The 57,671-nt window shown below is 74.3% G+C and carries 47 protein-coding genes, 1 pseudogene and 1 riboswitch (2 of these 49 only partly in view); of the genes and pseudogenes, 14 read left to right on the top strand and 34 right to left on the bottom strand.

The window, feature by feature from the left end; genetic code table 11:
- The 3 genes in view from sufD to BLW63_RS02360 are tightly spaced (each overlapping or abutting the next) and all read right to left on the bottom strand, a layout consistent with a single transcriptional unit that may run on beyond the window.
- Positions 1 to 355 carry the beginning of a Fe-S cluster assembly protein SufD gene (sufD, locus tag BLW63_RS02350; protein ID WP_091151003.1) on the bottom strand. It extends 965 nt beyond the left edge of the window, so 355 of the gene's 1,320 nt are visible here — the first part of the coding sequence; its start codon is at positions 353 to 355; its stop codon lies beyond the left edge, outside the window.
- Entirely contained in the window at positions 355 to 1,788 is a 1,434-nt protein-coding gene (gene sufB / locus BLW63_RS02355; RefSeq protein ID WP_091151005.1) for a Fe-S cluster assembly protein SufB, read from the bottom strand. The genes sufD and sufB overlap by 1 nt, the downstream gene beginning before the upstream one ends.
- Positions 1,785 to 2,702, bottom strand: a complete 918-nt coding sequence (locus BLW63_RS02360; protein ID WP_244522298.1) for a helix-turn-helix transcriptional regulator — start codon at positions 2,700 to 2,702, stop codon at positions 1,785 to 1,787. Before BLW63_RS02360 ends, sufB begins: the two co-directional genes overlap by 4 nt.
- 253 nt (positions 2,703 to 2,955) lie before the next feature.
- On the opposite strand from BLW63_RS02360, the gene BLW63_RS02365 reads away from it, so the two are divergent.
- The gene (locus BLW63_RS02365; RefSeq protein ID WP_091151007.1) at positions 2,956 to 3,885 is read left to right on the top strand and encodes a COX15/CtaA family protein; all 930 of its coding nucleotides are present in this window, start codon (positions 2,956 to 2,958) and stop codon (positions 3,883 to 3,885) included.
- Positions 3,886 to 4,057: 172 nt separating this feature from the next.
- On the opposite strand, the gene BLW63_RS02370 is transcribed toward BLW63_RS02365, so the two are convergent.
- Positions 4,058 to 4,978, bottom strand: a complete 921-nt coding sequence (locus tag BLW63_RS02370; protein ID WP_091151218.1) for a heme o synthase — start codon at positions 4,976 to 4,978, stop codon at positions 4,058 to 4,060.
- Positions 4,979 to 5,346: 368 nt separating this feature from the next.
- Between BLW63_RS02370 and tkt the strand changes: the two genes are divergently transcribed.
- From tkt to BLW63_RS26590, 6 genes are all read left to right on the top strand, one after another.
- Positions 5,347 to 7,560: a transketolase gene (gene tkt / locus BLW63_RS02375; RefSeq protein ID WP_091151009.1), complete on the top strand. Its 2,214-nt coding sequence runs from the start codon at positions 5,347 to 5,349 to the stop codon at positions 7,558 to 7,560.
- 116 nt (positions 7,561 to 7,676) lie between these two features.
- Entirely contained in the window at positions 7,677 to 8,783 is a 1,107-nt protein-coding gene (gene tal / locus BLW63_RS02380) for a transaldolase (RefSeq protein WP_091151220.1), read from the top strand.
- A 223-nt stretch (positions 8,784 to 9,006) separates the two neighbouring features.
- Entirely contained in the window at positions 9,007 to 10,524 is a 1,518-nt protein-coding gene (gene zwf / locus BLW63_RS02385) for a glucose-6-phosphate dehydrogenase (RefSeq protein ID WP_091151010.1), read from the top strand.
- Between the two features lie 25 nt (positions 10,525 to 10,549).
- Entirely contained in the window at positions 10,550 to 11,671 is a 1,122-nt protein-coding gene (locus BLW63_RS02390; RefSeq protein WP_091151012.1) for a glucose-6-phosphate dehydrogenase assembly protein OpcA, read from the top strand.
- A gap of 98 nt (positions 11,672 to 11,769) precedes the next feature.
- On the top strand, positions 11,770 to 12,528 hold the full coding sequence (pgl, locus tag BLW63_RS02395) for a 6-phosphogluconolactonase (RefSeq protein WP_244522299.1): 759 nt from the start codon (positions 11,770 to 11,772) through the stop codon (positions 12,526 to 12,528).
- A 102-nt stretch (positions 12,529 to 12,630) separates the two neighbouring features.
- The gene (locus BLW63_RS26590; RefSeq protein WP_170856596.1) at positions 12,631 to 12,789 is read left to right on the top strand and encodes a hypothetical protein; all 159 of its coding nucleotides are present in this window, start codon (positions 12,631 to 12,633) and stop codon (positions 12,787 to 12,789) included.
- Positions 12,790 to 12,914: 125 nt separating this feature from the next.
- Here the strand turns inward: BLW63_RS26590 and BLW63_RS02400 are convergent, their stop codons facing one another.
- The 10 genes from BLW63_RS02400 to uvrC all read right to left on the bottom strand — a co-directional run bounded on the left by BLW63_RS02400 (position 12,915) and on the right by uvrC (position 24,142).
- The gene (locus BLW63_RS02400; protein WP_091151016.1) at positions 12,915 to 13,256 is read right to left on the bottom strand and encodes an RNA polymerase-binding protein RbpA; all 342 of its coding nucleotides are present in this window, start codon (positions 13,254 to 13,256) and stop codon (positions 12,915 to 12,917) included.
- A 264-nt stretch (positions 13,257 to 13,520) separates the two neighbouring features.
- Positions 13,521 to 13,754 carry a preprotein translocase subunit SecG gene (secG, locus tag BLW63_RS02405; RefSeq protein WP_091151018.1) on the bottom strand — a complete coding sequence of 78 codons (234 nt, stop codon included), beginning with the start codon at positions 13,752 to 13,754 and terminating at the stop codon, positions 13,521 to 13,523.
- Between the two features lie 35 nt (positions 13,755 to 13,789).
- Complete coding sequence (locus BLW63_RS02410) at positions 13,790 to 15,577, bottom strand: ABC transporter substrate-binding protein (RefSeq protein ID WP_091151020.1); 1,788 nt, start codon at positions 15,575 to 15,577, stop codon at positions 13,790 to 13,792.
- A gap of 33 nt (positions 15,578 to 15,610) precedes the next feature.
- Positions 15,611 to 16,438, bottom strand: a complete 828-nt coding sequence (gene tpiA, locus BLW63_RS02415) for a triose-phosphate isomerase (RefSeq protein ID WP_091151022.1) — start codon at positions 16,436 to 16,438, stop codon at positions 15,611 to 15,613.
- A 15-nt stretch (positions 16,439 to 16,453) separates the two neighbouring features.
- Positions 16,454 to 17,647 carry a phosphoglycerate kinase gene (locus BLW63_RS02420; protein ID WP_091151024.1) on the bottom strand — a complete coding sequence of 398 codons (1,194 nt, stop codon included), beginning with the start codon at positions 17,645 to 17,647 and terminating at the stop codon, positions 16,454 to 16,456.
- An 8-nt stretch (positions 17,648 to 17,655) separates the two neighbouring features.
- A complete protein-coding gene (gap, locus tag BLW63_RS02425; RefSeq protein WP_091151025.1) occupies positions 17,656 to 18,660 on the bottom strand; it encodes a type I glyceraldehyde-3-phosphate dehydrogenase in 1,005 nt (334 codons plus the stop codon).
- A gap of 279 nt (positions 18,661 to 18,939) precedes the next feature.
- Positions 18,940 to 19,920, bottom strand: a complete 981-nt coding sequence (gene whiA, locus BLW63_RS02430) for a DNA-binding protein WhiA (RefSeq protein WP_091151222.1) — start codon at positions 19,918 to 19,920, stop codon at positions 18,940 to 18,942.
- 27 nt (positions 19,921 to 19,947) lie between these two features.
- Positions 19,948 to 21,015, bottom strand: a complete 1,068-nt coding sequence (locus tag BLW63_RS02435; protein ID WP_091151027.1) for a gluconeogenesis factor YvcK family protein — start codon at positions 21,013 to 21,015, stop codon at positions 19,948 to 19,950.
- Complete coding sequence (rapZ, locus tag BLW63_RS02440) at positions 21,015 to 22,007, bottom strand: RNase adapter RapZ (RefSeq protein WP_244522300.1); 993 nt, start codon at positions 22,005 to 22,007, stop codon at positions 21,015 to 21,017. The genes BLW63_RS02435 and rapZ overlap by 1 nt, the downstream gene beginning before the upstream one ends.
- Complete coding sequence (gene uvrC / locus BLW63_RS02445; RefSeq protein ID WP_091151030.1) at positions 22,004 to 24,142, bottom strand: excinuclease ABC subunit UvrC; 2,139 nt, start codon at positions 24,140 to 24,142, stop codon at positions 22,004 to 22,006. The genes rapZ and uvrC overlap by 4 nt, the downstream gene beginning before the upstream one ends.
- Before the next feature lie 229 nt (positions 24,143 to 24,371).
- On the opposite strand from uvrC, the pseudogene BLW63_RS28845 reads away from it, so the two are divergent.
- A pseudogene (locus BLW63_RS28845) lies at positions 24,372 to 25,106 on the top strand (alpha/beta fold hydrolase); the annotation flags it as partial.
- 153 nt (positions 25,107 to 25,259) lie between these two features.
- On the opposite strand, the gene BLW63_RS28850 reads toward BLW63_RS28845, so the two are convergent.
- From BLW63_RS28850 to BLW63_RS02480, 6 genes are all read right to left on the bottom strand, one after another.
- Positions 25,260 to 26,096: an alpha/beta fold hydrolase gene (locus BLW63_RS28850; protein WP_170856597.1), complete on the bottom strand. Its 837-nt coding sequence runs from the start codon at positions 26,094 to 26,096 to the stop codon at positions 25,260 to 25,262.
- Between the two features lie 163 nt (positions 26,097 to 26,259).
- A complete protein-coding gene (locus tag BLW63_RS02460; RefSeq protein WP_091151226.1) occupies positions 26,260 to 26,559 on the bottom strand; it encodes a hypothetical protein in 300 nt (99 codons plus the stop codon).
- A gap of 110 nt (positions 26,560 to 26,669) precedes the next feature.
- A complete protein-coding gene (locus BLW63_RS02465; RefSeq protein ID WP_091151032.1) occupies positions 26,670 to 27,899 on the bottom strand; it encodes a saccharopine dehydrogenase family protein in 1,230 nt (409 codons plus the stop codon).
- A 54-nt stretch (positions 27,900 to 27,953) separates the two neighbouring features.
- On the bottom strand, positions 27,954 to 28,790 hold the full coding sequence (locus BLW63_RS02470; protein WP_091151034.1) for a VOC family protein: 837 nt from the start codon (positions 28,788 to 28,790) through the stop codon (positions 27,954 to 27,956).
- A 130-nt stretch (positions 28,791 to 28,920) separates the two neighbouring features.
- A complete protein-coding gene (gene uvrA, locus BLW63_RS02475; RefSeq protein WP_091151036.1) occupies positions 28,921 to 31,812 on the bottom strand; it encodes an excinuclease ABC subunit UvrA in 2,892 nt (963 codons plus the stop codon).
- A gap of 138 nt (positions 31,813 to 31,950) precedes the next feature.
- Positions 31,951 to 33,363 (bottom strand): amidase, encoded by a 1,413-nt coding sequence (locus BLW63_RS02480; protein ID WP_091151038.1) that lies wholly within the window; start codon positions 33,361 to 33,363, stop codon positions 31,951 to 31,953.
- A gap of 50 nt (positions 33,364 to 33,413) precedes the next feature.
- Here BLW63_RS02480 and BLW63_RS02485 point away from each other — a divergent pair, with 50 nt between their 5' ends.
- Complete coding sequence (locus BLW63_RS02485) at positions 33,414 to 34,070, top strand: MBL fold metallo-hydrolase (protein WP_091151040.1); 657 nt, start codon at positions 33,414 to 33,416, stop codon at positions 34,068 to 34,070.
- A 7-nt stretch (positions 34,071 to 34,077) separates the two neighbouring features.
- Here the strand turns inward: BLW63_RS02485 and BLW63_RS02490 are convergent, their stop codons facing one another.
- The 9 genes from BLW63_RS02490 to uvrB all read right to left on the bottom strand — a co-directional run bounded on the left by BLW63_RS02490 (position 34,078) and on the right by uvrB (position 45,058).
- Positions 34,078 to 34,356, bottom strand: coding sequence for a hypothetical protein (locus BLW63_RS02490; RefSeq protein ID WP_091151042.1), 279 nt, complete (start codon positions 34,354 to 34,356; stop codon positions 34,078 to 34,080).
- A gap of 11 nt (positions 34,357 to 34,367) precedes the next feature.
- Positions 34,368 to 35,129 (bottom strand): SDR family NAD(P)-dependent oxidoreductase, encoded by a 762-nt coding sequence (locus BLW63_RS02495; RefSeq protein WP_091151044.1) that lies wholly within the window; start codon positions 35,127 to 35,129, stop codon positions 34,368 to 34,370.
- A 19-nt stretch (positions 35,130 to 35,148) separates the two neighbouring features.
- Positions 35,149 to 36,150, bottom strand: a complete 1,002-nt coding sequence (locus BLW63_RS02500; RefSeq protein WP_091151045.1) for an acetamidase/formamidase family protein — start codon at positions 36,148 to 36,150, stop codon at positions 35,149 to 35,151.
- Positions 36,151 to 36,158: 8 nt separating this feature from the next.
- Positions 36,159 to 37,424: an alpha-hydroxy acid oxidase gene (locus BLW63_RS02505; RefSeq protein WP_091151047.1), complete on the bottom strand. Its 1,266-nt coding sequence runs from the start codon at positions 37,422 to 37,424 to the stop codon at positions 36,159 to 36,161.
- A gap of 126 nt (positions 37,425 to 37,550) precedes the next feature.
- The gene (locus BLW63_RS02510) at positions 37,551 to 37,844 is read right to left on the bottom strand and encodes a hypothetical protein (RefSeq protein WP_139263455.1); all 294 of its coding nucleotides are present in this window, start codon (positions 37,842 to 37,844) and stop codon (positions 37,551 to 37,553) included.
- 108 nt (positions 37,845 to 37,952) lie between these two features.
- Positions 37,953 to 39,959: a S9 family peptidase gene (locus BLW63_RS02515; RefSeq protein WP_091151051.1), complete on the bottom strand. Its 2,007-nt coding sequence runs from the start codon at positions 39,957 to 39,959 to the stop codon at positions 37,953 to 37,955.
- A 27-nt stretch (positions 39,960 to 39,986) separates the two neighbouring features.
- Positions 39,987 to 41,093 (bottom strand): TerC family protein, encoded by a 1,107-nt coding sequence (locus tag BLW63_RS02520; RefSeq protein WP_091151053.1) that lies wholly within the window; start codon positions 41,091 to 41,093, stop codon positions 39,987 to 39,989.
- Positions 41,094 to 41,435: 342 nt separating this feature from the next.
- A complete protein-coding gene (locus BLW63_RS02525; protein ID WP_091151055.1) occupies positions 41,436 to 42,599 on the bottom strand; it encodes a TerC family protein in 1,164 nt (387 codons plus the stop codon).
- Positions 42,600 to 42,943: 344 nt separating this feature from the next.
- Positions 42,944 to 45,058 (bottom strand): excinuclease ABC subunit UvrB, encoded by a 2,115-nt coding sequence (gene uvrB / locus BLW63_RS02530; RefSeq protein ID WP_091151057.1) that lies wholly within the window; start codon positions 45,056 to 45,058, stop codon positions 42,944 to 42,946.
- Between the two features lie 457 nt (positions 45,059 to 45,515).
- On the opposite strand from uvrB, the gene glgX reads away from it, so the two are divergent.
- The 3 genes from glgX to BLW63_RS28455 all read left to right on the top strand — a co-directional run bounded on the left by glgX (position 45,516) and on the right by BLW63_RS28455 (position 51,031).
- Positions 45,516 to 47,630, top strand: a complete 2,115-nt coding sequence (gene glgX, locus BLW63_RS02535; protein ID WP_091151059.1) for a glycogen debranching protein GlgX — start codon at positions 45,516 to 45,518, stop codon at positions 47,628 to 47,630.
- Between the two features lie 2 nt (positions 47,631 to 47,632).
- Positions 47,633 to 49,969, top strand: coding sequence for a malto-oligosyltrehalose synthase (gene treY / locus BLW63_RS02540; protein WP_091151061.1), 2,337 nt, complete (start codon positions 47,633 to 47,635; stop codon positions 49,967 to 49,969).
- A gap of 303 nt (positions 49,970 to 50,272) precedes the next feature.
- Positions 50,273 to 50,440, top strand: a riboswitch (cyclic di-AMP (ydaO/yuaA leader).
- Positions 50,441 to 50,467: 27 nt separating this feature from the next.
- Positions 50,468 to 51,031 carry a LysM peptidoglycan-binding domain-containing protein gene (locus BLW63_RS28455; RefSeq protein ID WP_280140476.1) on the top strand — a complete coding sequence of 188 codons (564 nt, stop codon included), beginning with the start codon at positions 50,468 to 50,470 and terminating at the stop codon, positions 51,029 to 51,031.
- A gap of 235 nt (positions 51,032 to 51,266) precedes the next feature.
- On the opposite strand, the gene BLW63_RS02550 is transcribed toward BLW63_RS28455, so the two are convergent.
- From BLW63_RS02550 to BLW63_RS02560, 3 genes are read right to left on the bottom strand one after another with little or no spacing between them, the layout of a single operon-like run.
- Complete coding sequence (locus BLW63_RS02550) at positions 51,267 to 52,487, bottom strand: ABC transporter permease (RefSeq protein ID WP_091151065.1); 1,221 nt, start codon at positions 52,485 to 52,487, stop codon at positions 51,267 to 51,269.
- Positions 52,484 to 53,230 (bottom strand): ABC transporter ATP-binding protein, encoded by a 747-nt coding sequence (locus tag BLW63_RS02555; RefSeq protein WP_091151067.1) that lies wholly within the window; start codon positions 53,228 to 53,230, stop codon positions 52,484 to 52,486. Before BLW63_RS02555 ends, BLW63_RS02550 begins: the two co-directional genes overlap by 4 nt.
- The gene (locus tag BLW63_RS02560; protein ID WP_091151069.1) at positions 53,227 to 54,264 is read right to left on the bottom strand and encodes an efflux RND transporter periplasmic adaptor subunit; all 1,038 of its coding nucleotides are present in this window, start codon (positions 54,262 to 54,264) and stop codon (positions 53,227 to 53,229) included. The genes BLW63_RS02555 and BLW63_RS02560 overlap by 4 nt, the downstream gene beginning before the upstream one ends.
- A 181-nt stretch (positions 54,265 to 54,445) precedes the next feature.
- On the opposite strand from BLW63_RS02560, the gene treZ reads away from it, so the two are divergent.
- Complete coding sequence (treZ, locus tag BLW63_RS02565) at positions 54,446 to 56,200, top strand: malto-oligosyltrehalose trehalohydrolase (protein ID WP_091151071.1); 1,755 nt, start codon at positions 54,446 to 54,448, stop codon at positions 56,198 to 56,200.
- 1 nt (position 56,201) lies between these two features.
- A complete protein-coding gene (locus tag BLW63_RS02570) occupies positions 56,202 to 56,924 on the top strand; it encodes a dihydrofolate reductase family protein (RefSeq protein ID WP_091151073.1) in 723 nt (240 codons plus the stop codon).
- On the opposite strand, the gene BLW63_RS02575 is transcribed toward BLW63_RS02570, so the two are convergent.
- Together BLW63_RS02575 and BLW63_RS02580 are read right to left on the bottom strand one after the other, a co-directional pair.
- Positions 56,899 to 57,300, bottom strand: coding sequence for a DoxX family protein (locus BLW63_RS02575; RefSeq protein ID WP_091151075.1), 402 nt, complete (start codon positions 57,298 to 57,300; stop codon positions 56,899 to 56,901). The genes BLW63_RS02570 and BLW63_RS02575 overlap by 26 nt on opposite strands.
- A 1-nt stretch (position 57,301) precedes the next feature.
- On the bottom strand, positions 57,302 to 57,671 hold the 3' portion of the coding sequence (locus tag BLW63_RS02580) for a type II toxin-antitoxin system VapC family toxin (protein WP_091151077.1). 17 nt of this gene lie beyond the right edge of the window; only the last 370 of its 387 coding nucleotides appear in the window; the start codon falls outside the window, past its right edge; the stop codon is at positions 57,302 to 57,304.

Below are 57,671 nucleotides of genomic sequence, written 5' to 3' on the forward strand. Positions count from 1 at the left end.
GCTCGACGCCCTCGGGCAGGTCGGTGTCCCACTGCAGGTGGGCGTCCGACGGGGCGCCGTCCAGCAGCGGGCGGATCCGCTTCATCGGGGTGAATCGCCAGGTCTCCTCGCGGCCGGTGGGCGCGCCGAACGCGTCCGGGTCGGTCGAGGTGAACCGCTCGGCCGGCGAGCCGGTCGGGGCCGGCCCGCCGTGCGAGTGCGCGCCGGGGGCGGCCTGCCCCGCGGTGCCGGTGCCGGCGGCCGGGGTGCTGGGCGGGCCCGCCTGGGCGCCGACCCCCTCGCCGAACAGCTCGCCGGCGAGGGTGGCCGACTCCGTGGTCAGGCCCGTGGTGTTCGCGTTGTCGTTGGCCGACATCAGCCGACGGCACCTTCCATCTGCAGCTCGATCAGGCGGTTCAGCTCGAGGGCGTACTCCATCGGGAGCTCGCGGGCGATCGGCTCCACGAAGCCGCGGACCACCATCGCCATCGCCTCGTCCTCGGACAGCCCGCGGCTCATCAGGTAGAAGAGCTGGTCCTCGCTGACCCGGGAGACGGTCGCCTCGTGGCCCATCGCGACGTCGTCCTCGCGGACGTCGACGTAGGGGTACGTGTCCGACCGGCTGATCGTGTCGACCAGCAGCGCGTCGCACTTCACCGTCGACTTCGAGCCGTGCGCGCCCTCGTCGACCTGGACCAGGCCGCGGTAGGAGGTGCGGCCGCCGCCCCGGGCGACGGACTTCGACACGATGGTCGAGGAGGTGTTCGGCGCGGCGTGCACCATCTTGGCGCCGGCGTCCTGGTGCTGGCCCTCACCGGCGAAGGCGATGGAGAGCACCTCGCCCTTGGCGTGCTCACCGGTCATCCAGACCGCCGGGTACTTCATGGTGACCTTGGAGCCCAGGTTGCCGTCGACCCACTCCATGGTCGCGCCCTCGTGGGCGATCGCCCGCTTGGTGACCAGGTTGTAGACGTTGTTCGACCAGTTCTGGATGGTCGTGTACCGGCAGCGGGCGTTCTTCTTGACGATGATCTCGACGACCGCGGAGTGCAGCGAGTCCGACTTGTAGATCGGTGCGGTGCAGCCCTCGACGTAGTGCACGTAGGCGCCCTCGTCGACGATGATCAGCGTCCGCTCGAACTGGCCCATGTTCTCGGTGTTGATCCGGAAGTAGGCCTGCAGCGGGATCTCGACGTGCACGCCCTTCGGCACGTAGATGAACGAGCCGCCCGACCAGACCGCGGTGTTGAGCGCGGCGAACTTGTTGTCGCCCGAGGGGATCACCGAGCCGAAGTACTCCCGGAAGACGTCCTCGTGCTCCTTGAGGGCGGTGTCGGTGTCGAGGAAGACGACACCCTGCTCCTCGAGGTCCTCACGGATCTTGTGGTAGACGACCTCGGACTCGTACTGCGCCGCGACACCGGCGACCAGCCGCTGCTTCTCGGCCTCCGGGATGCCCAGCTTGTCGTAGGTGTTCTTGATGTCCTCGGGCAGCTCCTCCCACGAGGTCGCCTGGGCCTCGGTGGAGCGCACGAAGTACTTGATGTTCTGGAAGTCGATCCCGGACAGGTCCGACCCCCAGTCGGGCATCGGCTTGCGGCCGAACAGCTTGAGGGCCTTGAGCCGCCGCTCGAGCATCCACTCGGGCTCGTTCTTGCGGGCCGAGATGTCCCGGACGACGTCCTCGCTGAGCCCGCGCCTGGCGGTGGAACCGGCGGTGTCGGCGTCCGCCCAGCCGTACTGGTACCGGCCGAGCTGTTCGATCTGCTCGTCCTGGGTCAGCGTCACCGGCTGCTGGGTGCTGGTCATGCGGGCGTCCTCTCCCGGTCGTTCGTGGGGGTGCTGCTGGTGGACGGTGCGGGGCGCCCACCGGCTCGGAGCCGGTGCGCCGCGCGCTCGTCAGGTACAGGGCTCGCGGGGCCCGATCTGTTCCCCGCGCGCGTGTGACTGAGGACCCCGTCCCCCTCACCCCTCGCACGCTCGGGGTGAGCCTCCGGACGGGGCCGCAGGGCGTCATACCTGCGGCGGACCGGTCCCGGGATGTGCGTGGTGCACACCCCGTCGCCGTGGGCGATCGTGGCCAGCCGCTGCACGTGCGTGCCGACGAGCCGGCCGATCACCGCCGTCTCGGCCTCGCACAGCTGCGGGAACTCCGCGGCCACGTGCGCGACCGGGCAGTGGTGTTGGCACAGCTGGCCGCCGCCCGAGATCGCCGAGGCCGAGGCAGCGTAGCCCTCGGCCGTGAGCGCCCCGGCGAGGGCCTGGGCGCGGTCGACGGGTGCGCCGGTCACGGCCTCGACCGCGGCCGAGCAGCGCTGCTCGAGCCCGGCGAGCTGCGCCTCGGCCACCGCGCGGACGGCGTCCGGCCCGCCGTGCGCCGCGACGAACCGCAGCGCGGTCAGCGCCAGGTCGTCGTAGGCGTGCGGGAAGGCCGACCGGCCGGCGTCGGTCAGGTGGAACAGCCGGGCCGGGCGCCCTCGGCCGCGAGGAGTGCCCGGCGCGTGCCGCTCCTCGACGCGGCCGGTGGCCACCAGGGCGTCGAGGTGGCGGCGGACGGCGGTCGGAGAGACCCCGAGCTGCCCGGCGAGCTCGGTCGCGGTCTGCGGACCGTGCTCGAGCAGCAGGGCGCTGACGCGGTCCCGCGTGCGCCCGTCCTCGGGGGACGGCGAGGGGCGCGGCGGGGTGCCCACCCCGCCGCCGACCTGCACCGTGCCGCTTTCCACAACACGAGTCTCACCTAATTCTGGCGGCGTGCAAGCAAGGGGAACCTAACTCGAGGACCCCCCTGCCCCCCACCGTTCGCGAGCTCACGGCGGCCCCTGCAGGAGAGCCGTCCGGATGGGGCCGGCGCGTCCACACCGTTGCCGCCGACCGGCGCGGGCTGGTCGACGGCGGACCCCAGCCGGCCGTACCCGCCGCTCCGCGCTCCGCTCCGGGCGGACCGGGGGCGTCGGCCCGCGCGGCTAGCATCGGGCCGTGCCGGTCTCCCCCGCCGTCGTCTCGCGGCTCGCCCTGGCCAACGCCGTCGCCAACGGCGCGATCGTCGTCACCGGCGGGGCCGTCCGGCTCACCGGCTCGGGGCTGGGCTGCCCCACCTGGCCGCGCTGCACCAGCGAGAGCTTCGTCGCCACGCCCGAACTGGCCGGCCACGGCGTCATCGAGTTCGGCAACCGGCTGCTGACGTTCGTCCTCGCCGCGGTGGCCATCGCCACCGTCGTCGCGGTGTGGCGGTCCGGTCGGCGGGACCTGCGGCCGCTCGCCGTCCTCACGTTCCTCGGCATCCCGGCGCAGGCGCTGCTCGGCGGGGTCACCGTGCTCACCGGCCTGGACCCGTGGACGGTCGCGGCGCACTTCCTCCTCTCGATCGTGCTCATCGCGCTGGCCACCGTGCTGTGGCTGCGCTCCCGCGAGCCGGGGGTGGGCCGGCCGCTGCTGCGCCGTCCGCTCGCCCTGCTGGTGGCCGGCACCGCCGCCGTCACCGGTGTGGTCCTGGTGCTCGGCACGCTGGTGACCGGGAGCGGACCGCACAGCGGGGACGTCGACGCCGACGACGTCCCGACCGGCGACCGGATGGGCTTCGACGTCGAGCTGATCAGCCGGCTGCACGCCGACGCGGTGTTCCTGCTCGTCGGGCTAACCGTGGCGCTGCTCGTGGCCCTGTACGCGACCGACGCCCCCGGCCGGGTGAAGCGGGCCGCGCGCGACCTGCTGGTCGTCCAGCTGGCGCAGGGCGTCGTCGGCTACGTGCAGTACCTCACCGACTTGCCGGTCGCGCTGGTGCTCCTGCACATGCTCGGCGCGGTGCTGGTGACGGCGTTCACCGCGCGCCTGGTCTGGTCGGTCCGCGGGCCGGCGTCCGAGGCTCCGCTGGAGGCGACGTCGCACTCCGTCGCCGCCTCGCACTGAGGTCCGCCCGAGGGCGGTCACCCGGTCGGGGAGACCGCCCTCAGACGCATCTCGGCGTCGCCCGTGTCAGAGCCGACCCGAGAGCACGTTCCCGCGTCGAGTGGCGGGGCGCTGTGGTGTCCGAGGGGCTGTCACCACGCCGATCCACCACTCGATGTCGGACCGCCGCGGCTCAGACCAGGACGTCGACGATGATCGCGACCGAGAGCAGCGCCATGTAGGAGATCGAGATGTGGAACAGCTGCATCGGCCTGGCCTCCGCGCCCGCGCGGATCCGCCGCAGCAGCCGGTGCGCCTCGACGATGAACCACAGGCCCAGCACGGCGGCCGCGCCGGTGTAGACCCACCCGATGCCGAAGCCGTCGGCCACGGGCCACAGCAGCAGCGAGACGGCGACGGTCAGCCAGGTCCAGGCGACGGTCTGCCGGCCGACCGACAGCGGGCCGGCCACCACGGGCAGCATCGGGACGTCGGCACGCGCGTAGTCGGCGCGGAACCGCATCGCCAGCGCCCAGAAGTGGGGCATCTGCCAGCAGAAGACGACGCCGAAGAACACCACCGCGGGCCAGGCGAGGGTCCCGGTGACCGCTGCCCACCCGATGAGCACCGGCGCCGCGCCCGGCACACCACCGAACTCGGTGCTGCGGCGGGTGTACCGCTTGAACACCATCGTGTAGAGGACGGCGTAGTAGAGGATCGCGCCGGCGGCCAGCCAGGCCGCCAGAGGTGTCGTCGCCGCGTACAGCAGCGCGATCGACAGCACGGTGAGCACCAGGCCGAACACCAGCGCCGCGCGCGGGGTGACCTCGCCGGTGACCAGCGGTCGCCGCTCGGTGCGGTGCATGAGCCGGTCGATGTCGCGGTCGTACCAGCAGTTGAAGACGTTGGCCGCGGCAGCGGCGAGGGTGCCGCCGGCCATCGTGGCCAGCAGCAGCTCCCACGGCGGGAGCCCGCCCGAGGCCAGCATCATCGCCGGCAGGGTGGTGACCAGGAGCAGCTCGATGATCCGCGGCTTGGTCAGCGCCACGTAGCCGCGCACCCGGGCCGACAGGCGGCCCGCCTGCACGGCCGGTCGTTCGGAGAGCGTCGTCACCGGGCGGCCACCGACCGGGCGGCGGCACACGCGCAGGGCACCACCGGGCACCTGGACAGCACGGGGTCCCTTTCGACCGGGGACGGGAGAACGGCCCAACTGTAGCCCGCGGCCGCCCCCCTCCCCGGGCGGCATGACGAGGGTCTCGTCCGCTGCGCGGACCACTAGGGTCCATCACGTTGGTGCTGCGCACGCAGCGGGTAGGGCCCACGTCGACGACGACGGTGCGTCCTGGTCCAGGGCACCGGACCGGGACGGACGCGAGGCCGGTCGCTGGCGCCGGGCACCGTCGTCCGCCCGGGTCAGACGAGGTCGCCGCACGTCGCCCGGGTGGACCCGCACGGCCGACCCGAGGGAGCACGACACACATGGGAACCCAGAGCACCGAGTCCGAGGCCCCGGCCGAGGCCGCCACCGACGCCCCCACCGGCGACCCGCGCCAGCCCTCCCCGACGCTCCCGGACGGCTTCGGGGAGCTCGACCGCCGCGCGATCGACACCGCCCGCGTGCTGGCGATGGACGCCGTCCAGAGGGTGGGCAACGGCCACCCCGGGACGGCGATGAGCATGGCCCCCACCGCCTACCTGCTGTTCCACAAGTGGCTCCGGCACGACCCCAGCGACCCGAACTGGATGGGCCGCGACCGCTTCGTGCTGTCCATGGGCCACAGCAGCCTGACCCTCTACGTCCAGCTCTACCTCTCCGGCTACGGCCTCGAGCTCGAGGACCTGCAGGCCCTGCGCACCTGGGGCTCGAGGACCCCGGGTCACCCCGAGGTCAACCACACCCCCGGCGTGGAGACGACGACCGGTCCGCTGGGCCAGGGCGTCGGCAACGCCGTCGGGATGGCGATGGCCGCCCGCCGCGAGCGCGGCCTGTTCGACGCCGACGCCCCCGAGGGCGAGAGCCTCTTCGACCACACCATCTGGTGCTTCGCCTCCGACGGCGACATGGAGGAGGGCGTCAGCGGCGAGGCGTCGTCCCTGGCCGGGACGCAGCAGCTCGGCAACCTGGTCCTCGTCTACGACGACAACCACATCTCCATCGAGGACGACACGAACGTCGCCTTCACCGAGGACGTCGGCAAGCGCTACGAGGCCTACGGCTGGCACGTGCAGCACGTCGACGACGGCGAGGACCTCGCCGCGGTCGACGCCGCCTTCGCCGCGGCCGAGGCCGAGACCGGCCGACCCTCGCTCGTCGTGCTGCGCACGGTCATCGCCTGGCCGGCGCCGAACAAGCAGAACACCGGCGCCGCGCACGGCTCGGCGCTCGGCGAGGACGAGGTGCGCGCCACCAAGGAGGTCCTCGGCTTCGACCCGGAGAAGACCTTCGACGTCGACGAGGAGGTCCTGGCCCACGCCCGCTCGGTGGTCGAGAAGGGCCGCAAGGAGCACGCCGAGTGGGACGAGCGGTTCGCCGCCTGGCAGCGGGACAACGCCGACGCGGCCGCGTTGCTCGAGCGGATGCGCACCCGCACCCTGCCCGAGGGCTTCGCCGCGCGGCTGCCCAGCTGGGACGCCGACCCGAAGGGCGTGGCCACCCGCAAGGCCTCCGGCGAGGTGCTCGCCGCGCTGTACCCGGTGCTCCCCGAGCTGTGGGGCGGGTCGGCCGACCTCGCGGAGAGCAACAACACCGCGGTCAAGGGCGAGCCGTCGTTCCTGCCGGCCGACCGGCAGACCAAGATGTGGTCCGGCGGGCCGTACGGGCGCACGCTGCACTTCGGCGTCCGGGAGCACGGGATGGGCGCGATCATGAACGGCATCGCGTTGCACGGCGGCACCCGCATCTACGGCGGCACCTTCCTCACCTTCTCCGACTACATGCGCGGCGCGGTGCGGCTGGCCGCGCTCATGCAGCTGCCGGTCACCTACGTGTGGACCCACGACTCCATCGGCCTGGGCGAGGACGGCCCGACCCACCAGCCGATCGAGCACTTCGCCGCGCTGCGGGCGATCCCCGGGCTGGACGTCGTCCGCCCGGCCGACGCCAACGAGGTCGCCGTCGCCTGGCGCACCGTGCTGGAGAACAACGACCGCCCGGCCGGCCTGCTGCTCTCCCGGCAGAACCTACCGGTCTTCGACCGCTCGGAGTTCGGCTCGGCCGAGGGCGTGGCCCGCGGGGCCTACGTGCTGGCCGAGGCGTCGAACGGCAGCCCCGAGGTGATTCTGCTCGGGACCGGCTCGGAGGTGCAGATCGCCGTGGCGGCCCGCGAGCGCCTGGAGGCCGACGGCGTGCCCACCCGGGTGGTCTCGGTCCCGTGCGTCGAGTGGTTCGCCGATCAGGACCAGGCGTACAAGGACGAAGTGCTGCCGCCCACCGTCCGGGCCCGGGTGAGCGTCGAGGCCGGCGTGCCCATGGGGTGGCGCGAGTTCGTCGGCGACGCCGGCCGGATCGTCGGTCTCACCCACTACGGGGCCAGCGCCGCCTACTCGGTGCTGTACGAGCAGTTCGGCCTCACCGACGAGGCCGTCGTGGCCGCTGCCCGCGAGTCGATCGAGGCCGCCCGGGCGGGGAACGCCGTCCCCGCCGGCCCGGTTGCAGCCACCGGGGGCCTCCCCCACCCCACCGGCGACCGATAAGGACCCTGTCGCCCCGCGACCCTCGGAGAAGGACCCCGTCCTCCTCACCGCTCGCAAGCTCGCGGCGAGCCTCGGGACGGGGCCACACGATCACCCATCGAGAAGGGCAAGTGACCATGGCACAGAACGAGAAGCTGGCCGAGCTGTCGTCGGCCGGGGTCGCCGTCTGGCTCGACGACCTCTCCCGCGACATGATCCACGGCGGCAAGCTGCAGTCGCTGGTCGACGAGCGCTCCGTGGTCGGCGTCACCACCAACCCCACCATCTTCGCCGCGGCGATCAGCGGGTCGGAGTCCTACGACGACCAACTGCACGCGCTCGCCGTGCGCCAGGTGAGCGTGGAGGAGGCGCTGCGCACCATCACCGCCGCCGACGTCCGGGACGCCTGCGACCTGCTGGCACCCGTGGCGCAGCGGCAGCCCGGCGACGGCCGGGTGTCGCTGGAGGTCGCGCCCGGCCTCGCGCACGACACGGATGCCACGGCCGCGGAGGCCGCGCACTTGTGGTGGCTGGTCGACCGGCCGAACCTCTACATCAAGATCCCGGCCACCGAGGAGGGTCTGTCGGCGATCACGTCGTCCATCGCGCGGGGCATCAGCGTCAACGTCACCCTCATCTTCAGCCTCGAGCGGTACCGGGCGGTCATGGACGCCTACCTCTCCGGGCTGGAGCAGCGGCTGGCCGAGGACGCCGACGCCGACCTGTCGGGCATCGCCTCGGTGGCCTCGTTCTTCGTCTCCCGCGTCGACAGCGAGATCGACAAGCGGCTGGACAAGGCCGGCGCCGACCCCTCCCTCAAGGGCAAGGCCGCGCTGGCCAACGCCCAGCTGGCCTACCAGGCCTACGAAGAGGTCTTCTCCTCCGACCGCTGGAAGGCCCTCGAGGCGAAGGGCGCCCGCCCGCAGCGGCCGCTGTGGGCCTCCACCGGCGTGAAGAACCCCGACTACTCCGACACGATGTACGTCAGCGAGCTGGTCGCGCCGGGAACCGTCAACACCATGCCCGAGAAGACGCTCCAGGCCTTCGCCGACCACGGCAGCATCGGAACCCCGGTGCAGAAGAGCTACGACGAGGCCGCGTCGGTCATGACGTCGATCGCCGACGCCGGGGTCGACCTCGACGACGTCTTCCGCGTGCTCGAGGACGAGGGCGTGCAGAAGTTCGTCGACTCGTGGGACGAGCTCACCGAGTCGGTGCGCACCGAGCTGCAGGACAAGGCCTGACCCCTCGGGTCCCCGTGTGCCCGGCCGCGCCGCCGGGCACACGGGGACCCGCGCCGTCGCGGCCGGGCGCCGCCGCCGGTGCGCGGTGCGCCGCGGCGCGCCGGCCCGCCACCCGAGCGGGCGCCCAGCCGGGACGGACAATCGACGCAGTGCCGCACTCCCCCGCCGTCCGGTGCACCGCCGGGCCGGTCGACGGGTCCCCTCCAGACACCGAGGACAATCCATGATTCCCAACCCGCTGCGCGACCCGCGGGACCGGCGGCTGCCCCGCGTGCCCGAGCCCTGCGCCCTGGTCGTCTTCGGCATCACCGGGGACCTCGCCCGGAAGAAGCTCCTGCCGGCCGTCTACGACCTCGCCAACCGCGGGCTGCTGCCGACCAACTTCGCCCTCTTGGGCTTCGCCCGCCGGGACTGGGGCGACGAGGACTTCGCCGAGCTGGCCCGCTCCGCAGCGCAGAAGGCCGCCCGCACCCCGTGGCGCGAAGAGGTCTGGGAGCGGCTGGCCGGCAACGTGCGCTTCGTGCAGGGCTCCTTCGACGAGGACAACGCCTTCGACCAGCTGGCCGCCACCCTCGGCGAGCTCGAGGGCACCCACGGGATCGGCGGCAACGCCGCGTTCTACCTGTCCATCCCCCCGGCGATGTTCCCGGTGGTGCTCAAGCAGATGCAGCGCACCGGCATGGCCGACAGCACCCCCGACCGCTGGCGCCGGGTGGTCGTGGAGAAGCCGTTCGGCACGGACCTGGCCTCCAGCCGCACGCTCAACGGGCTGGTCGACTCGGTGTTCAGCGCCGAGGACGTCTTCCGCATCGACCACTACCTGGGCAAGGAGACCGTCCAGAACCTCATGGCGCTGCGGTTCGCCAACACGCTGTTCGAGCCGGTCTGGAACGGTCACCACGTCGACTCGGTGCAGATCACGATGGCCGAGGACGTCGGCATCGGCGGACGGGCCCAGTTCTACGAGCAGACCGGCGCCGCCCGCGACGTGCTGCAGAACCACCTGCTGCAGCTGCTCGCCCTCACCGCGATGGAGGAGCCGGTCGAGTTCTCCGCCGACGAGATCCGCACCGAGAAGCTCAAGGTGCTGCGCGCGGTCTCGCTGCCCGAGGACCTCGCCGCCTTCGCCGTCCGCGGCCAGTACGAGCAGGGCTGGCTGGCCGGCCAGCGGGCCACCGGCTACCGGCAGGAGGACGGCGTCGACGCGCACTCCACCACCGAGACCTACGCCGCCGTCCGGCTCGGCGTGGAGACCCGGCGGTGGGCGGGCGTGCCGTTCTACCTGCGCACCGGCAAGCGGCTGCCCCGCCGGGTCACCGAGATCGCGCTGGTGTTCAAGCGCGCGCCCCACCTGCCCTTCGCCGACACCGACACCGAGGAGCTGGGCAACAACCAGCTGGTGATCCGCGTGCAGCCCGACGAGGGGATGACCCTCAAGTTCGGGTCGAAGGTGCCCGGCAGCGTGATGGAGGTCCGCGACGTCGCGATGGACTTCCTCTACGGCGAGCAGTTCACCGAGGCGAGCCCCGAGGCCTACGAGCGGCTGCTGCTCGACGTGCTGCTCGGCGACGCCACTCTTTTCCCCCGCAACCACGAGGTCGAGGCCTCCTGGGCGGTGATCGACCCGCTCGAGGAGTTCTGGGCGGGGACGACGCCGCAGCCCTACCGGGCCGGCGAGTGGGGGCCGCGCGCGGCCGACGAGATGCTGGCCGCCGAGGGCCGCCGGTGGCGGCGACCGTGAGCCGGCTCAGCGAGGAGGACCGACCATGACGACGCTCTGGGACACCACTGGCTCCGCGGTGGTCAAGGAGCTGGCCGCGCAGCGGCGCACCGGCGGCGCCGTGCTCTCCGGCGTCGCGCTGACCCTGGTGGTCGTGGCCGACGAGAACCGGGTGGCCGAGGCCGAGGAGGCCGCCACCGCCGCCGCCGAGCAGCACCCCTGCCGGCTGCTGATCGTCGTCCGCCGGCAGATCGAGGCCCCGGCCCCGCGACTGGACGCCGAGGTGCTCATCGGCGGGCGGCTAGGCCCCGGCGAGGCCGTGGTCATGCGCATGTACGGCCGGCTCGCGCTGCACGCCGAGTCGGTCGTCCTGCCGCTGCTGGCCGCCGACGCGCCCGTGGTGACCTGGTGGCACGGCACGCCGCCGGACCAGCTGTGCACCGACGCGCTCGCGGTGATCGCCGACCGGAGGATCACCGACAGCTCGATGGCCGAGGACCAGTTCGCCGCGCTGCGGGCCCGTGCCGAGGACTACGCCCCGGGCGACACCGACCTGGCCTGGACCCGCAGCACCCCGTGGCGCTCCACGCTGACCTCGTCGGTCGACGCGGTGTCCGGGCGCCGTGGCGAGGCCGTCCGGGTGCTGGGCGGCCGGGTCGAGGGCGACCCCGGATCCGCCACCGCGCTGCTGCTGGCCGGCTGGCTGAGCGCGCGGTGCGGCTGCGAGATCCCGGTGGTGTCCGGCGAGAAGCGGCCCGGGCCCAGCGGTGTCTCGGCCGTGGCGCTCGACCTCGACCAGGACGAGCAGGTACGGGTGCAGGCCGACCGGCGCGGCGGGGCGGTCATCTCCCAGCCCTACCGGCCGGAGGCGATGGTGGCCCTGCCCGACCGGCAGCTCGGCGACCTCATCGGCGAGGAGCTGCGCCGGCTCGACCCGGACGAGCCGTTCGCCGAGGCGCTGGAGTCCACGACCGGCATCCCGGACCTGGCGTACCGCTCCCCCGTGCGCGAGTACGTGTGGTTCGACCCCGCCGAGGAGAACGCCGGCAGCGGCGGCGCGACGCTCCCGGCCGTCCCGCCGGACTCGGAGGGCACCGACGACGTAGCCCAGCAGGGTGTGGACGACCCCGACCAGGGGGCTCGTGACGCCGGGCAGACCGTCCCGTGACGCTGCCGCCCGGCGACCGGATCGCCGCCCGGCTGAGCGAGGACCCTCCTGCCTCCCACCGCTCGGACGCTGGCAGCGGGCCCCTGCAGGAGGGCCAGGTGCCGGACGTCGTGATCGAGCCGGACGCCGACCGGCTGGCCCGCGCGGTCGCCGCCGCGCTGGTCGCCCGGCTGGCCGCGGCGCAGGCGGTGCACGGGACGGCGTCGGTCGTCCTCACCGGCGGGGGCATCGGCACCGCCGTTCTCCAGCGGGTCGCCGACCTGGTCCGAGAGCCGGCGCGCGAGCGGGTGGACTGGACCGCCGTCGACGTCTGGTGGGGCGACGAGCGCTGGGTGCCGGCCGACGACGAGGACCGCAACGAGCTCGGGGCGCGGCGCGCGCTGCTGGACCCGGCCGGCGTCCCGGAGGAGCGCATCCACGCGATGCCGGCCTCCGACGCCGGTTTCGCCGAGCCCGAGGACGCCGCCGACTGGTACGCCGGGCAGCTGGCCGCCGCGGCGCCGGAGGGCGAGCCGCTGCCCCGCATCGATCTGCTGCTGCTCGGCATGGGCCCCGAGGGGCACGTGGCATCCATCTTCCCGGGGACGCCGGCGGTCTCCGACGAGCGCCCGGTGGTCGCCGTGCGCGACTGCCCCAAGCCGCCGCCGACCCGGGTGAGCCTGGGCTACCCCGCGATCAACGCCGCCGAGGAGGTGTGGCTGCTCGTCTCCGGCTCGGCGAAGTCACCGGCCGTGGCGCGCGCGCTGACCAGCGGCGCCACGCCGGACGAGCTGCCCGCGGCCGGGGTGCACGGGCGCCGGGCGACGCGCTGGCTGCTGGACGCCGAGGCCGCCGCGGAGCTCGACGCCCGCAGCTGAGCCCAGCCGGGTCCGGGGCCCTGGTGGGGCGGCCGGCCGGCGAGCACACTGCGGCCCACGATCGGCGGCAGCCCGGCCGCCGTCCTCCCCGTGGAGCCCGCGATGACGCACTCCGCCCCGGTCCTCCGCCGCACACCCCGTCCGATGCGGGACGTCGTCCGCGAGCTACCGCCCGGGCACCTGGGCTGCTACTGGAACTGGGAACGGGCGGCCTGGGTGGCGTACACCGCCCTGCCGCATCCGCGCCCGCCACACGAGTGAGGCCATCGGCCCCCTACAGGCCCCTCCGCAGGGGGCCGTCGCGCGGCCCCGTCCCGAGGCTCACCCCGAGCCTGCGAGGGGTGAGGAGGACGGGGTCCTCCTGCGGGGGTGGGCAGAAGGTCCTCTCAGGCGCCGCGGCGGGCCCGGAGCTTGGCCAGCGCCTCCTCGAGCAACGCGTCGCCGTCGGCGTCGCTGCGCCGCTCGCGGACGTAGGCCAGGTGGGTCTTGTACGGCTCGGTGCGCGGCGCGGGCGGCGGGGCCGCTTCGTCCTGACCGGCCGGCAGGCCGCACCGCGGGCAGTCCCACAACTCGGGCACCTCGGCGTCGGAGGCGAAGGAGACCTGCGTCTCGTGCCCCTGGGCGCACCAGAACGGCACCCGCCGGCGGGGCGCGGCCTCGCCGCGCTCGGCCTCGCCCATCGGGCCCGCGCCCACCCGCGTGCCGCGGATCGCGTTACCACCAGCCACCAGTGCCCCCTGTGCCTCTCAGCGGTCGGCGGCCGCGAGTGGCCGCCGGGGCAGTCTATGGCCTCGATCTTGGCGCGGAGAGGACTTTGGTCCCGATGACCTCGGCGTTCACCGCGGGCACGTGCTCGGACGGCCGCGCGTCAGGGCCCGGCCCCCTGCAGGGTCCCGCCGCGAGCGTGGTGACGTGCTGGCACGGCCCCCGTCCAGAGGCTCGCCGCGGCCCCGTCCCGAGCGCGTGCAGGGTGGGGAGGACGGGGTCCTTCTTCAGACCTTGAGCAGGATGCCCAGGGCGATGATGCAGACCGTCCAGACGAGCCCGATGAGAACCGTCAGCCGGTTGAGGTTCTTCTCCACCACCGAGGACCCGGACAGCTGCGAGGAGACCGCACCGCCGAACATCGAGGACAGGCCCCCGCCCTTGCCGCGGTGCAGCAGGATCAGCACCACGAGGAGCACGCTGGTGAGCACCAGCAGCACGTTGAGGACCAGCTCGACCATGCTCCGAGGGTAACCGACCCGTCGCGCCCGGCCGGTCAGCGGACGCCGGCGGTCGCCAGGTCGTAGCTCGTGTACGGCGCCATCACCACGCCGTTGCGCAGCCGCTGGCCGGCCAGCAGCTGCACGCGCGACTCGGCCAGCGGCACGTACGCACCGGTCGCGGTGGCCGCGGTCGCCACCTCCCGCCAGGCGGCGCGGGTGGCCTCGGGGTCCCCGGCGGCCGCCCGGGCGGCGTCGATCAGACCGTCGATCACGGGGTCGGCCAGCCGGGCGAAGTTGGTGTTCCCGACGGTGCTCACCGACCGGCCGTCGACCAGCGGCACGAGGAACGAGCCGGGGGTCGGGAAGTCGGCGGTCCAGGTGGCCAGCACGATGCCGATGCGGTTGTCGCGGACGCGGTCGGGGTTGCCCACCTCGGTCGCGTAGAAGCTCGGCGCGTCCAGGGGCCGGACCTCGGCGCGGATGCCGATGCGCGACAGCTGCCCGGCGACCTCCTCGGCGACGGCCACTCCGACGGGTGCGTCCGGGACGGCGAGCACGGTGTCGAAGCCCGCCGGCTGCCCGCAGGTGGCCAGCGCCTCCTCGGCCGCGGCCGGGTCGGCGGCCGGGTCGGGGTCCTCCGGCCCGCCCGCCACACCGCTCGGCCACAGCTGCGACGTGCGCTCCGCCTCCGCGGGCCCGCCCAGCACCTCCTGCACCGCGGCGCGGTCCACGACGGCGGCGACCGCGGCCCGGCACGCGGGGTCGGTGAACGGCGCCACGTCGGTCGGCAGCGCCAGCAGGCGGACGACGTTGTTGGGGACCTCGTCGATCCGGTCCCCCAGGGGGACCTCACCGCCGGTGTCCTCGCCCAGCCGGGCCGTCGTCGGCGCCTGGATGCCGGCACCGGAGACGTCGACGTCGGCCGAGCCGGCCAGCAGCGCCTGGTCCCGCTCCACCCCGGTCATCCCGGTGCGCACGACGACCCGGTCGGCCAGCGCGGTGCGGACCTCGTCCGTCGCCGGGTCCCACTGCGGGTTGCGCTCGAGCACGATGCCGGTGACGTCGTCCTGCGTGGCGACCGCGTAGGGGCCGGAGGACACCGGGTCGCGGCCGTAGTCGGCGCCGGTGTCGCTGTCGGCCGGCACCGGGCTGCTCGAGGGCAGCGCCATGACGTAGGGGAAGTCCGGCTGCGGCGAGCGCAGCCGGAAGGTGAGGGCGCGGTCGTCGGGCGTCTCGACCGAGGCCAGGCCCAGCCGGCCGGAGGTCTCGTCCTGGTACGGGCCGGCATAGGGGTTGGCCGGGTCGTCGAGCAGCTCGACGACGCGGGTGGGGCCGCCGACGACGACGTCCGAGGCGAAGGAGCGCTCGATGCCGTACTTCACGTCGCGCGAGGTGATCGGCGCGCCGGTTTCGAACCGGACGCCCTCGCGCAGGGTGAACGTCCAGGTCAGGCCGCCGTCCGGCGTGGTGCCGAGGTCCGTGGCCAGGTCGGGCACCAGCTCCCCGGTGCGGCCGGGCTCGGTGGAGTAGGTGACCAGGGTGCGGGTGTAGAGCCGCATGAGGTTCCACACACCGGGCAGGTACGACCGCTGCGGGTCGAGGTTGTCGACCTCGCCGGTCACCACCCGCAGCGTGCCCCCGGTGGCGTCGGACGGCGCCCGGACGCCGGTGACGCCGGCGTCGGGACCGCCGCCGAAGACGGGGAGCGAGGGGCCGTCCTCACCGGCGTTCGCGCAGCTGACCGCCACCCCGACCACCAGCAGGACGACGGCGGCGATGCCGGCCACCCGGCCGCGGGTGCCCCGCAGCCAGGCCGGGCCCCGCTCCAGCGTGCTGTCCACACCACCCGCTCCCCGCCTGTCCGGCGGCGGCGGTCAGCCGCCGTCGGCGGCTGTCCGACAGATCTGCGCGAACTCGTCGGCGTCCAGGCTGGCGCCACCGACGAGTGCACCGTCGACGTCCGGCCCGGCCAGGATCCCGGCCGTGTTGGCGGCCTTCACCGACCCGCCGTAGAGGATACGGACGATTCCTGCGGTCTCGCCGCCGAAACGCTCGGCGAGCCGTGACCGCAAGGCACCGCACACCTCCTGAGCGTCTTCGGGCGTGGCGACCTCGCCGGTGCCGATCGCCCACACCGGCTCGTAGGCGATGACGATCCCCGTGCCCTCACCGGGCGCGGTCAGCTGTTCGGCGGTCAGCCCCTCGAGCGCGGCGTCGAGCTGGGTGGTGCAGTGCGCGACGTGCTCGCCGGCGCGGCGGACCTCCAGCCCCTCCCCCACGCAGAGGATCGGCACCAGGCCGTGCCGGAGCGCCGCCTGCACCTTACCGGCCACCACGGCGTCGTCCTCAGCGTGCAGCGCGCGCCGTTCGGAGTGGCCGATGACGACGTAGCGGCAGGCCAGCGCGGCGAGCATGGCGCCGCTGACCTCGCCGGTGTACGCGCCGGAGTCCTGCACCGAGAGGTCCTGCGCGCCGTAGCCGACCTCGAGCTTGTCCCCGGCCACCAGCGTCTGCACGCTGCGCAGCGCCGTGAACGGCGGCAGGACGACGACCTCGGCCGCCTCCAGCTCGGGCTCCTTGAGGCTGAAGACCAGCTTCTGCACCAGGCCGATGGCCTCGAGGTGGGTGAGGTGCATCTTCCAGTTGCCGGCGATCAGCGGCCGGCGCCCCTCACGGCGGGCCGGGGTGCCCTTGCGTGCCATGTCCGTCCTCCTCGCTCAGTCGGCCAGCACCGCGAGGCCGGGCAGCTCCCGGCCCTCGAGGTACTCCAGCGACGCGCCGCCGCCGGTGCTGATGTGGCCGTAGGCGGCCTCGTCGAGCCCGAGCTGGCGCACCGCCGCCGCGGAGTCGCCACCGCCGACGACCGACAGGCCGTCGACCGCGCCGACCGCCTGGGCCACCCCGCGGGTGCCGGCCTGGAACGGCGCGAGCTCGAAGACCCCCATCGGGCCGTTCCAGAAGACGGTGCGGGCACCGCCCAGCTCGCGGCCGAAGGCTTCCACGGTGCGCGGGCCGACGTCCAGCCCTAACTGGTCGTCGGGGATCTGGTCGACCTGGACGGTCGTCGTCGCCGCCTCGGCACTGAACTCGGGTGCGCAGACGACGTCGACCGGCAGCACGATCCGGTCGCCGGCCTCGTCGAGCAGCCGACGGCAGGTGTCGACCTGGTCGGCCTCCAGCAACGACTTGCCCACGCCATGGCCCTGTGCGGCGAGGAAGGTGAAGCACATGCCGCCGCCCACCAGCAGCCGGTCGACCTTGGGCAGCAGCGCCTCGATGACGGCCAGCTTGTCGCTGACCTTCGAGCCGCCGAGCACCACGACGTAGGGCCGCTCGGGGTCCTGCGTCAGGCGGGTGAGCACGTCGAGCTCGGTGGCCACCAGTCGCCCCGCCACGTGCGGCAGCCGCAGCGCGACGTCGTACACCGAGGCGTGCTTGCGGTGCACGGCACCGAACGCGTCGTCGACGAAGACGTCGGCGAGGGCGGCGAACCGGTCGGCCAGCCCGCCCCGCTCGGCGTCGTCCTTCGACGTCTCCGCGGCCTCGAAGCGCACGTTCTCCAGGAGCAGCACGTCGCCGTCCCCCAGCCCGCCGGCCTTGGCCTGGGCGTCGTCCCCGGCGACGTCGGCGGCCAGCGGGACGTCGGTGCCGAGCAGCTCCCCGAGCCGCGCGGCGACCGACGCCAGCGAGTACTGCGGGTCCGGCGCACCCTTGGGCCGGCCCAGGTGGGCGGCGACCACGACGCGGGCGCCGGCGTCGCGCAGCGCCTGCAGCGTGGGCAGGCTGGCGCGGATCCGGCCGTCGTCGGTGATGGCCCGGGTGGTCTTGTCCAGCGGGACGTTCAGGTCGGCGCGCAGGAACACGCGCCGACCCGAGACGCCCTCGGCGAGCAGGTCGTCGAGGGAACGCATGGCGTCGGTCAGAGCGAGCGGCCGACGAGCTCGACCGAGTCGACGAGCCGGTTCGAGTAGCCCCATTCGTTGTCGTACCAGCCCAGGACCTTGACCATCGGGCCGAAGACCTTGGTCAGCTTGCTGTCGTAGATGCAGCTCGCCGGGTCGGTGACGATGTCGGAGGAGACGATCGGGGCGTCGGTGTACTTGAGGATCCCGGCCAGCGGGCCGGAGGCGGCTTCCCGGTAGGCGGCGTCGATCTCGTCGGCCGGCACCTCGCGGGAGAGCTGGACGGTGAGGTCGGTGGCCGAGCCGGTGGGCACCGGGACGCGCACGGCGTAGCCGTCGAGCTTGCCCTGCAGCTCGGGGAGGACCAGGCCGATCGCCTTGGCCGCGCCGGTGCTGGTGGGGACCATGTTGAGCGCGGCCGCGCGGGCGCGGCGCAGGTCCTTGTGCGGGCCGTCCTGCAGGTTCTGGTCCGCCGTGTAGGCGTGGATCGTGGTCATGAGCCCGCGCTCGATGCCGAAGCTGTCGTTGAGCACCTTGGCCAGCGGGGCCAGGCAGTTCGTCGTGCAGGACGCGTTGCTGATGATCGTCTGCGAGCCGTCGTACTTCTCGTGGTTGACGCCCATGACGATGGTCAGGTCGTCGCCGGTGGCCGGCGCCGAGATGACGACCTTCTTGGCCCCGCCGGCGTCGACGTGCTTGCGGGCGTCGTCGGCCTTGGTGAAGAACCCGGTGGACTCGACGACGACGTCGACGCCCAGGTCGCCCCACGGCAGGCTGGCCGGGTCGCGCTCCGAGAGCACCTTCATGGTGTTGCCGCTGATCTTGATGCCCTCGCCGTCGGCGGCGACGTCCTCGGACAGCACGCCCAGGATGCTGTCGTACTTGAGCAGGTGCGCCAGCACCTCGGGGCTGGTCAGGTCGTTCACCGCCACGATCTCGACGTCCTTGCCGCTGGCCGCGGCGGCCCGCCAGAAGTTGCGCCCGATGCGGCCGAACCCGTTGATCCCCACCCGTACGGTCACAGCTGACCTCCATCTGCTCGATCGGTCTGTCGCGTCGATCGACCGCGCGGGCGCGCGGCCGCGATCTGCGACGACCCTATCGGCCAGCGTCCCGGTCGTCCGGTCCAGGATCGAGGCCGGTTTCGTCCGCTTCCCGGAGCGGGCACCGGCACGCGGCGGGAGCCGCGGCCCGGCCGGGCGGCGCGGGGACCCGCCCGGGCTCCCACGTCGCCCACGACCCGCTGCTGGGTGGGCACGTCCCCCTGACGGCGACCCCCGCGGCCGTCGTCCCCGCGCCCGCTACTGGGTGAGCATGTCCTCGGTGACGACGGACTCGGTGTCCGGGATGCCGAGGTCCTTGGCGCGCTTGTCGGCCATGGCCAGCAGCCGGCGGATCCGGCCGGCGACGGCGTCCTTGGTCATCGGCGGTTCGGCGCGCTGGCCGAGCTCCTCCAGCGACGCCTGCCCGTGCTCCAGGCGCAGCCGGCCGGCGACCAGCAGGTGCTCGGGGGCGTCGCCGTTGAGGATCTCCAGTGCACGCTCCACCCGGGCGCTGGCGGCGACCGCGGCGCGGGCCGAGCGGCGCAGGTTGGCGTCGTCGAAGTTGGCCAGCCGGTTGGCGGTCGCCCGGACCTCGCGGCGCATCCGCCGCTCCTCCCAGGCCAGCACGGCGTCGTGGGCGCCCATCCGGGTCAGCAGCGCGCTGATCGCGTCGCCGTCCCGCACGACCACCCGGTCGGCGCCGCGGACCTCCCGGGCCTTGGCGGCGATGCCGAGCCGGCGGGCGGCGCCCACGAGCGCCATCGCGGCCTCGGGGCCCGGGCAGGTGACCTCCAGCGAGGAGGAGCGGCCGGGCTCGGTCAGCGAGCCGTGCGCCAGGAAGGCCCCGCGCCAGGCGGCCTCGGCGTCGTTGATGCCGCCGCTGACCACCGACGGCGGCAGCCCGCGCACGGGCCGGCCGCGCTGGTCGACCAGCCCGGTCTGCCGGGCCAGCCCCTCGCCGTGCTTGGCGATGCGGACCAGGTAGCGCACCCCGCGGCGGATGTTGCCGCCGGCCAGCACGCTGACGCCGCTGGTGTAGCCGTAGACCTCGCTGATGTCGCGACGCAGCCGGCGGGCCACCGACCCGGTGTCCAGCTCCGCCTCGATGACCACCCGGCCACCGACGATGTGCAGGCCACCACTGAACCGCAGCAGCGCGGTGACCTCCGCCTTGCGCTCGGAGGTCTTCGTGCACTCCACACGCGACAGCTCGTCCTTGACCATGGCCGTCATCGCCATGCCGTCCACCCCCACGTTCCCCCGGGCTCAACCAGCCCCATGTGCGGCGTTCCCTTCGTCTCCCCCGCGTACCGGTTCCGGTACGTGAGGTTGCGGCACGCGCCCGCTGACGTCCATGCCCTGCCGCGTCCCGAGCGCCTCCCGGAGTGCTCCGGCCAGGCGCGCCGGGTCGTGCCGCGGCACGCCGCCGTCCTCGGCGACCGGGGCCAGCACGAGCTCGGCTCCGCACTCACGTACCGCTGAAAGGAGACCACAGCGGTCAACAACCGATTCCTGGTCCGCGATCACCGTGTGCAACGCCACTCCGCCCAGGTGGCCCTGCAGCACGGTGAGGTGCTCCTCCGGCGAGAAGCCGTCCGTCTCCCCCGGCTGCGGCTCGAGGTTGAGGACGACGACCACGCGGGCGCTGCTCGCGGTGAGCGCGGCCCGCAGCCGCGGCACCAGCAGGTGCGGCAGCACCGACGTGTACCAGGAGCCCGGGCCGAGCGAGACGACGTCGGCCGTGGCGATGGCGTCGAGGACGGCGGGGGCCACCGGCGGGTCGGCCGGGGAGACCAGGATGTCGCGCACCCGGCCCGGTGTCGTGGCGATCGCCACCTGCCCGCGGATCCGGCGGGTGCGCCGGGGGTCGTCGGGGTCGGTGCTCTCGACCGTCGCGATCAGGTCCAGGGGGACGTCGGCCATCGGCAGCACCCGCCCGCAGGCGCCGAGCATCCGGCACAGGTCGTCGAGCGCCCGGACGGTGTCCCCGCCGTGCAGCTCGGTCAGCCCGGTGAGCACCAGGTTGCCCACGGGGTGGCCGGCGAGCACGCCGCTGCCGCCGAGGCGGTGCTGCAGCAGCGTCGCCATCTGCCGGGTGTCGGGGTCCTCCCCGGCCAGCGCGGTCAGTGCCATGCGCAGGTCGCCGGGGGGCAGCACGGGCATCTCGCGGCGGATCCGCCCGGAGGAGCCGCCGTCGTCGGCGACGGTGACGACCGCGGTGAGGTGCGGGGTGAGCCGGCGCCAGGCGGCGAGCGCGGCGGCCAGGCCGTGACCGCCGCCGAAGGCGACGACGCGGGGCGGCCGGGCGGCGGGCGGGGTGGGCTGCGCCGCCACTACTCGCGGCCCAGGTCGCGGTGCTGGACGGCGGTGTCGACGCCGTCGGCGCGCAGCCGGCGGGCGAACTCCTCGGCGATGGCGACGCTGCGGTGCTTGCCGCCGGTGCAGCCCACGGCGAGGGTCAGGTAGCGCTTGCCCTCGCGACGGTAGCCGGGGATGAGCAGCCGCAGCACGTCGGTGTAGCGGTCGAGGAACGGCCGGGCGTGGTCCTGGCCGAGGACGTAGTCGCGCACGTCCGGGTCCTGGCCGGTGTGCGGGCGCAGGTGGGGCAGCCAGTGCGGGTTGGGCAGGAAGCGGGCGTCGACGACGAGGTCGGCGTCCAGCGGCAGGCCGTACTTGAACCCGAAGCTGAGCACGGTCGCGGTCAGCGGCGGCGTCTTGCCCTCACGGGCGAAGGCGTTCTCCAGCGTGGCGCGGAGCTGGTGGACGTTGAGGTCGCTGGTGTCCACCCACAGGTCGGCCTCGCCGGCGATGCCGGTCAGCAGCGCCCGCTCGGCGGTGATGCCGTCGATGAGGGTGCCGCTGCCCTGGAGCGGGTGCTCGCGCCGGTTGGACTCGTAGCGGCGGACCAGCACCTCGTCGCGCGCGTGCACGTAGACCACCCGCGGGCGGTGCCCGGCCTCCGCGAGCACCCGGATCGCCTCCTGCAGGTCGCTGGAGAAGGCCCGGCTGCGCACGTCGACGACGGCGGCGAAGCGGCGGACGTCGCCGCGCGCGCCGAGCTCGACCATCGGCAGCAGCAGCGCCGGCGGCAGGTTGTCGACGACGAACCAGCCGAGGTCCTCCAGCACCCGCCCGGCGCTGTTCTTGCCGGCGCCGGAGAGTCCGGTGACCACGACGACGTCCAGCGGCGCGGTTTCGGTGGAGGACGCGTCGAGCGGCGGCGGGACGTCGGTGTGCGGGTGACCCGGGACGCCGTGGGGCACCGCGAGGTGCGGGGTGTCGCGGCGTGCGGTGTCCTGGGCGACGGTCTCGGCCCGTTCGCTCACGAGGCCACCAGTCCGACCTCGGCCGTGGCGCCGGAGCCGCTGCGGGGGGTGCCGCGCTCGGCCGGGTCGGCCGGGGCGGTCGTCGTCTCGACGGTCTCGGTCGTCGTCTCGACGATCTCCTCGGCGGGTGCGGCGGCGCCGTCCTCGGGCTGGGCGGCACCGTCCTCGGGCTGTGCCTCCGCCGCCTCCCCCACCTCCGGCTGCACCTCCGCCGCCTCCCCCACCTCCGGCTGTGCGACCGCGGCGAGCACCGCCTCCGCCGTCCGCCGGCCGATGCCGGGCACCGCCACCAGCTCCTCGACGGTGGCGGCCCGCAGCCGCTTGAGGGACCCGAACTGCTTCATCAGCGCCTTCCGCCGCGTCTCCCCGAGCCCGGGGACGTCGTCCAACAGCGAGACCAGCATGGTGGTCGACCGCTTCTGCCGGTGGTAGGTGATCGCGAACCGGTGCGCCTCGTCCCGCACCCGCTGCAGCAGGTAGAGCGCCTCGGACGTGCGCGGCAGGACGACGGGGTCGGACTCGCCGGGCAGCCACACCTCCTCCATCCGCTTGGCCAGCCCGCAGACGGCGACGTCGACGACGCCGAGCTCGTCGAGCGACCGGGCGGCCGCGGCGACCTGCGGCGCGCCGCCGTCGACGACCAGCAGGTTCGGCGGGTAGGCGAACCGGCGCGGCCGGCCCTCCTCGGCCGCGACCCCCTGCTCGTCCTTCCGGTCGGCCTCCTCCTTGAGGTGGCGGGCGAACCGGCGGCGGACCACCTCGGCCATCGCGGCGGTGTCGTCGGTGCCCTGCTGGACGGAGAACCGCCGGTAGTCCGACTTCTTCGCCAGCCCGTCCTCGAACACCACCATCGACGCCACGACGTTGGTCTGCTGGACGTGCGAGATGTCGATGCACTCGATCCGCAGCGGCGCCTCCGGCAGCTCGAGCGCCTCCTGCAGCTCCGACAGCGCCAGCGAGCGGGCGGTCAGGTCGCTGGCCCGCCTGACCCGGTGCCGGGCGAAGGCCTCCTTGGCGTTGCGCTCCACCGTCTCCAGCAGGGCGCGCTTGTCGCCCCGCTGCGGCACCCGCAGGCTGACCCGGCTGCCCCGGAGCTCGCTGAGCAGCTCCTCGTACACGTCCGCGTCGTCGGGCAGCTCGGGGACCAGCACCTCCTTGGGCACCGCCTCCCCCGCCTCGCCGACGCCGGTCGCCTCGTCGACGCCGCCGTAGACCTGCAGCAGGAACTGCTCGACCAGCTCGCCGGTGGTGACCGCCTCGACCTTGTCGACGATCCAGCCGCGCTGACCGCGGACCCGCCCGCCGCGGACGTGGAAGACCTGCACCGAGGCCTCGAGCTCGTCCTGGGCGAAGGCGACGACGTCGGCGTCGGTGCCGTCCCCGAGGACGACGGCCTGCTTCTCCATCGCCCGCTTGAGCGCGCCGAGGTCGTCGCGCAGCCGGGCGGCCCTCTCGTACTCCATCGCCTCGGCGGCCTCGGCCATCTCGCGCTCGAGGCGGCGGACCATCTGGTCGGTGCGGCCGGCCATGAAGTCGCAGAAGCCGTCGACGATCCGCCGGTGCTCCTCGGCGGAGACCCGGCCGACGCAGGGCGCGGCGCACTTGCCGATGTAGCCGAGCAGGCAGGGCCGGCCGATCTGCCCGGCGCGCTTGAAGACGCCGGTGGAGCAGGTGCGGGCCGGGAAGACCCGGGTGAGGGTGTCGAGCGTCTCCCGGATGGCCCAGGCGTGCGCGTAGGGGCCGAAGTAGCGCACGCCCTTCCTCTTCGGGCCGCGCATCACCTGCAGCCGCGGGTACTCCTCGTTGAGCGTCACGGCCAGGCTCGGGTAGCTCTTGTCGTCGCGGTACCGGACGTTGAACCGCGGGTCGAACTCCTTGATCCAGTTGTACTCGAGCTGGAGGGCCTCGACCTCGGTGCCGACGACGGTCCACTCGACGGCGGCCGCCGTCGTCACCATCTGCCGGGTGCGCGGGTGCAGGCCCGCGACGTCGGCGAAGTAGCTGTTCAGCCGCTGGCGGAGGTTCTTGGCCTTGCCGACGTAGACGACCCGGCCGTTGGGGTCGCGGAACTTGTAGACGCCGGGGGACTCCGGGACGCTCCCGACCGCCGGTCGGTACGTGGACGGGTCGGGCATGCACCCCAGGTTAGGTGGGCCGGACGACGGTCCGCCGTCCGCGGGTGTCCGCGAGATGACATCCGTGTGATCTCCCCCAGGCCCTCCGCCCCTTGCCCGTCCGCGGCGCCCGGAACGAGCCTCGACCGGGCACATCGCGCACGTCGATGGGCCACAGCGATCCCGGGGTTGCGGTGCTGCATATCCGTGTGCAGCACGTGCGTCGGCCGCGCCCGGGGAGGAGGACGGCATGGGCCGACACGTGCGGGCGGGTTCGCTCGACACCTGGGTGGAGCAGGTGGGCTCCGGTCCCGACGTCCTGCTGATCGGCGGAGCCGGGGACACCGTGGAGTCCTGGTCGTTCCAGCTGGACGGGCTGGCCGACCGCTACCGGTTGACCGCCTTCGACAACCGGGGGGCCGGCCGGACGGCGATGCCGGACGAGCCCCTGACCGTGGCAATGATGGCCGAGGACGCGGCCGCCGTCCTGGATGCGCTGGGGATCGCGTCGGCCCACGTGGCCGGCTTCTCCGGTGGCAGCATCGCTGCCCAGGAGCTGGCGCTGCGCCGTCCGGACCTGGTGCGGAGCCTGGTGCTGCAGGGGACCTGGGCCCGGCCGGACCGCTACCTGCGCACCTGGCTGCGGTTCGCCGGCCGGCTGGCGGCCGCGGCCCCCGGGGAGCGCGAGTTCCTCGAGGGGTTCTGGCTCGACGTCTACACGCCCCGGGCCCATGCCGACGGCACGGTGGAGGCCTTCGTCGAGGAGGTGATCGCCTTCCCGCACAAGCAGCCGGCGGAGGACCTGCAGCGCTACCTCGACGCGTTGGTCGACCACGACACCACCGACCGGCTGCGGCAGGTGACCGCGCCGACCCTCGTCCTCGTCGGCGGCGTCGATCTCGTCGGGCGTCCGGAGCTCGGCCGGGTGGTGGCCCGCGCGATCCCGGGTGCGCGGTTCGAGCTGTGGGACACCGAGGCCCACCAGCCGTTCCAGGAGGTGCCCGACCGCTGGAACGCCCGCGTCGACGCGTTCTGGCAGGAGGTCGAGGCCCGGTCAGGGACGCCGGCGCCCCGGACGGCCGCCGACGACCGCTCGTCGCCCGGCCGCCGGGCAGAGGCGCCCGGCGCGGGTGAGGGCTCAGCCGCCGAGCCGGGCACCCAGCCAACCGAGCAGATCGCCGGTCACCTCGTCGCGGTTGGTCTCGTTGAACACCTCGTGCCGGGCGTCGGGGTAGACCCGCAGCTCCACCGGCAGGCCGCCGTCGCGCAGCGGGTCGGCCGGCGCGGCGACCTGGGCGGCGTCCGTCCCGCCCACCGGGTCGCGCTGCCCGGCGAGCAGAAGCACCGGCAGCCCCGCGGGGCAGGCCGGCCACACCCTCGGGGCTCGCCGCGCGGGTGACCAGCGCGAACATGCCGGCGCCGTAGCGGTACGTGGGCGGGACGTGGTCGCCGCACAGCGGGTCGGCCAGGTAGGCGTCGGCCTCCCCCGGGTCGCGGCTGAGCCAGTCGTAGGGCGTGCGGGCCGGCTCGAAGGGGGCGTGAAGGCACCCAGGGCGTCCATCGGCTGCTCCCCCAGGCCGCCGGCGACGGCCGCCTCCAGCTGCGGCACCGCCGCGGCCAGCTGCGGTGCGACGCCGATGGGCCCGGACAGCACCAGGCCGGCCAGGTCCGCGCCGTCCCGCTCGGCGGAGGCCAGCGCGACCGCCGAGCCCAGCGAGTGGCCGAGCAGGAAGCGCGGGACGCGGGGGTGGCCGGCGGCCAGCCGCTCCCCCAGGTCCCGGACGTCGTCGAGGACGGCGTCGCTGGTGGCGCCCTCGCCGAAGCCGCCGGGGCCGGTGGACCCCGCCGTGAGCCCGTGCCCCCGGTGGTCGAGGGCGGCCACGGCGAACCCCTGGGTGGTGAGCGCCCGGGCCAGCCGCTCGTAGCGGCCGGCGTGCTCGGAGAGCCCGTGCACCCCCTGGACGGCGCCCCGCACCGGGCCGTCGGGCGTCCAGCGGCGCTCGGCGAGCCGGACGCCGTCGGCGGCCTCGGTCCAGGTGACGGGGGCTGGTCATCGGGCGGGCCTCCTCGGACGCGTCCTAGACGGGGAGCCTGCCCGCTCGCGCCCGCCCGCGCAGGGTGGCCCCGGCTCGCCGTGGTCAGCCGACCGGACGCGACCGGTGCACCGCCCCGGCCCGCGGCCGGTGCGCCGCGAGGGCGGCGCCGGCCCGCCCGGTGAGCCGCACCGCCCGTCGGGCCAGCACGAGGGCCGCGAGCGCGCCCACGCCACCGGCGAGGAAGGCCACCGCGCCCGGGACCTCCTCGCCGGTGACGGCGAGCGCCGCGACGGTCACCAGGGCCAGGAGGACGACCGTGGACCGCACGCCGCCACCGGGTGGGGACGTCGGCGAGCCGCAGTTCGACAGGTCCGGGTCACAGTCGGGCGTGAGCGCGGTCACCGGCTCCTCCTCGATCGGGGACCCGTCACGCCGGCAGCGCCGCGTGACGTCGGTCACACGGAGGGTAGGGCGCGGGTCGCCCCGCGCTCAAGTCCGCCGGCGTCACCCGTTCAGGTCTCCGTGACCTCGTAGGTGTGCCCGGCGGCGCGCAGCCGGTCCACCAGCACGGACCCGAGCGCGGTGGCCGGGGTGAGCGAGCCGGCGCGGCCGGGCAGCCGGTCGCCGTCCAGGGCCAGCCCGAGCGCGGTCTCGCCCAGCATGACGGCGGTGGCGGCGTAGCCGGGGTCGCCCCGGCCGGCGGCGGTGGCGCGGTACCGCCGCCCGCTCTCGGTGGTCGCGTCGACGACGCTGCGGAACCAGCCCCGGGCCCGGGTCTGCTCGCTGGGCCCGGTGCCCGGCTCGGGCAGCACCCGGTCGAGCACGGCGCGGGTCGGCGGCAGTGCCATCGCGGTGAAGAAGCCGGCCAGCCCCGCGGTGACCGCGGTGGCCGTCGCGGCACCGGGGAGACCCCGCCCGCAGCCCATCACCTCGCCGTAGCGCAGCCCGCGGCCGTGGGACCAGCCCTGCAGCGCGCTGCTGCGCCGGACGATGCGGGTGTTGAACGGGGCCATGACGAAGGGCGCCGTCCACCGGCCGTCCGGGGTGCGCGAGGGCGGACCGACGTCGCGCGGCTGGCGGGTGTCGGGCTCGGCGTCGCGGTCGGGGCTGAGCGCGAACGGGTCGCCGACCAGCCGGCGCGCCGCGGGGTCGCGGCGCATCTCCTCGAACTGGGCGCGGGCGGAGTCGAGGGTGCCGCCGCTGAAGCCGCCGCGCGCGGTGGCGACGAGCTGGACGTCGCGCAGGCCGCCGGCGCCGTCGGCCCGCGCCCGCTCGGCGAGCAGCAGCGCAGTGAGGTCGGAGGGGATGGAGTCGTAGCCGCAGGCGTGCACGATCCGGGCACCGGTGTCGCGGGCGACCGTGTCGGTGCGGTCGATCGCCCGGCGGACGAACAGCACCTCGCCGGTGAGGTCGGCGTAGTGCGTGCCGGCCCGGGCGCAGGCCTCGACGACGGGCAGCCCGTGGCGGATGTACGGGCCGACCGTGGTGGCCAGCACCCGCGTCGAGGCGGCCAGGGTGGCGAGCGAGGCGGCGTCGGTGGAGTCCGCCTCGACCAGCGGCCAGTCGCGGGCGGCCGCCGGCAGCCCGGCGCGCACCTGCTCGAGCCGGCTCCGGGACCGGCCGGCCAGCGCGATGCGCAGGCCGGCCGGCGCGGCCTCGGCCAGGTAGGCGGCGAGCAGCCGGCCGACGAAGCCGGTGGCGCCGTAGATGACCAGGTCGTGGGTGCGCGCGGGGTCGGACACCCGGCCATCCTCGCCCGGGGTGCCCGACCGCCGCTCAGCGGGCGACCGGCGGGCTCACCACTCGCCGTCCGGCGGGGTGAACTGGGCGATCGTGAACTGCGCTCCCTGGGGGTCGCGCACGAGTGCGTTCCGTGTCCACAGGTCGTCCGAGGAGGTCAGCACCGCCGCGCCGAGCCGCTCGGCGGTGGCGGCGCTGGCGTCGCGGTCGGCCACGGTGAAGGTGACGTGCCAGCGGGCCGGCTCTCCCGCCGGGACCACCACCACACCCCCGATGACGTCGGCGAACCCCGGCGGCGCCGACGCCTGCCGCTCGTGGATGCCCGGGTCCACGGTGGCCGCCAGGTGGTCGCCGTACCCCGGGACCTGGATCATCGTGCCGGCCCCCTGCTCCATGTCCACGGCGAGCCAGCCGAACAGCGGCCCGTAGAAGGCCATCGCGGCGTCGCGGTCGGGTGTGTGGAGGTCGCTGAAGTTCCAGGCGCCCGGCGTGTTGGCCAGCTGCGCCCCCGGGCGGCGCCGGGCCTGCCAGAGCCGGAACCCCGCACCGAGGGGGTCGGTGCACGTGGCCGCACGGCCGCCGGGCCCGGCGTCCTCGGGACCGGCGTGAACCGTGCCGCCGAGCCGGGTCACCGCGGCCGCCGTCGCGTCCGCGTCGTCGACGGCGACGTAGGTGTGCCACGCCGCGGTGCCCGACGTCGTGGGGCCGATCGCGGCGACGTCCTGCCCGCCGAGAGTGGCGATGAGGTAGGTCCCCGGCGCGTCCGGCGGCACCACGTCGGTGAGCGTCCAGCCGAAGAGGCCGGCGTAGAAGCGGGCCGCCTCGGCCGGATCGGGCTGTTCCGTGTCGATCCAGCAGGTCACACCGTGCGGGTAGGTCCGCTGCTCGGCCACCTCGCCACCTCCGTTCCCGTCCGCCGGTCGACGGTAGCGACGAGGGGTGACCGGAACGAGGGCCCGGGCCGGGCCGGGCGGGGCCGGGCTGGGCCGGACGGCTGGCGTCCGGACCGGCCCGGCCCGCGGTTCAGCTGGCCTTCTTGCGCGCCCGCTTCTTCGGCACCGCCGCGGCGGCCACGGCGTCGGGGTCGAGCATCGGGACCAGGTACCGGCCGGTGTGGCTCTCCGGGACCGTGGCGAGGAACTCCGGCGGCCCCTCGGCGACGACGGTGCCGCCGCGGAACCCGCCCTCGGGACCCATGTCGATCAGCCAGTCGGCGCTCTTGATGACGTCGAGGTTGTGCTCGATGACGATCACCGAGTTGCCCTTGTCGACCAGGCCCTGCAGCACGATCAGCAGCTTGCGGATGTCCTCGAAGTGCAGCCCGGTGGTGGGCTCGTCGAGGACGTAGATGCTGCGGCCGTTGGATCGCTTCTGCAGCTCGCTGGCCAGCTTGACCCGCTGCGCCTCACCGCCGGAGAGGGTGGTCGCCGGCTGGCCGAGCCGCACATAGCCCAGCCCGACCTCGGTGAGGGTGCGCAGGTACCGGGAGATGGCCGGGATGGCGGCGAAGAAGTCGGCCGCCTCCTCGATGGGCATGTCGAGGACCTCGGCGACCGTCTTGCCCTTGTAGTGCACCTCGAGGGTCTCCCGGTTGAACCGAGCGCCCTTGCACACCTCGCAGGGGACGTAGACGTCCGGCAGGAAGTTCATCTCGATCTTCAGCGTGCCGTCGCCGGAGCAGGCCTCGCAGCGGCCGCCCTTGACGTTGAACGAGAAGCGGCCGGGCTGGTAGCCGCGCATCTTCGCCTCCGACGTGCTGGCGAACAGCTTGCGCACCTGGTCCCACACGCCGGTGTAGGTGGCCGGGTTGGACCGCGGGGTCCGCCCGATCGGCGACTGGTCGACGTGCACGACCTTGTCCAGGTGCTCCAGGCCGGTGACCGTGCGGTGCCGCCCGGGCACCATCCGCGCCCGGTTCAGCTGGTTGGCCAGCACCGTGTAGAGGATGTCGTTGACCAGGCTGGACTTGCCCGACCCGGACACCCCGGTCACGCCGACCAGGCAGCCGAGCGGGAACGTGACGTCGACGCCCTTGAGGTTGTGCTCGCGGGCGCCCTTGACCACCAGCTCGCGGCCGGGGGTCGGCTGGCGGCGCACCTGCGGGACGGCGATCTCCTTGCGCCCGGACAGGTACTGGCCGGTCAGCGACCGCTCGCTGGCCAGCAGCTCGTCGACCGTGCCGCTGACGATCACCTCACCGCCGTGCTCGCCGGCGCCGGGGCCGATGTCGACCACCCAGTCGGCGGTCTTGATCGTGTCCTCGTCGTGCTCGACGACGATCAGCGTGTTGCCCATGTCGCGCAGCCGCACGAGGGTCTCGATCAGCCGGGTGTTGTCGCGCTGGTGCAGCCCGATGGAGGGCTCGTCGAGCACGTACAGCACGCCGACCAGGCCGGAGCCGATCTGGGTGGCCAGCCGGATCCGCTGCGCCTCGCCACCGGCCAGGGTCGCCGCCGGCCGGTCCATCGACAGGTAGTCCAGGCCGACGTCGACGAGGAAGGACAGCCGGGCCTGGATCTCCCGGAGCACGCGGTCGGCGATGGCCCGCTCCCGCTCGCCCAGCTCGAGGGCACCCAGCCACTCCGCGGCGTCGCCGATCGACAGCCCGGTGACCTCGGCGATCGAGCGGCCGTTGAGCTTGACGGCGAGGATCTCGGGCTTGAGCCGGGTGCCGTGGCAGACGGGACAGGGCACGTCGCGCATGTAGCCCTCGTACTTGTCCCGCATGTACTCGCTGTCGGTGTCCTCGTGCCGCCGCTCGAGGAAGGGCAGCACCCCCTCGAACGCGGCGTAGTAGCTGCGCTCGCGGCCGTAGCGGTTCTTGTAGCGGACGTGCACCTGGTCGGGCGAGCCGTGCAGCACGGCCTTCTGCACCCTCGCGGGCAGCCGCTCCCAGGGGTCGTCCATGGAGAAGCCGAGCTGCTGGGACAGGCCGGTGAGCAGCCGGGTGAAGTACTCGTTGCTCATCGACGTGGACCACGGGGCGATCGCGCCCTGCGCCAGGGTCTTCTCCGGGTCGGGCACGACGAGGTCGGGGTCGACCTCCTTGCGGGTGCCGATGCCGGTGCACTCGACGCAGGCGCCGAACGGCGAGTTGAAGGAGAACGACCGCGGCTCGAGCGCCTCGAAGGACAGCCCGTCGTCCACGCAGGCGAGGTGCTCGGAGAAGGTGCGCTCGCGCTGCGCGTCGTCCTCGGGCAGGTCGACGAAGTCGAGGACGACGAGGCCGCCGGCCAGGCCGAGCGCGGTCTCCACCGAGTCGGTGAGCCGCCGCTTCGCGCTCTCCTTGACGGTGAGCCGGTCGACGATCACCTCGATCGTGTGCTTCTCCTGCTTCTTCAGCTTCGGCGGGTCGGTGAGCTGGTGGACGACGCCGTCGACGCGGACGCGGGAGAAGCCCTGGGTCTGCAGCGAGCTGAACAGGTCGACGTACTCGCCCTTGCGGGCGCGGACGACGGGGGCGAGCACCTGGAAGCGGGTGCCCTCCTCCATGGCCAGCACCTGGTCGACGATCTGCTGCGGGGTCTGCCGGGAGATCGGCTTGCCGCAGTTGGGGCAGTGCGGCTGACCGGCGCGCGCGTAGAGCAGCCGGAGGTAGTCGTAGACCTCGGTGATCGTGCCGACGGTCGACCGCGGGTTGCGGTTGGTGGACTTCTGGTCGATCGAGACGGCCGGCGAGAGGCCCTCGATGAAGTCGACGTCGGGCTTGTCCATCTGCCCCAGGAACTGGCGGGCGTAGGCCGACAGCGACTCCACGTAGCGGCGCTGGCCCTCGGCGAAGATCGTGTCGAACGCCAGGCTGGACTTCCCCGAGCCGGACAGCCCCGTGAAGACGATCAGCGCGTCGCGGGGCAGGTCGATGTGGACGTCCTTGAGGTTGTGCTCACGGGCGCCGCGGACGACGAGACGGTCCAATGTGATCCCTGTCGGTCTGCCGGGCCGGCCGGTCGCGCCGGGGCCCGCGGTGGAGATGTCGAGATGTCGATACGGACAACGCCGTCACTGCCCGGGTGCAATCCGTGACGACGGCGACGTTGCCGCTCGCCATGGTGCTCAGACGGGAGCGGGGGACGGGTTCCCGGCGGGGTCGAAGACGGGCGCGTGACGGCGCCAGGGCTGCCGACGCTCCAGCTCTCCGGCCAGCCAGAGTAGTCGCCTCTCGGCCCCCGGGGGGCCGGCGAGCTGGACCGCCAGCGGGTGGCCGGTGGGGCGGGTGCCTGCGGGCAGCACGAGGGCCGGGAGGCCGGCCAGGTTCCAGGCCGCCGTCCACGGGGCCCAGCGGGCGTCGGCCGTCACGTTGACCAGGAACGAGCGCTCGTGCCAGGGCCGGGCCGGCAGCGGTGGACCGGTCACGACCGGCGTGAGGAGCACATCGACGTCCGAGAAGAAGCCCACCATCCGCTCGCGGAAGCGCTCGGCGGTCGCCGGGCGGACCAGGCCGGCGGCCCGGACGGCACGGCCGACGCGGGCGTGCGCGCGGCTGCGCGGCTGGAGGCCGGAGAGCGGGATGCCCAGGTGCGCGGCGTCGTCGGCGGCGCCGGCCATCCAGCGGGCCAGCGCACCGACCGCGGCGCCCGGGGTGATCGGCGGGTCCCGGCGGACGACGGTGTGGCCGGCCGCGGTGAGGGCGGCGACCGCCGAGTCGACGGCCGCCCGGGCGGGCCCGTCGGCGCGGGTCCCGGGCACCGGGGAGCGGGTGGAGACAGCGATCCGCAGCGGCCGGCCGGGCGCCTCCAGCGGGGTCGGCTCCTCCCCGGCCAGCACCGCGTGCGCCACCGCCAGGTCGGCGACGGTGGTCGCCAGCGCGCCGTTGACCGCCATGCCGGACCAGTCGTCGGCGCCGATGCCGCCGGGGACGACGCCCCGGCCGGGCTTGAGGGTGACCAGACCGCACGCGGCGGCGGGCAGCCGCAGCGACCCCAACCCGTCGTTGCCGTGCGCCAGCGGGACCACGCCGGCGGCGACCGCCGCCGCACTGCCGCCGGAGCTGCCGGCCGGCGAGCGCGCGGTGTCCCAGGGGTTGCGGGTGACCGTGCCGGGACCGTCGGTGGCGGCGTAGAGGCACAGCTCGGGCACCCGGGTGATGCCGACGACGACCGCGCCCGCCCGCCGGAGCCGGCTGACCACGGGGTGGTCGCGCTCCGCGGTCCGCGTGGGGCAGGCGGGGGACCCGTCGGTGCAGGCCTCCCCCGCCACGTCGACGTTGTCCTTGACCGCGACCGGCACCCCTGCGAGCGGCATGGCGAACCGGGTGAGCGCGGTGTCGACGGCGTGCGCCTCGGCCAGCGCGGCCTCCCGGCGGACAACCCGGAAGGCGCCGATGCGGGGCTCCACCGCGTCGAGGTGGGCCAGGTGCGCGCGGACGACCTCGACCGCGGTCAGCTCGCCCGACCGGACGCGGGCGGCCAGCTCGGTGGCCGGGAGCCCGACGATCCGACCGGCGGGGAGACCTCCGCTAGCGTCCATGCCTGGACCGTAACCGCGGCCACCGACACTGTCCGAACGGGAGGCTGGAGATGGGCTACACCGGCGACGTCGAGGTGGGCGGGCCGGCCGACGTCCGCGAGCTGCCCGGGCTGACGGTCAGCAAGCTGGCGGTCAGCGAGATGGCGAACAACGCCTACCTGCTCCGCGACCCGGCGACCGGTGAGGCGCTGCTCGTCGACGCCGCGGCCGAGCCCGAGGCGCTGCGCGCGCTCATCGGGGACGCCGACGTGCGCACCGTCGTCACCACGCACCGGCACTGGGACCACCACCGCGCCCTGCCGGAGGTCGTCGCGGCGACGGGCGCGGTCACCGTCGCGCACCCGGCGGACGCCGACGAGCTGCCCGTCCCCGTGCAGCGGCCGGTGGAGCACGGCGACACGATCCGGGTCGGCGGGCAGACCCTCGAGGTGATCCACCTGCGCGGGCACACGCCGGGCAGCATCGCGCTGCTCTGGCGCGGCCCGGCGGGCGCCGGCACGCACCTGTTCACCGGCGACAGCCTGTTCCCCGGCGGGGTCGGCAAGACCTGGTCGGCGGAGGACTTCACCAGCCTGGTCGACGACGTCGAGGCGCGGCTGTTCGGCGCGCTGCCCGACGACACCTGGGTCTACCCCGGCCACGGCAAGGACACCACGCTGGGCGCCGAGCGCCCGCACCTCGCGGAGTGGCGCGCCCGCGGCTGGTGAGCCCGGCTCACTCCTCGAAGAGCGCCACCAGCTCGTCGGGGGTCCCGGCCACGTGCAGGGGGACGACGGACACCGTCCACCCGGGACGGCGCTGGTCGATGCCGAGGGCGAGGTCCCAGGCGGCGCGGGCGGTCAGCGGGCCGAAGCACGCGTCGTCCCCGTCGTCGCTGAGGGCGATCTCGACCAGCCAGGTGTCGGACAGGTCCGCGGCCAGCTCGGCGAACTCGGGGTCGGTGCCGTCCTCGGGTTCCGGGGAGTCGGCCTGGACGGGGTAGATCAGGGCCATGCCGCAGCCTCTCAGAGCTGGATGCCGCGGGTGAGGGCGCCGTCCACCACGAGGTTGGTGCCGGTGGTGAAGCTCGACACCGGGCTGGAGAGGAAGACCACGGCGCGGGCCATCTCCTCCGCGGTCCCCATCCGGCCGGTGGGGTTCAGGCCGAGCGCCGAGGCGAACAGCTCGGGGTCGCCGCGCTCGATCCCCTGCCAGAAGCCGTCCGGGAAGTAAGTGTTGCCCGGCGACACGACGTTGGCGCGCACCCCTCGTCCCGCCAGCTGCATGGCCAGGCCGGAGACGTAGCCGACGATCGCGGTCTTCATCGTCCCGTACGGCCCCGAGACGGCGTCGGACTCGCGGCCCGAGACGCTGGAGACGGCGACGATCGAGCCGTTCGGGCTGGCCTCCAGGTGCGGGATCGCGGCGGTGGCGAGCCGCACCGTGTGCATCAGGTCGACCTCGAAGCTCGTGTACCAGTTCTCCTCGGTGTCCGGGATGGCCAGCGCGCTGACGTTGGCGACGACGGCGTCCAGCCCGCCGAGCCGGCCGGCGGCGGCCTCGACCCAGCCGGTCAGCGCCGGCCCGTCCCGGACGTCGAGCCGGACGCCGGTCGCCCGGCCGCCGCGGTCGGCGATCGCCTTCTCCGTCGCCTCGATCTCGGCGGCGTCGCGGGCGCAGAACTCCACGACCGCGCCCTCGTCGGCGAAGGTCTCGACGATCGCGCGGCCGATGCCGCGGGTGCCGCCGGTGACGAGCACGCGGGCGCCGGTCAGCTGCAGGTCCATGAGGGCCTCCGGGGAGGGGTCAGAGCAGGGTGGCCGCGCGGCGGCGGAGGGCGTCGTGCAGCCCGCCGTACGCGGTGGCCCGCGGCAGCAGCGACTTGCGCGCCTTCACCACGGTGCTGTAGTTCGCGTCGACCACGTTGGCGATCGGCACCTCGACGGTCTGCGACAGCAGCTGGTAGGCGTCCATCGGGTGCAGCCCGTAGAGGTCGCGGAACCAGCGCACCAGCTCCACCTGGGCGATCCGCCAGGCGTCCTCGAGCGGCCGGCTGGACCCGACGGTCATCCAGTGGGTGTCGTCCTCCAGGCGGGGCCAGGCCGGCGCGTCGCCCTTGATCAGCTCGACGATCAGCGTGGTCGTCATGGCGCCCTCGACCGCGGTGCCGCACGCCTCGCCCTCGCCCTGCCGGTAGTGCCCGTCGCCGATCGAGAACAGCGCGCCCTCGACGTTGACCCCGAGGAAGCAGGTCGTGCCGGGCCGCATCTGCGGGGTGTCCATGTTGCCGCCGAAGCGCTCGGGCACCAGCGAGCTGCGCACCTCGCCGCCCATCGGCGCGACGCCGACCGTGCCCAGCATCGGCTCCACCGGCAGGGCGATCTCCAGGTCGCTGTACCGGGCGGCGAAGGTCACCGTGTTGGCCGCGCGGTCGAGCTCGTAGATCCAGGTGGTGTCCGGCAGCGCCTCCTGCAGGGTCGCGGTCACCGCGGTGCTGGTCAGCCCGCCGAAGAAGGGGATGGCGGCCGAGGCGCCCCAGTCCCGCGCCGGCTCCATCGCCACGAAGTGCAGGGCCAGGGTGTCCCCCGGCTCGGCGCCCTCGACGTGGAACGGCCCGGTCTGCGGGTTGACGAACCGCAGGTCGACCTTCTCGCTGGAGAGGTCGGAGGTCTTGCGCAGCGCGCCGCCGAACGCGTCGTCGGACCACACCCGCAGCACCATCCCCGGCCGGATCCGCCGCAGCGGTGCGACGCCGCCGAAGGTGTAGGCGTACTGGTCGACCGTGGGCGTGACCTCGACGACGTCCATGCCGCACCCTAGGGACGCGCCGACACCGACGGCAAACGATCCCCCACCCACCCGGAGGGAGCGCCGCGCAGCCGGACCCGGTCGGGCGTCAGCTCCCCGACCGACGGGACGCCGAGCAGCCGCAGGGTCCGCGTCACCTCGCCGGCCAGGATGTCGGCGACCCGCTGCACGCCGCGCTCCCCGCCGGCCATCAACCCGTAGAGGTAGGCCCGGCCGACCAGGCAGGCCCGGGCGCCGCAGGCCACCGCGGCGACGACGTCGGCCCCGTCGAGGATGCCGCCGTCCAGGTAGACCTCGGCCCGCTCGCCCACCGCCGCGACGACCGCGGGCAGCTCTTCCAGCGGCGTCGGTGCCCGGTCCAGCTGGCGGCCGCCGTGGTTGGAGACGACGACCGCGTCCGCCCCGGCGTCGACCACCGCGCGGGCGTCGTCCGCCGTCTGCACGCCCTTCACCACCAGCGCGCCCCGCCAGGTCTCGCGCAGCGTCCGCAGGTCGGCCAGCGTCGCGGCCGGCTCGAACACGCGGTCGGCGAGCTCGGCGACCGTCCCGGTCCAGGAGCGCAGCGAGGCGAACTCCAGCGGCTCGGTGGTGAGCAGGTCGACCCACCAGCGCGGGTGGACGGCGGCGTCGGCCACGGTGCGGAGAGTCAGCGCCGGCGGGATGGTGAGCCCGTTGCGGACGTCGCGCAGCCGCGGCCCCGCGACCGGGGTGTCCACGGTGAGGACCAGCGCCTCGTACCCGGCCGCCGCGGCCCGGGCGACCAGCGCCGCGCTGGCCTCGCGGTCGCGCCACAGGTACAGCTGGAACCACCGGCGGGCGCCGGGGGCGGCCTCCGCGAGCGCCTCGATGGTCGTCGTCCCCATGGTCGAGAGGGCGTAGGGGACGCCGACCCGCTCGGCCACCCGGCCGACCGCGGACTCCCCCTCGGTGTGCATGAGCCGGGTGAAGCCGGTCGGCGCGAAGACCAGCGGCAGCGACGACCGCCGGCCCAGCACCGTCGTCGACGGGTCGACTGCGGAGACGTCGCGCAGCACGCTGGGGCGGAACTCGACGCGGGCGAACGCGTCGCGGGCGCGTCGCAGGCTGACCTCCGCGCCGGCGGCGCCGTCGGTGTAGTCGAAGACCGCGCGCGGCGCCCGCCGGCGGGCGACCTCGCGCAGGTCGGCCACCGAGGCGGCCGCGGCCAGCCGGCGGTCGGTCGCGTCCCCGGGCAGCCTGCGAACCCGGATCAGCTCGCGCAGCTCGGACCAGCGGGGCACGCGGCGCTCGACCACGGCGGACCTCCTCGAGTCGGGGTCGGCCCACCCTCGCAGGCCGGGCGTCATCCCGCAGGCGGCACCGCGTCCAGCACCTGGTCCGGGAGCCGCTGGAGCGGTGGGGTGCGGTCGTCGCACCGCCGGTCACGCCACCGCAGCGAGCAGCAGGACCCCGGCGCCGACGAGCGCTCGCTCCAGGAGCTGCCGCCCGACGGCCGGGTCGGCGCCCTCGGGCGACCGTCCCCGCCGCAGGGCCGCGTCGTGCTGCTCGACCCGTCCACGACCACCGGGCCGGCGGCGTCGCCACCAGGAAGCCAGGACCATCCCCGTGATCGGCCCGAGGAACGGACCCAGCCCCCCGGCCCGGTCCACGGGCTCGTCGGAGGGCAGGGCGAACAGCCACGAGATCAGCGCGTAGCAGGCTGCGCAGGTGGCCATGACGAGGACGGCCAGTGCCGTGCCCGGCCACCGACCGTGACGTGCCGACGGCACGGGCGGTGTCGGCTGCGGCACGGGGCTCCGCCACGACGACCGGTGACCGTCTGCTCAGTCCAGCCGGGTCGCCCGCACGGTCAGCGGCTCCCGGCCGCCGTCGTCGGGCGGCAGCGCCCCGGCATCGACGACCTCGACCGGCAGGTCGTCCTCGAGGGTGACCGGCAGCCACCGCGCCCACCAGCGCAGCAGGTGCTCGAGCCGCGCCTGCCGGTGCCGGGGCCGCCCGGTGCGGCCGAGCTCCGAGCCCTCACCGGGGAACAGCAGCAGCTCCGCGGAGACGCCGCGGCGCTTGAGCTCGACGTAGCGGCGGGTGCCCTGCCCGGCGGGGTACCGCCGGTCGTCCTCGCCGTGCACCACCAGGGTGGGAGTGGTGCTGTCCGCGGCCGGGGTGGGCGGGTCGGCGCCGAGGTACTGGTCGACGAACCACCAGCCGACGTCCGAGGTGCCGACCAGGCCGGCCGGGTCGGTGAGCGCCCCGTCGAGGACGGCCGCCGCGAACCGCGTCGTCCGCCCGGTGAGGAGGGTCGCCAGCCAGCCGCCGTAGCCGGTCCCCATGACCCCGACCCGCTCGGGGTCGAGCGCCGGGTCGGTCAGCACGGCGTCGAGGAAGGCGACGACGTCGTCGGCGTCCACCGTGCCGCCGGCCGCCCGCACCGCCCGGGCGTGGGCCTGCCCGTGGCCGGACGAGCCGCGGGGGGCGCAGCGGACGACGGCGTAGCCGGCCGACACCAGCACCTGGGCGTCCACCGACAGCGACCAGCCCTCCGGACGGCGCAGCGGGTCGGACAGGCAGAGCAGCACCGGGTGCGGGCCGGGGCCGGGCGGCAGCGTCACCCAGCCGTGCACCTCGGTGCCGTCCGGGGCGGTCGCGGTGCGCTCCTGCGAGCGGTGCAGCCGGCCGGTGGCGCCCAGGGCGCGGCCGAAGCCGGTGAGCAGCCGCCGCCGGCCCGGCGTGACGGCGATCAGCTCGCCCGCCGAGCGGTCGTGCCCGACCGTGGCGACGACGACCCCGCCGGCCGCGGCCAGCCCGTGCACGGTGAACGGCCCGTCGACGAGGGCCTCCGGCGACCCGCCCTCCAGCGGCACGCGGAGCAGCTCCACGGCGCCGTGCGACCGCACGCCCAGGTGGGCCGCTCCCCCGGCCAGCACGGTCGCCGGCGTCGCGTCGCCCCGGTCGGTGACGGCGGGGGCGAGCACCGGCTCGGGCGTCCCGCCGGTGGCCCGCACCCGGCACAGCGTGGCGCCGCGGCCGACGACGTCCACCCCGTCCCGGCCCAGCTCCAGCCGCGCGGTGAGCCAGATCCAGTCGCCGGAGGGGTCGTAGGTGGGCCGCGCGCACCGCGCCCGGCCGTCGGTGACCCGGCGCAGCGTCCCGCCCCCGGCCGGGACGGCGTAGACGTCGCGCACCAGGTCGCGGTCGGCGCGCGCGTGCCGGGCCGAGACGAAGGCCAGCTCGGCGCCGTCGGGGCTCCAGGTGACGTCGGCGTCGTCGGCCGCGCCGTCGGTGACCTGCCGCGGTCGCGGCAGCGGGCCGTCGTCCTCCCCGTCGGCGGGCAGGTCGAGGACGAACACGTGGCTGTACCGGTCGGTCACCACGCCGACGCCGTTGGCCTGCCAGCGCAGCGTGGTGACCAGCCACGGCGGCTGCGCGGCCCGGTCGACGCCGGAGCGGTCGACCTGCGGCACCCGGGCGGTGAAGGCCAGCCGGCGGGCGTCCGGCGACCAGACCGGCCGGCCGGTCCCCAGCGGGGTGTCGGTCAGCCGGCGCGGCGCCCCGCCGGCCGTGGGCAGCAGGTACAGCTGCGGCCGCCCGCCCGGCCCGGCCCCGCGGTAGGCCAGCCACCGGCCGTCCGGGGAGAAGACCGGGTCGGTGTCCCGGGGGCCAGGCGTCAGCGGCCGGGCCGGCGCCGAGCCGTCGGTGGGCACTGCCCACAGCCGGCTGCGCTCCGCGTCGTCCCCCGGGTCGGTTCGGGCGACCGCGACGACGGCCATGCGACCGTCCGGGGAGACCGTGGGGACGCCGGGGACGCGCAGCAGCGCGAGGTCGTCAGGGCGCACGCCGGTCGTGCCTCCGGGGCGCGGGGCTCAGCGGCGGGGGGTCTCCTCGTCGGATTCGGCAGCGAGCCGCGCCTCCGCCTTCGCCGCCGCAGCGGGCCCGCCCGTGGCGACCGACTCGGCGGTCTCCGGCGCGACGTCCGGAGCCCCCGGGCCCGACTCCTCGTCGGGCAGCTGGCCGCGGGTCTTCACCAGGCTGGCGACCGTGGCGATCAGCAGCACGCCGAGGATGATCGACAGCGAGAGCCAGATCGGGATCGTCGGGACGGCGTCCACGTGCTCGCCACCGTTGATGAACGGCAGGTTGTTCTCGTGCAGGGCCTCGAGGATCAGCTTGACGCCGATGAAGGCCAGGATGACCGCCAGGCCCAGCGACAGGTAGACCAGCCGCTTGAGCAGGCCGCCGAGCAGGAAGTACAGCTGCCGGAGCCCCATGAGCGCGAAGACGTTCGCGGTGAAGACGATGAACGGCTCGCGGGTGAGGCCGAAGATCGCGGGGATGCTGTCGAGCGCGAACAGCAGGTCCGTCGTCCCCAGGGCGATGAAGACGATGACCATCGGCGTCCAGAGCTTCTTGCCGTTCTCGGTGACGCGGACCTTGGCGCCCTGGAAGTCCTGCGTCATCGGCAGGACCCGGCGCATCCGCCGGATGAAGGCGTTCTCCTCGTAGTCCTCGTCCTCGCCGCGGTGCCGGACCAGGTTGATCGCGGTGTACACGAGGAAGGCGCCGAAGATGTAGAAGACCCAGATGAACCGCTCGATCACCGCGGCGCCGAGCAGGATGAAGATCCCGCGCAGGACCAGGGCGATGATGATCCCGACCATCAGGGCCTCCTGCTGCAGGTGCCGCGGCACCCGGAAGCGGGCCATGATGATCACGAAGACGAAGAGGTTGTCGACCGACAGCGAGTACTCCGTCAGCCAGCCGGCGTAGAACTCCGTCGCGTACGTGCCGTTGGTGAAGCTCAACAGCAGGAGCCCGAACAGCAGGGCGAGCGCCACGTAGAAGCTGACCCAGATGCTCGCCTCCTTCACGGAGGGCTCGTGCGGGCGGCGGGCAACGATGGCGAGGTCCGCGAGCAGCAGGGCCGTCAGCCCCACGAACGTCGCGACCTCGAACCAGACGGGCAGTTCCATGCGGTCAGTTCCTCCGGGGACATGCAGGTGTCAGCACCGGAGGTCTCTCCCACCGCCGGCCTGAGGGCCGGCGATCGGCAGCACCGGAGGCCATGGGGCCTCGTGATGACGACACTGCCGCGGGGGGATACTCCCCTCCACTGGACGGCCCCGGAGCGGCGCAGCCCTCATTGGCTGCGGCCTTCTGGAACCGCGGCGCCCACCGTACCTGCCGCCCGGTCGCCCTTCGACGTGACGTCCGAAGTGTTCGTAGTGTTCTCGGGGACGCCGCGTCGGCCGGCCGCGGACGGCACCCGGCCCGCCCTCGGGGAGGACGGGCCCGGTGTGGCGGGGCGGAGCGGGTCAGCCGCGGTGGCGGGTGGCGCCGCTGGCAGCGTGCTCGTCGGCGTCGGTGACCGGCGCGTCGTGCGGCGAGGGCGGGGCCTCGTCGGGACGACGTGCGTGCGGGTCGCGGTCGCCGGGCCCCTGCGCCAGGAGGCCCTCGGAGTCGGCCGCCGCATCCCCCGCGCCGGTGGGCGACTCCACGCCGCGGGCCGCATCCCGCCGGTTCTTCAGCAGGCTCGCCACCGTGGTCACCACCAGCGTGACCAGGATGACGCTCAGCGACAGCCAGGTCGGCACCTCGGGGATCACCGTGACGTGCTCACCACCGTTGATGAACGGCAGCTCGTTCTCGTGCAACGCGTGGATGAGCAGCTTCACGCCGATGAAGCCGAGGATGACGGCCAGGCCGTAGGAGAGGTAGACCAGCCGGTCGAGCAGGCCGTCGATGAGGAAGAACAGCTGCCGCAGGCCCAGCAGCGCGAAGGCGTTCGCGGTGAAGACCAGGTAGGTCTCCTGGGTCAGCCCGAAGATCGCCGGGATGGAGTCGACGGCGAAGAGGATGTCCGCGCTGGCGATGGCGACCAGGGCGATGGCCAGCGGGGTGATGTACCGCCGGCCCCTGATCGTGGTGACCATCTTGTCGGAGTGGTACTCGTCGGTGGTCGGGAGGACCTTGCGGGCCAGCCGCAGGGCCGCGTTCTCCTTGAACTCCTCGTCGTGCGAGTGGCCGCCGCTGCGTGCCTGCGCCCACGCGGTCCAGATGAGGAACCCGCCGAAGACGTAGAAGATCCAGCTGAACTGCTCGATGGCGGCCGCGCCGACGAAGATGAACGCCGTCCGCAGGACCAGGGCGAAGGCGATGCCGAACAGCAGCACCTTCTGCTGCAGCTCTCGTGGGACCGCGAAGCTGGCCATGATCAGGACGAACACGAAGAGGTTGTCGACCGACAGGCTCTTCTCGGTGATGTACCCCGCGAAGTACTCACCGGCGTACTGGCCACCGCTGAACCACAGAACCAGCAGTCCGAAGACCACGGCGATGCCGACGTAGACAGCCGACCAGACGGCCGACTCGCGCAGTGTCGGCGCGTGCGGAGTGCGCACGTGACCGACGAAATCGAAGACGAGCATCCCCACGATCGCGGCGATCGTGAGGGCCCACACCCAGAAGGGCACGTCCACGGTGGATACCTCCGGTGACCGAGCGGCGCGCGGCGCCGCTGCGTCTGACCTGAGGTCTCTCCCGCCGCCTCCGCCCTGAGGTGACCGGTGGTGCCGGGGGTCCATGGGGACCCCGTACTGACGACACCACCGCGCGGGGATACTCCCCTCCACGGAACCACTGACGACGGACACCTCTGCGGTGACGCCGTCGAGCGATCACTTCCCACACGACGCTACCGGGATGCACGGTGTTCCGAGCAGGAGAACACCCTCATCCCGGTGTGACAAGGGCCACGCCGTGGCCGGCACCGGCGGCTGGGGCCCCCTGTCCTGCCAGGGCGAGCTGTGACCCCGGCGGCGCCTCAGGCGTGTGCGGCGTCGAGCTGCCGCAGCTCCTTCTTGAGCTCGGTCAGCTCGTCGCGCAGCCGGGCGGCCACCTCGAACTGCAGCTCGCGGGCGGCGGCCAGCATCTGGTCGTTCATCTGCGTGATGAGGTCGGCCAGCTCGGCGCGCGGCAGCCCCTGCGCATCGATGCCGCCGGCCTTGCCCGCCCGCTTCGACGACAGCCCGGGCACCGGCGCCTTGCCGCGGGACTGCTGCCGGCCCGAGCCCCCGACCAGCTCGACGCTCCCGGCGTCCTCCGCGGCGCGGTAGATGCCGTCGAGGATGTCGACGATCTTCTTGCGGAGCGGCTGCGGGTCGATGCCGCGCTCGCGGTTGTAGGCGATCTGCTTCTCGCGGCGCCGGTTGGTCTCCTCGATCGCCAGGGCCATCGAGGGGGTCACCGTGTCGGCGTACATGTGCACCTGGCCCGACACGTTGCGCGCCGCGCGCCCGATCGTCTGGATCAGCGACCGGTTCGACCGGAGGAAGCCCTCCTTGTCGGCGTCCAGGATCGCCACCAGCGACACCTCGGGCAGGTCGAGGCCCTCGCGCAGCAGGTTGATGCCGACCAGGACGTCGTACTCGCCCTGCCGCAGCTCCCGCAGCAGCTCGACGCGGCGCAGCGTGTCGACCTCCGAGTGCAGGTACCGCACCTTGATGCCCAGCTCGAGCAGGTAGTCGGTGAGGTCCTCGGCCATCTTCTTGGTCAGCGTGGTGACCAGGATCCGCTCGTCCTTCTCGGTGCGCACCCGGATCTCGTGCACCAGGTCGTCGATCTGCCCCTTCGTGGGCTTGACGACCACCTCCGGGTCGACCAGCCCCGTCGGCCGGATGACCTGCTCGACGACGTCACCCTGGACCCGGCCGAGCTCGTAGTCACCGGGGGTGGCCGACAGGTAGACCGTCTGGCCGATGCGGTCGGTGAACTCCTCCCACTTCAGCGGGCGGTTGTCCATCGCCGAGGGCAGCCGGAAGCCGTGCTCGACCAGCGTGCGCTTGCGGCTCATGTCGCCCTCGTACATGCCGCCGATCTGCGGCACGGTCACGTGCGACTCGTCGATGACGAGCAGGAAGTCGTCGGGGAAGTAGTCGAGCAGGCAGGCACCGGCGCTGCCGGGCGCACGGCCGTCGATGTGCCGGGAGTAGTTCTCGATGCCGGAGCAGAAGCCGACCTGGCGCATCATCTCGATGTCGTAGGTGGTGCGCATCCGCAGCCGCTGCGCCTCCAGCAGCTTGCCCTGCCGCTCCAGCTCGGCCAGCCGCTGCTCGAGCTCGGCCTCGATGGTGGCGATCGCCCGCTCCATCCGCTCCGGGCCGGCGACGTAGTGGGTGGCCGGGAAGACGAACAGCTCGTCGACCTCCCGGACCACCTCACCGGTGAGCGGGTGCAGGTAGTACAGCCGCTCGACCTCGTCGCCGAACATCTCGATCCGGCAGGCCAGCTCCTCGTAGACGGGGAAGACCTCGATGGTGTCGCCGCGCACCCGGAAGGTGCCGCGGGTGAACGAGAGGTCGTTGCGGGTGTACTGCTCGGTGACCAGGGTGCGCAGCAGCTCGTCGCGGTCGCGCTCCTCCCCCACCTTGATCTTCAACGCGCGGTCGACGTACTCCTCCGGCGTCCCCAGGCCGTAGATGCAGGAGACGGTCGAGACGACGACGACATCGCGCCGGGTGAGCAGGCTGTTGGTCGCGGAGTGCCGCAGCCGCTCGACCTCCTCGTTGATCGAGGAGTCCTTCTCGATGTAGGTGTCCGTCTGCGGGACGTAGGCCTCGGGCTGGTAGTAGTCGTAGTACGAGACGAAGTACTCGACCGCGGCGTCGGGCAGCAGCTCGCGGAACTCGTTGGCCAGCTGCGCGGCCAGCGTCTTGTTCGGCGCCATGACCAGCGTCGGGCGCTGCACCTGCTCGATCAGCCAGGCCGTCGTCGCCGACTTGCCGGTCCCGGTCGCGCCGAGCAGGACGGTGTCCTGCTCGCCGGCGGTCACCCGCTCGGCCAGCGCCTGGATGGCGGCCGGCTGGTCGCCCGAGGGTTGGAACTCGCTGACGACGCGGAAACGCCCGCGGGTGGGCCGGATGTCGGTGGTCGCGCGCACGGGTCGACGGTACGACCCCCCAGTGACAGGACGACGTCGGTGAGCCGTGGGCGGACGGGAGGGGCGGACGGGACGGCGGGACTGGCGTCCGGTGCTTGCACGTGGTGGGGTCGCCGCCTAGCGTCCCCGGTCGCAGGAGCGGTCACCGCCGAGGACCAGTGCCACCCGGGGCCCTGCGCCCCGGACGAGGTCGGACCCGGCGTCGCTGCCCCGGCCGGACCTGCGCACGACGCCCCCCACGGAGACCTCCGCGGGGGGCGTCGTCGTCCCGCCGCACCGCGCTCCGGCGGCCGTGACCGAGGTCTCCGGACCGTGACCTGGGAGAGGGTTGGACGGCGGCACGCCCGGGCACGAGGGGTCGGAGGACCATGCACACCGACCTCCCCGACGACGCCCCGCGGCGGGGAGGCCCCCGGCCCCCGGCGCCCGGGGGCGCCAGCACAGGAGGACCCCGTCCATGACCCAGGTGTGGCCTGGAACCGCCTACCCCCTCGGCGCGACCTACGACGGCACCGGCACCAACTTCGCGATCTTCAGCGAGGTCGCCGAGAAGGTCGAGCTGTGCCTGTTCGACGACGACGGGACCGAGCAGCGCATCCGGCTCCCCGAGATGGACGGCTACGTGTGGCACGCCTTCCTGCCCGGCATCCAGCCCGGGCAGCGCTACGGCTACCGCGTGCACGGCCCCTACGACCCGTCCCAGGGCCTGCGCTGCAACCCCACCAAGCTGCTGCTGGACCCGTACGCCAAGGCGATCGACGGCCAGATCGACTGGGACCCGTCGGTGTTCGGCTACGACTTCGACAGCGGTGAGCGCAACGACGAGGACTCGGCGGTGCACATGCCGAAGTCCGTCGTCGTCAACCCCTACTTCGACTGGGGCGTCGACCGCCCGCCGAAGACGCCGTACCACAAGACGGTCATCTACGAGGCCCACGTCAAGGGCCTGACGATGACCCACCCCGACGTCCCGGAGGAGCTGCGCGGCACCTACGCGGCCATCGCGCACCCGGCCGTCATCTCCTACCTGCACGACCTCGGCGTCACCGCCATCGAGCTCATGCCGGTGCACCAGTTCGTGCAGGACGACACCCTCCAGCAGAAGGACCTGCGCAACTACTGGGGCTACAACACCATCGGGTTCTTCGCGCCGCACGACGAGTACGCGAGCAACACCGACAACGGCATGCAGGTGCAGGAGTTCAAGGGGATGGTCCGCACCCTGCACGAGGCGGGCATCGAGGTCATCCTCGACGTGGTCTACAACCACACCGCCGAGGGCAACCACCTCGGCCCCACGCTGTCGTTCAAGGGCATCGACAACCGGGCCTACTACCGGCTGGTCGAGGACGACCCGCAGTACTACATGGACTACACCGGCACCGGGAACTCGCTCAACGCCCGGACCCCGCAGGCGCTGCAGCTGATCATGGACTCGCTGCGCTACTGGGTCACCGAGATGCACGTCGACGGCTTCCGGTTCGACCTGGCCTCCACGCTGGCCCGCGAGCTGCACGCCGTCGACCGGCTGTCGGCCTTCTTCGACCTGGTGCACCAGGACCCGGTGGTCAGCCAGGTCAAGCTCATCGCCGAGCCGTGGGACGTCGGCGAGGGCGGCTACCAGGTCGGCAACTTCCCCGCGCTGTGGACCGAGTGGAACGGCAAGTACCGCGACACCGTCCGCGACTACTGGCGTGGCGAGGACGCCACGGTGGGCGAGTTCGCCAGCCGGCTGACCGGGTCCTCCGACCTCTACCAGCACTCCGGCCGTCGGCCGGTGGCCAGCATCAACTTCGTCACCGCCCACGACGGGTTCACCCTCAACGACCTGGTCTCCTACAACGAGAAGCACAACGAGGCCAACGGCGAGGGCAACAACGACGGCGAGAGCCACAACCGCAGCTGGAACTGCGGGGTCGAGGGGCCGACCACCGACAAGAAGGTCGTCACCCTGCGGGCCCGCCAGCGGCGCAACTTCCTGGCCACGCTGATGCTGAGCCAGGGCGTTCCCATGCTGCTGCACGGCGACGAACTCGGCCGCACCCAGCAGGGCAACAACAACGGCTACTGCCAGGACTCGCCGCTGACCTGGATCCACTGGGACGAGGTCGACCAGGGGCTGCTGCAGTTCACCAAGGCGGTGACCCGGCTGCGCAACGAGCACCCGACGTTCCGCCGCCGCCGCTTCTTCCACGGCCGGCCGGTGCGCCGCGAGGCGGGCCAGCCGGTGCCGGACATCGCCTGGTTCACCCACGCCGGCGAGCTGATGACCGAGGAGGACTGGGACGCCGCCTACGCCAAGTCCATCGGCGTCTACCTCAACGGGCACGGGATCCGGTCGACCGACGAGCGCGGCGAGAACGTCGTCGACGACCACTTCTACCTGGCGTTCAACGCCTGGCACGAGCCGATCGAGTTCACCCTGCCCCCGGAGGAGTACGCGCAGTCGTGGACCGTCGTCCTCGACACAGCGGAGATGGGCCAGGTCGAGCCGCGGGAGTTCAAGCCCGGCGAGACGCTGAGGCTGCAGGACCGCTCCATGGTCGTGCTCACCGCGCCCCGACGGTCGTGAGTGTGTCCGAGCCGCTCAGCGAGCAGCGTCGCCGCGACGTCCCGACCGGGACCTACCGGCTGCAGGTCACCGCCGACGCCACGTTGGACGACGCCGCCTCCCTGGCCGGCTACCTCGCCGACCTCGGGGTGAGCCACGCCTACGCCTCGCCGCTGCTGCGGTCGGCGTCGGGCAGCACGCACGGCTACGACACCGTCGACCACGCGCACATCGACGAGTCGCGCGGCGGACAGGCCGGGTTCGACCGGCTGGTCGCCGCGCTGCACGAGCACGGCCTCGGCCTGGTGCTCGACCTGGTGCCCAACCACATGGGGATCGCCGACCCCGCCGAGGCGCCCTGGTGGTGGGACGTGCTGCAGCACGGGCGCGACAGCGCCCACGCCGCCGCGTTCGACGTCGACTGGGACTTCGGTGGCGGCCGGGTGCGCATCCCGGTGCTGGGGTCGGCGGACGACGTCGAGAAGCTCGAGGTGGTCGCGACCCCGGACGGGCCTGAGCTGCGGTACTACGACAACCGCTTCCCCGTCGCGCCGGGCACCGGCGACGGCAGCCCGCAGGAGGTGCACGACCGGCAGCACTACGAGCTGGTCGACTGGCGGCGGGCGGACCGCGACCTCAACTACCGGCGGTTCTTCGCGATCAACACCCTCGCCGGGATGCGCGCGGAGGACCCGGCGGTCTTCGAGGCGACCCACCGGCTCGTGTTGCAGCTGGTCGCGGCCGGCGCGGTCGACGGGCTGCGGATCGACCACCCCGACGGCCTGGCCGACCCCAAGGGCTACCTCGACCGGCTCGCCGAGGCCTCCGGAGGCCGGTGGACCGTGGTGGAGAAGATCCTGGAGCCCGGCGAGGAGCTGCCGGAATCGTGGCGGACGGCCGGGACGACGGGCTACGACGCGCTCGCCGAGGTCGACGACGTGCTGGTCGACCCGGCCGGCGAGGCGGCGCTGTCCGCGCTGGACACCGAGCTCTCGGGGGCCCCGGTGGACTACGCGCGGCTGGTGCACGACTGCAAGCGCGAGGTGACCGACGGGATCCTGGGCTCGGAGGTGGCCCGGCTGGTGCGGGTCATCGGCGAGCTGCCCGGCATCCCCCCGGAGCAGCAGACCGAGGCGCTGGCCGAGCTGCTGGCGAGCTTCCCGGTCTACCGCACCTACCTGCCCGATGGCCGCGAGCACCTCGACGCCACCGTGGCCGCCGTGCGGGAGCGCCGTCCCGACCTCACCGCCGCGCTCGACGCGCTGCACCCGGTGCTCTCCCAGGCCGGGACCGAGGCGGCGACCCGGTTCGAGCAGACCAGCGGCCCGGTCATGGCCAAGGGCGTCGAGGACAGCGCGTACTACCGGTGGGCGCGGTTCGTGGTGCTCAACGAGGTCGGCGGCGACCCCGCCCGGTTCGGCAGCACGGTGCCGGAGTTCCACGAGGCGCAGCAGCGCCGCGCGGACCGCAAGCCCCGGTCGATGACCACGCTGTCGACCCACGACACCAAGCGCAGCGAGGACACCCGCGCCCGGCTGGCCGTGCTCGCCGAGCTGGGGGCCGAGTGGGCCGACCTGGTCCGCGGGCTGGTGACCCGGCACCCGCTGCCCGACCGGCCGCTGGCGCACCTGGTGTGGCAGAACCTGGTCGGCGCGTGGCCGCTGTCCCGGGAGCGGGCGCACGGCTACGCGGAGAAGGCCGCTCGCGAGGCGGGGACGTCGACGACGTGGACCGACGTCGACGAGGAGTTCGAGACCGCCCTGCACGCGATGGTCGACGCGGCGTACGACGACGAGCGGACGCACGCCGAGATCGAGCGGTTCGTCGCCCGCATCGCGCCGTTCGGCCGGTCGAACTCGCTGGCGCAGAAGCTGCTGCAGCTGACGATGCCCGGCGTCCCGGACGTCTACCAGGGCACCGAGCTGTGGGACCACTCGCTGGTCGACCCGGACAACCGCCGTCCGGTCGACTACGAGGCACGTCGCCGGCTGCTGGCGCGGCTGGACGAGGGCTGGGTGCCGCCGGTGGACGACGAGGGCGCGGCCAAGCTGCTCGTCGTCTCCCGCGTGCTGCGGGCCCGCCGGGAGCACCCGGAGTGGTTCGACGGGTATGCGCCGGTGACGGCGACCGGGGTCGCCGCCGACCACGTGGTCGCTTTCGACCGGGGCGGCGTCGTGCCGGTGGCCACCCGGCTGCCCGTGGGTCTGTCGATCGCCGGCTGGGCCGACACCGCGCTGCGGCTGCCGACCGGGGCGTGGCGGGACCTGCTGACCGGCGGCCGCTTCGTCTCCGACGCCGAGGGGCTGCCGGTGGCCGGGCTGCTCGAGCGGCTGCCCGTCGCGTTGCTCGTCCGCGACTGAGGAAGGACCCCCCTGCCCCCCACCGCTCGCAGGCTCGCGGCGGGACCCTGTAGGAGGGCCACCGTCTTCCCCACCCCTCGCAGGCTCAGGGCGGGACCGGGACGGGCCGGGACCGAGACGGAGCTCACGCCGCCGTGAGGCGCGGGGGCGTGACCAGGTGATCCGTCCGGCCCCGGTTCCGGCGGCCGGTGGTGTCACCCCCGTTGCCCCTGGGGCATGGGACGAGTCGCCGTGACCTGACCGTTACCTTGTCCCGGCACCCCCCATCAGGGACCGGGTGCCGGAGCCGATCCGCCGAACCCCGTCCGTCGGCTGCCGTACCTCCTGTACAGCCAGGACGGGGGTGGGGGACCCATCTCGGTGCCCGGCCGGTCCGGCCGGGCGCCTCGGGGTGAAGCCGTGCACGCACGGCCGGGGCACCGATCGCTCCGAACCCGACAGCTCACCTCGCAGGCGGCGGATCGGGAGTCCCCCATGCGTTCGTCCTCTTCTGCCCGCATGCCCGCACGCGCGCTGCGCCGCGGCGCCGTGGTGCTCGGCGGCGCCGCCGCCGTCTGCCTCGGCGTCCTCGCCGCACCGGCGTCGGCGGCCGCCCCCAACGACTGGGACGCCGTCGCCGCGTGCGAGTCCAGCGGCAACTGGGCCATCAACACGGGCAACGGCTACTACGGCGGCCTGCAGTTCAGCGCGAGCACGTGGGCCGCGTTCGGCGGCACCGAGTACGCGCCGCGCGCCGACCTGGCCACCAAGGCGCAGCAGATCGCCGTCGCCGAGCGCACGCTCGACGTGCAGGGCCCGGGTGCCTGGCCGAGCTGCGGCAAGGCGCTCGACCCGTCGGCCCCCGAGGCGGGCGCGGCTCCGGCCGCGCCGGCCCTGGCGGCCGCGCCCGCACCGGCGGCTGCCGGCGGGGGCACCTACACGGTGCATGCCGGTGACACGCTCGGCCGCATCGCCTCGGCGCAGGGCGTCGCGGGTGGGTGGCAGGCGCTGTTCGCCGCCAACGACGACCAGCTCAGCAGCCCGGACCGCATCGCGGTCGGCCAGGTGCTGCAGCTGCCGTGAGGCGGACCGGCGGCCGGGGGACGCGCTCCCCCGGCCGCCGGGAGCCCGGGCCGCTGATCCGCGAGATCTGCACTGCATGGGCAGAGAGGTCCGCCGGGTGCAGTACCTCCGGCAGCCGGACGGTGGGACCCGGTCGGCGTCCGGGGGTCCGCCCTGAGCCTGGCGACGACTGGGAACGGCCCCGCTGCAGGGTCCCGCCGCGAGCGTGCGAGCGGTGGGGCAGCGGGGTCCTCCTTCAGAAGCGGATGGCGTCGATGACCCGCGCCCGGACGGCGATCACCGCGGGCAGCAGGCCGGCCAGCGCGCCGACCGCGGTCGCCGCCACCAGGCCCTCCACCGCCGCGGCCACCGGGAACGCCGGGGTCTCGGCCAACGGGATGCCGCTGTTGAGCAGCTGGTCCAGCGGCAGGTTGCGCACCAGGACGACCGAGAGCGCCACCGCGGCGAGCCCGGCGAGGAACGTGGCGCAGACGCTCTCCAGCATGATCGCGGAGAAGACCCGCGACGAGGTGGCGCCGAAGCTGCGCCGGACGCCGATCTCCCGGATCCGCTGGCGGACCGTCACCAGCCCGATGTTGAGCACGCCCAGCCCGCCGAGCACCAGCACGACCACGCCGGCCCCCCGGATCGCCAGGCGCAGCATGCCGAGCGTCTCCTCCAGGCCCTGCGAGTCCGACCGGTAGGCGTCGACCTGGACGCCGCCGAGCGCCAGCCCGAGGTCGTGGGAGACCACCGCCATGACCTCGTCGGCCTGCTCGGGCCGCACCCAGAGCTCGAGCGTCGACGGGCCGAACGCCATCGCCGACGGGTCGGCCACGCCCGGCGCGTCCCAGGGGCCGGCCGACCGGTCCACGCGGTAGGCGAGCAGCTCCTCGCCGTAGCCCTCGCGGACGACGCCGACGACCACCGCCCGCACCGGGTCCCCACCGCCGATCACCACCGTGGGACGGGCCGAGAGGTCCGGGACGCCCAGCGCGGCGAGGAACGCCTCGTTGACGACGACGGCCGGGGCCAGGCTGTCCCGGTCACCCTCCCGCAGCCAGCGGCCCTCGATCGGCTCGACGCGGTGCAGCTGCCCGTAGGACGGCGAGACCCGCTTGGTCTGCACGGCCTGGGTGCCGCCGGGCAGCCGGAAGCGGGTCTCCTCGTACCCGATGCTGGCCGTGGTGGTGATCCCGTACCGCTCGGTGAGGTCCGCGACGGCGGCGTCCCACTCCTGCGGGTCCGGCGGCATCCCGGTCTGCGGGTCGTAGGCGGTGACGCCAATGGTGGCCGACCGGCCGCCCATGCGCTCCCCCTGCTCCTGCTGCACCTGCGCGACGAGCAGGCCGAGCGCGGTCACCGTCGTCATGGCGAAGACGGCGAGGAAGACGCCGACGAGGGACAGCACCACGCGCGCCCGGTGCACCCGCACCTCGCTCCACGCCTCGGCGAGGGTGGCCAGCACGGGGATCACGGCAGCGCCTCCTCGAGGGGCGCGGCCGCGGGCGCGGGGACGACGGCGGTCGGCGCCGGCTCGGCCAGTGGGGTCAGCCGGCCGGCGTCGAGCCGGTACCGGCGGTCGGCCAGCCGGGCGACGTTCAGGTCGTGGGTGATGGTGACCAGCGCCGCGCCGCCCTCCGCGGCGGCCTCGGCCAGCAGCGCCATCACCTGGGCGCCGGTCTCGACGTCGAGGGCGCCGGTCGGCTCGTCGGCGAGGACGACCCGCGGCGAGCGCACCAGCGCCCGCGCGATCGCGACCCGCTGCTGCTCACCACCGGAGAGCCGCTCGGGGACGATGTCGGCACGGGCCCCCAGGCCCACGCGGTCGAGCAGCTCGCGCGCCGTCCGGCGCCGGCGCAGGTAGTCCCGGCCGCGGGCGTAGAGCAGCGGCGCGGCGACGTTCTCCTCTGCGGTGCGCCGGGGCAGCAGGTTGAACTGCTGGAAGACGAAGCCGAACACCTCGCCGCGGAGCCGGGCGCGGCGGCGGGCCCGCAGCGCGCCGGTCGGCTCCCCGTCGAGCAGGTACTCCCCGCCGGTGGGGCTGTCGAGCAGGCCGAGGATGTTCAGCAGCGTCGACTTGCCCGACCCGGACCGGCCGACGATCGCCACGTGCTCGCCCGCGGCCACCTCGAGGTCGACCCTGGTGAGGATCGGCAGCACGCCGCCGTCCGGCAGCCCGACCTCGCGGCTGATGCCGCGCAGCGCCAGCAGTGTCATCCGAACGGCCCCGCCATCCCCGGGCTCTCCACCGTGTCGTCGGGCACCGGCACGAACGCCAGCACCGAGTCACCCTCGGCCAGGCCCTCGCGGACCTCGATCTGGTCGCCGTCGGTGAGGCCGAGCACCACCGCGCGCTGCTCCTGGGCGCCGTCGGCCCCGACGACCCACACGCTGCCCTGCTGCACCGAGCCCTGGACCGCGGTCACCGGGACGACGAGCACGTCCTCGGCGACGCCGGCGTCCACGACGACGGTCGCGGCCATGCCGGGGAACACCGTCGTCCCGGCCGGGACGCGGCAGCGGGCGGTCGTGCCGCCCTGCCCGGTCCCGCCGCCGGCGGCCGGGTCGACCGGGGCGCCGCCCTGGTCGTCGCCGGCGTCGTCGGTCGCGGCCGGCGCGCCGAGCGTCAGGTCGCTGCAGGTGAACGGGGCGGGGCCGCCCTGAACCTCCACCTGCGCGGTGGACGGCGGGGCCAGCAGCCGGAACTGGTCGTCCTGGCCCAGCGTCGCGGTCACCGACAGGGAGCCCGAGGAGATGCCGGCGACCCGGTCGCCGACCGCGACCACCTGGTCGACCAGCACGTCGACGGCGGTGACGGTGCCACCCGTGGGAGCGGGGACGGTCGCCGTCCGGACGAGCGGGGCGCGGGGCGTGCTGGTCGGGTTGCCGTCGGCATCGGTGCCGGCGACCGGCTCGCGCTCCTCCTCCCAGCGGACCTCCAGCACGCCGTCGCCCTGCGCCACGACGTCGCCGGGCTCGACCAGGACCCGGCGGACCGTCCCGGCCTTGGTCGCCTTGACCGGGACCGTGGCGTCGGCGACGACGGTGCCCTGGACGGTGACGGTGTTGGCGACCGTGCCGCGGGCGACCGGGACGACCGGGGAGGTGAGGTCCACCGGCGGCGCTCCGCCCGACACCGGCGCGGCCGCCCCGCTGCCGCCGCGGAAGGCGAGGACGAGCAGCGGGACGGCGATGACCGTCCACACCACCAACCGCAGGACCGGGAGGACGACGGTGCGGACCACGCTCATGGCGCTCCTCGGGGCGGGTGGCGCCCTCCGGCACCGGTGGGAGCGCACGGTAACGACACCAGGGCGCTCCGGAGGCGGAGTGGCGCGCGGCACGCCGTGATCACGTGGTTGGCGGCGTGCGGCGCGGGCATCACCCCCCGGAACGCCGCCGAACGACCCCGATCCCCCTGGAGGCCCCTGCATGTCCGCTGCCGTCGAGTTCGCCGTCTGGGCGCCGGTCCCGGAACGGGTCCGGCTGCAGGTCGACGGGTCGGTGTACGACATGCGCCGAGAGGACGGCGGCTGGTGGCGCGCCGAGGTCGAGGCCCGTCCGGAGGCCGACTACGGCTTCCTGCTCGGGGACGACGACACCCCCCGGCCGGACCCACGCTCGCGTCGCCAGCCCGAGGGCGTGCACGGGCTGTCCCGCCGCCACGACCCCGCGTCGTACGCGTGGGGGGACCGCGCCTGGACCGGCCGCCCGCTGGCCGGCGGCGTGGTCTACGAGATGCACGTCGGCACGTTCACCCCCGAGGGCACGCTCGACGCCGCCGTCGGGCGGCTCGACCACCTGGTGGACCTCGGCGTCGACTTCGTCGAGCTGCTGCCGGTGAACGGCTTCGACGGCACGCACAACTGGGGCTACGACGGCGTCCTCTGGTACACGGTGCAGGAGAGCTACGGCGGCCCCGCGGCGTACCAGCGCTTCGTCGACGCCTGCCACCAGCGCGGCCTCGGCGTCCTCCAGGACGTCGTCTACAACCACCTGGGCCCGTCGGGGAACTACCTGCCGTTGTTCATGCCGATCTTCAGCGAGGGCGGCGCGAACACCTGGGGCAGCTCGGTCAACCTCTCCGGTCCGGACTCCGACGAGGTCCGCCGCTACGTCATCGACAACGCGCTGATGTGGCTGCACGACATGCACGTCGACGGGCTGCGGCTGGACGCCGTCCACGCGCTGGTCGACGAGCGGGCCACCCACGTGCTCGAGGAGATGGCCCAGGAGGTCGACCGGCTGTCGGTCGCCGAGGGCCGGCCGCTGACGCTCATCGCCGAGAGCGACCTCAACGACCCGCGGATGGTCACCCCGCGGGTGGCGGGCGGCACCGGCATCCACGCCCAGTGGAGCGACGACTTCCACCACGCGCTGCACTCGGTGCTCACCGGTGAGGGCCAGGGCTACTACGGCGACTTCGCCGCGGCCGGCCTCGCCGGGCTGGCCAAGACGCTGACCGGCGCGTTCTTCCACGACGGCGCGTACTCCAGCTTCCGGCGCCGGCACCACGGCCGGCCGGTCGACACCGCGCTGCTGCCCGGCTGGAAGTTCCTCGGCTACCTCCAGGATCACGACCAGATCGGCAACCGCGCGGTGGGCGACCGCGTCTCAGCGTCCCTCTCCCCCGGCCTGCTCGCCGTCGGCGCGACGCTGGTGCTGACCAGCCCGTTCACCCCGATGCTGTTCATGGGCGAGGAGTGGGGCGCCTCGACGCCGTGGCAGTTCTTCACCAGCCACACCGACCCCGACATCGGCCGGGCGACGGCGGAGGGGCGCAAGGGCGAGTTTGCCGAGCACGGGTGGGACGCCGACGAGGTGCCTGACCCGCAGGACCCGGAGACCTTCGACCGCTCGAAGCTGGACTGGAGCGAGCCCGAGCGCGACCCGCACCGGAGGCTGCTCGCCGTCCACCGGGCGCTGCTGCGACTCCGGCACGAGCACCCCGACCTGGTCGACCCGGACCTGTCGCGGGTCCAGGTGTCCTGGGACGACGCCGACCGCTGGCTGGTCCTGCACCGCGGCTCCCTGCGGGTGGTGGCCAACCTCGCCGACGCCCCTCGCGAGATCGATCTGGACGTCCCCGTGACCGACGTGCTGTTCGCCACCGGGGAACTGCCGCTCCTCGACGGACGGACGGTGACCGTGCCGGCCGAGAGCGCGGCCCTCCTCACCACCGCCTGACGTGCGCCGGCTGCTGCCCGGGCCGCCGGCCGACCTGGACGACGACGCGCTTGTCGAGGCCTACCGGCTGCCGGCCGGGCGGTCGCTGCGGGTGGACTTCGTCGCCTCGCTGGACGGCTCGGTCACGGTCCGGGGCCGCAGCGGCGGCCTCGGCTCCCCGGGCGACAAGCGGGTGTTCCGCACGCTGCGGGCGCTGGCCGACGTCGTCCTGGTCGGGCACGGCACGGCGGCCGCCGAGGGCTACCGCCCGGTGGACGCCGACCCGCACGTCGCCGGGCTGCGGACGGCGCTCGGCCGGCCCGCGTCGCCGCCGATCGCGGTCGTCTCCCGGCGGGCCTCGCTGGCGCCCGGGGACCGGCTGGCCGTCCCCTCGACGATCCTGGTCACCTGCGCGGCCGCCGACGCCGACCGGCGCGCAGCCCTCGCCGCGGCCGGGGTGACGGTGTTGGTGTGCGGGGACGACGAGGTCGACCTGCCTGCGGCGCTGGACGCGCTCGCCGACCGGGGGCTGGCGCAGGTGCTGTGCGAGGGCGGCCCGGCGCTGCTGTCGGCGGCGCTGGCGGCCGGGGTGGTCGACGAGCTGGACCTGTCGATCGCGCCGGCGCTGGTCGGCAGCCCCGACCGGTTGGTGGCGGGCGTTCTGGCCGACGTCGTCCGCCCCCGGCTGGTGCAGCTGCTCGAGGAGGACGGCGTGCTGTTCACCCGCTACGCGGTCGACCGGTAGCGCGCCGGGCCACCGCCGCGGCCCAGCCGACGTAGCCGAGGTTGACGGCCACGCGCGCGGCGACGCCGGCCGGCCGGTCGGACGCCTGCTGCTCGGTGTGCCGGTGGCGGAGCGGCTCGAGGTGCGCGGGCAGGTAGGTGGTGATGAGCGCGGCGGTCGCCCGCGCGCCGGCCCGGCGGGTCGCCGGCACCGCGACGAGGGCGCCGACGGCGACGTCGGCCAGCCCGCTGAGCACGACCAGCGCCGAGCGCGCCGGCAGCCACGACGGCACCAGGCCCCGGTAGTAGCCGGGGTTCGTGAAGTGGGTGACCCCGCTGACCACCATGAGCGCGGCCAGCGGCCACGCCGCCAGGTCGTCCCTCCTCGGTCGCGGCACGTCAAGCGACCAGGCGGACGACGTCGCCGTACGCCGCGAGCCGCTCGTCCGCGGTGAGCAGCACGGCCCCCTCGGCGACGGCCTGGGCGACGAGGAGCCGGTCGAACGGGTCGCGGTGGACGTCGGGCAGGTGCTCGACCGCGGCAGCGTGCTCGACGGTGACCGGCAGGTGGTCGAGCACCAGCTCGCTCGTGACGCGTCGTGCCCAGGTCCGGACGTCGGGCCCGACGGAGAGCTTGCCGAGGCGCTGCTTGATCGCCAACTCCCAGATGCTCACCGCCGACACCAGACGCACGTCGGCGCCAGCGAGCAGATCGGCGCCCGATCCGAGCCGTTCAGGAGTGGTGGCGGCCCACACCAGCGCGTGGGTG

Source organism: Geodermatophilus africanus (assembly GCF_900107105.1).
Taxonomy (GTDB): Bacteria; Actinomycetota; Actinomycetes; order Mycobacteriales; family Geodermatophilaceae; genus Geodermatophilus; species Geodermatophilus africanus.

Coding starts and splice junctions, on each gene's coding strand:
- sufB (WP_091151005.1), bottom strand. CDS start 1,788: ATGACCAGCACCCAGCAGCCGGTGACGCTGACCCAGGACGAGCAGATC.
- tkt (WP_091151009.1), top strand. CDS start 5,347: ATGGGAACCCAGAGCACCGAGTCCGAGGCCCCGGCCGAGGCCGCCACC.
- tal (WP_091151220.1), top strand. CDS start 7,677: ATGGCACAGAACGAGAAGCTGGCCGAGCTGTCGTCGGCCGGGGTCGCC.
- zwf (WP_091151010.1), top strand. CDS start 9,007: ATGATTCCCAACCCGCTGCGCGACCCGCGGGACCGGCGGCTGCCCCGC.
- BLW63_RS02390 (WP_091151012.1), top strand. CDS start 10,550: ATGACGACGCTCTGGGACACCACTGGCTCCGCGGTGGTCAAGGAGCTG.
- BLW63_RS26590 (WP_170856596.1), top strand. CDS start 12,631: ATGACGCACTCCGCCCCGGTCCTCCGCCGCACACCCCGTCCGATGCGG.
- secG (WP_091151018.1), bottom strand. CDS start 13,754: ATGGTCGAGCTGGTCCTCAACGTGCTGCTGGTGCTCACCAGCGTGCTC.
- tpiA (WP_091151022.1), bottom strand. CDS start 16,438: ATGGCACGCAAGGGCACCCCGGCCCGCCGTGAGGGGCGCCGGCCGCTG.
- BLW63_RS02420 (WP_091151024.1), bottom strand. CDS start 17,647: ATGCGTTCCCTCGACGACCTGCTCGCCGAGGGCGTCTCGGGTCGGCGC.
- whiA (WP_091151222.1), bottom strand. CDS start 19,920: ATGGCGATGACGGCCATGGTCAAGGACGAGCTGTCGCGTGTGGAGTGC.
- uvrC (WP_091151030.1), bottom strand. CDS start 24,142: ATGCCCGACCCGTCCACGTACCGACCGGCGGTCGGGAGCGTCCCGGAG.
- BLW63_RS02480 (WP_091151038.1), bottom strand. CDS start 33,363: ATGGACGCTAGCGGAGGTCTCCCCGCCGGTCGGATCGTCGGGCTCCCG.
- BLW63_RS02485 (WP_091151040.1), top strand. CDS start 33,414: ATGGGCTACACCGGCGACGTCGAGGTGGGCGGGCCGGCCGACGTCCGC.
- BLW63_RS02490 (WP_091151042.1), bottom strand. CDS start 34,356: ATGGCCCTGATCTACCCCGTCCAGGCCGACTCCCCGGAACCCGAGGAC.
- BLW63_RS02495 (WP_091151044.1), bottom strand. CDS start 35,129: ATGGACCTGCAGCTGACCGGCGCCCGCGTGCTCGTCACCGGCGGCACC.
- BLW63_RS02500 (WP_091151045.1), bottom strand. CDS start 36,150: ATGGACGTCGTCGAGGTCACGCCCACGGTCGACCAGTACGCCTACACC.
- BLW63_RS02510 (WP_139263455.1), bottom strand. CDS start 37,844: ATGGCCACCTGCGCAGCCTGCTACGCGCTGATCTCGTGGCTGTTCGCC.
- BLW63_RS02520 (WP_091151053.1), bottom strand. CDS start 41,093: ATGGAACTGCCCGTCTGGTTCGAGGTCGCGACGTTCGTGGGGCTGACG.
- glgX (WP_091151059.1), top strand. CDS start 45,516: ATGACCCAGGTGTGGCCTGGAACCGCCTACCCCCTCGGCGCGACCTAC.
- BLW63_RS28455 (WP_280140476.1), top strand. CDS start 50,468: ATGCCCGCACGCGCGCTGCGCCGCGGCGCCGTGGTGCTCGGCGGCGCC.
- BLW63_RS02555 (WP_091151067.1), bottom strand. CDS start 53,230: ATGACACTGCTGGCGCTGCGCGGCATCAGCCGCGAGGTCGGGCTGCCG.
- BLW63_RS02560 (WP_091151069.1), bottom strand. CDS start 54,264: ATGAGCGTGGTCCGCACCGTCGTCCTCCCGGTCCTGCGGTTGGTGGTG.
- treZ (WP_091151071.1), top strand. CDS start 54,446: ATGTCCGCTGCCGTCGAGTTCGCCGTCTGGGCGCCGGTCCCGGAACGG.